A 57,671-nucleotide genomic window follows, 5' to 3' on the forward strand; every position below is an offset into this window, starting at 1 on the left:
GCCCTGCGCGGGCCGCGCGGCGTCCGGAGCGGCCGGGCCCGCGCCTGCCGCGTACTGCTGGGCCTGCGGGCCTCGGGTGTCCGTCACAGTTCCCCCCTGGGGTCCGTGCGAGTCGGCTGAGTGCGAGTCCGTTGCGGGGGACTTGATCGCCTTCAGGTTCGTTGTGTGCGAGTCCGTCGCCCGCGCGGCGGAGCCACGGCCGCCGCCGTCCGATTCCGTACCGGTCGATCCGGCGCCCGTGGCTCCGCTCACGCTGACTCACTCCTCGTGCTACTCGGCCGAGGGCCCCTCACCCTCGTCCGTGCCGGTGGTCAGGGCGTCCTCGGCGGTCTCGTCCACGGCCTCGTCGCCGTCGACTTCCTCCGCCTCGCGCCCCGCCTCGGCGTTACGAGCGATACCGACCACGGCATCGCGCTTGCCCAGGTTGATCAGTTGGACGCCCATGGTGTCACGGCCCGTCTCCCTGACCTCATTGACTCGCGTACGAATCACACCGCCGGACAGCGTGATGGCGAGGATCTCGTCGCTCTCCTCGACCACCAGCGCGCCGACGAGCGAGCCGCGGTCCTCAACGATCTTGGCGGCCTTGATACCGAGGCCACCGCGACCCTGGACGCGGTACTCGTCAACGGCGGTCCGCTTCGCGTACCCACCGTCTGTGGCAGTGAACACGAACGTACCGGGTCGAACAACATTCATCGACAGGAGTTCATCGCCTTCACGGAAACTCATGCCCTTGACACCCGAGGTGGCGCGGCCCATCGGGCGCAGCGACTCGTCGGTTGCGGTGAACCGGATCGATTGAGCCTTCTTGCTGATCAGAAGCAGATCGTCCTCGGCCGAGACCAGTTCTGCCCCGATCAGTTCGTCGTCGGAACCGTCCTCCGTCTCACGGAGATTGATCGCGATGACACCGCCGGAACGCGGCGAATCGTAATCCTTCAGAGGCGTCTTCTTGACCAGACCGCCCTTGGTGGCGAGCACCAGGTACGGCGCGGCTTCATAGTCGCGGATCGCGAGGATCTCGGCGATCGCCTCGTCCGGCTGGAAGGCGAGCAGGTTCGCGACGTGCTGGCCGCGCGCGTCCCGGCCGGCGTCGGGCAGCTCGTAGGCCTTCGCACGGTAGACGCGGCCCTTGTTCGTGAAGAACAGCAGCCAGTGGTGCGTGGTGGACACGAAGAAGTGGTCGACGATGTCGTCTTCCTTGAGCTTCGTGCCGCGCACGCCCTTGCCGCCGCGCTTCTGCGAGCGGTAGTCGTCCGTCTTGGTGCGCTTGACGTAGCCGCCGCGGGTGATGGTGACGACGATGTCCTCTTCGGCGATCAGGTCCTCGATGGACATGTCGCCGTCGAAGGGCACCAGTTTGGAGCGACGGTCGTCGCCGTACTTCTCGACGATCGCTGCGAGCTCCTCGCTGATGATGCCGCGCTGGCGCACCGGCGAGGCGAGGATCGCGTTGTACTCGGTGATCTTCGCCTGGAGTTCGTCGTGCTCCTGGACGATCTTCTGGCGCTCCAGGGCGGCGAGTCGCCGCAGCTGCATCTCGAGGATGGCGTTCGCCTGGATCTCGTCGATCTCCAGGAGCCTCATCAGGCCGTCGCGCGCGATCTCGACGGTGTCGCTGCGCCGGATCAGCGCGATGACCTCGTCGATCGCGTCCAGGGCCTTCAGGAGGCCGCGCAGGATGTGCGCGCGCTCCTCGGCCTTGCGCAGCCGGAAGCGCGTACGGCGGACGACGACCTCGATCTGGTGCGTCACCCAGTGGCGGATGAACGCGTCCAGGGAGAGGGTGCGCGGCACACCGTCGACGAGCGCCAGCATGTTGGCGCCGAAGTTCGTCTGCAGGTCGGTGTGCTTGTAGAGGTTGTTCAGGACGACCTTGGCGACGGCGTCCCGCTTGAGCACGATGACCAGACGCTGGCCCGTACGGGACGACGTCTCGTCGCGGACGTCGGCGATACCGCCGACCTTGCCGTCCTTGACCAGGTCGGCGATCTTCTGCGCGAGGTTGTCGGGGTTGACCTGGTACGGCAGCTCCGTGACCACCAGGCACTGGCGGTTCTGGATCTCCTCGACCTCGACGACCGCGCGCATGGTGATCGAGCCACGGCCGGTGCGGTACGCCTCCTCGATGCCCTTGCGGCCCACCACCAGGGCGCCGGTCGGGAAGTCGGGGCCCTTGATGCGCTCGATCAGCGCGTCGAGCAGCTCCTCGTGACTCGCCTCCGGGTTCTCCAGGTACCACTGGGCGCCCGCGGCGACCTCGCGGAGGTTGTGCGGCGGGATGTTGGTCGCCATGCCGACCGCGATACCGGCGGAGCCGTTGATCAGCAGGTTCGGGAACCGGGACGGCAGCACCGTCGGCTCCTGGGAGCGGCCGTCGTAGTTGTCCGTGAAGTCGACGGTCTCCTCGTCGATGTCGCGGACCATCTCCATGGACAGCGGGGCCATCTTGCACTCGGTGTAGCGCATGGCGGCCGCGGGGTCGTTGCCCGGAGAGCCGAAGTTGCCGTTGGAGTCCACCAGCGGCATCCGCATCGACCACGGCTGCGCGAGGCGGACCAGCGCGTCGTAGATCGAGGAGTCGCCGTGCGGGTGGTAGTTGCCCATGACGTCGCCGACGACGCGGGCGCACTTGTAGAAACCCTTCTCGGGCCGGTAGCCGCCGTCGTACATCGCGTACAGGACGCGGCGGTGCACGGGCTTGAGACCGTCCCGTACGTCGGGCAGCGCACGCGACACGATGACGGACATCGCGTAGTCGAGGTACGAGCGCTGCATCTCCGTCTCGAGCCCGACGGGCTCGATACGCAGGGTGGTCTCGCCCTCTTCAGGAGTCACGGGAGTGTTCTCGTCGGCCATTGCTGGTGAAGATCCTTCCTGGTGCGGTCAGCTGACCGACTCAGATGTCGAGGAAGCGGACGTCCTTGGCGTTGCGCTGGATGAACGCACGCCGTGCCTCGACGTCCTCGCCCATGAGGACCGAGAAGAGGTCGTCGGCCTGGGCGGCGTCGTCGAGCGTGACCTGGCCGAGGACGCGGTGGTCGACGTCCATGGTCGTGACGCGCAGCTCCTCGGCGTTCATCTCGCCGAGGCCCTTGAAGCGCTGGACCGAGTCGTCCTTGATCCGCTTGCCGTTGCGGCGGCCCAGCTCGATCAGTGCGTCGCGCTCGCGGTCCGAGTACGCGTACTCGAAGTCGTCCCTGCCCCACTTGATCTTGTACAGCGGCGGGCGGGAGAGGAACACGTGTCCGGCCTCGACCAGCGGCCGCATGAAGCGGAACAGGAAGGTCAGCAGCAGGGTGTTGATGTGCTGGCCGTCGACGTCGGCGTCCGCCATCAGGATGATCTTGTGGTAGCGGAGCCTGGAGATGTCGAAGTCCTCGTGCACACCGGTGCCGAAGGCCGAGATCAGCGCCTGGATCTCCTGGTTCTGCAGGATCTTGTCGATCCGCGCCTTCTCGACGTTGAGGATCTTGCCTCGGATCGGGAGGATCGCCTGGTACTGCGGGTTGCGGCCGGACTTGGCCGAGCCGCCGGCGGAGTCACCCTCGACGATGAAGATCTCGCACTTGGTGGGGTCGTTCGACTGGCAGTCGGAGAGCTTGCCCGGCAGGGACGCGGTCTCCAGGAGGCCCTTGCGACGGGTGAGGTCGCGGGCCTTGCGGGCCGCCACGCGCGCGGTGGCCGCCTGGATGGCCTTGCGGACGATGTCCGCGGCCTCGTTCGGATTGCGGTCCAGCCAGTCGTTGAGGTGCTCGTAGACCGCCTTCTGGACGAAGGTCTTCGCCTCCGTGTTGCCCAGCTTGGTCTTGGTCTGGCCCTCGAACTGGGGCTCGCTCAGCTTGACCGAGATGATCGCGGTCAGGCCCTCGCGGATGTCGTCGCCGGTGAGGTTGTCGTCCTTCTCGCGCAGCAGCTTCTTGTCGCGCGCGTACTTGTTGATCAGCGAGGTCAGCGCCGCGCGGAAGCCCTCCTCGTGGGTACCGCCCTCGTGGGTGTGGATGATGTTGGCGAAGGAGTACACGCCCTCGCTGTAGCCGCTGTTCCACTGCATCGCGACCTCGAGGGACAGGCTCTTGTCCTTGTCCTCGGCATCGAGGTCGATGACGGACGGGTGCACCACGTCTCCCTTGCGGGAGTTGAGGTACTTCACGAAGTCGACGATGCCGCCCTCGTAGTGGTAGGTGACGGTCTTGACCTCGGGGGTCTCGTCCGCGCCCGCCTCGTCCGCCCCGGAGGTGGCCTTCGCAGACTCGCGCTCGTCAGTGAGTTTGATCGTCAAACCCTTGTTGAGGAACGCCATCTCCTGGAAGCGCCGCGAGAGCGTCTCGAAGGAGTACTCGGTGGTCTCGAAGATGTCCGGGTCGGCCCAGAAGGTGACCGAGGTGCCGGTCTCGCCGGTCGTCTCGTGCTGGGCGAGCGGGGCCGTCGGAACGCCCATCTTGTAGTCCTGCGTCCAGCGGTGGCCGTCGGTCTTGACCTCGACAGACACCTTGCTCGACAGGGCGTTGACAACGGAGACGCCAACGCCGTGCAGACCACCGGAGACGGCGTAGCCGCCGCCGCCGAACTTGCCGCCCGCGTGCAGCACGGTCAGCACGACCTCGACGGCCGGCTTGCCCTCGGAAGGGACGATGCCCACCGGAATGCCACGGCCGTTGTCGACGACGCGCACGCCACCATCGGCCAGGATCGTCACGTCGATGGTGTCCGCGTGGCCGGCCAGCGCCTCGTCGACGGAGTTGTCGACGACCTCGTACACGAGGTGGTGAAGGCCGCGCTCACCGGTCGAGCCGATGTACATGCCGGGTCGCTTGCGGACCGCGTCCAGACCCTCGAGGACGGTGATGGCGCTGGCGTCGTACGAGGCGGTGACCTCGCCGTTCGAGGTGATCGCCTCGTCGTTCACGTCGGCGTCGGTGGACGGGATGTTCTCGTTGGGGTTGCCGGAATCGGCCACGAAGCGCCCTTTCTGGCACAGCACAAACCAGGCTCGTCGGCGGGTTGCCGGAGCGGCTGCGGCATGTTGCGTTGGTAAGCCTTGATCAGCGTTGCTCGGTGTGTCCCACGAATGGGGCGGGATTGCGTTCCAGTCTACCGGTAGCGCCGACAGTGATGGGGGTTTGCCGGTACCTGAGTCCGCATGTGCCGCCCTGAACCGGTCTCGCCCGACTCCCCATATGCGGAGCGGGGCTCCAAGAGGCTCTGAGAGGCACTCAGCGCTTCCGGCTGTCAACCCTTTGCTACTTCGGAGTCAGGTCGGCATTCGCAACCGCGCGCGGTCATGACGAAGACACCGCCGACGCCTGCTGGCGGGCGGTCGGATGTGATGTCGGTCACCCGTAGGTGTCACCGGGCCCCGTGCTCCCGGGGGCGCGCAGGGGGCCGAAGCGCCGGACGGGGCCGCCGGGGCCAAGCACCTTGATCAGCCGGACCGTTCCGTGCCCGAGGTCCTCGTTGAGGCGCGCGACCAGTTGCGGGGCCAGCAGCCGCAGCTGGGTCGCCCACGCCGTGGAGTCGCAGGTCACGGTCAGGACGCGTTCGTCCTCGTCGTACCGCTGCGGGACGCAGTGCTTGGCGAGGTCCTCGCCCACGATCTGCGGCCAGCGGCCCATCACACCGCCCACTGCGGCCGGGGTCTCCCAGCCGCGCTCGGTGATCAGCCGGTTGATGGCCGCGCCGAGCGCCATGGGATCGCGGCCGTCGGCGCGTGCGCCGGAGCGCAGTCCGCCGCGCCGCGCCTGCTTCTTCTGCTGCGCCGCGTCCCCACGCGCGCGTGCCTGTTCCTTGGCGGCCCGCAGCGCCACACGCGCGAGGTCCACGCCCGACAGCTCGGGTGCCTTCTTCGGTGCGGGTTCGTCGGTGCTCATGCGCGCTCCACGGTGCCGTCGGACACGGTGTACCGCGTCCCGGTCAGTACATGCGGTACGTCGTCGTCGACCGCGGCGGTCACCAGGACCTGCTCCCCGGGCGAGACCAGCTCGGCCAGGCGCTCGCGGCGGCGGGTGTCCAGCTCGGCGAAGACATCGTCGAGGACGAGCACCGGCTCGTTGCCCTCCGCGCGGAGGAGGTCGTACGACGCAAGGCGCAGCGCGAGCGCGTAGGACCAGGACTCGCCGTGGGATGCGTAACCCTTGGCGGGCAGCTGACCGAGTTTGAGAAGCAGATCGTCCCGATGGGGTCCCACCAGGGTGACGCCGCGCTCGATCTCCTGCTTGCGGGCGTCGGCGAGGGCCGCCGTCAGCTGCTCGTAGAGGTCCTCGCGCGTGTGGGCCTCGCCGGGCGCGGACGGCTTGTACTCCAGGGCGACCGGGCCGCCGCCGGGTGCCAGCTGTTCATACGCCTTGTCGGCGAGCGGCTGGATCGCGGCGATCAGGTCCAGGCGCTGGACCAGCACCTCGGCGCCCGCGCGCGCGAGGTGCTGGTCCCAGACGTCGAGCGTGGACAGGTCCATGGAGCGGCCGCCATGGCGGCGGGCGAGCGCGGCCGTCTTGAGGAGGGTGTTGCGCTGCTTGAGGACCCGCTCGTAGTCGGAGCGGACGCCGGCCATGCGCGGGGAGCGGGCGGTGACCAGCTCGTCGAGAAAGCGGCGGCGTTCGCCCGGGTCGCCCTTGACCAGCGCGAGGTCCTCGGGCGCGAACAGCACCGTCCGTACGATGCCGAGCACGTCACGGGGTCTGACCTGCGAGGACCTGTTGATGCGGGCGCGGTTGGCCTTGCCGGGGTTGAGTTCCAGCTCGACGAGCTGCTGACGGTCGCCCTGCCGTACCTGCGCCCGGATGATCGCGCGGTCGGCGCCCATGCGGACGAGGGGTGCGTCCGAGGAGACGCGGTGGCTGCCGAGGGTGGCGAGATAACCGACCGCCTCGACGAGGTTCGTCTTGCCCTGGCCGTTGGGGCCGACGAAGGCCGTGACGCCCGGGTCGAGCGGAACTTCGACCCGGGCGTACGAGCGGAAGTCGGCCAGCGACAGATGCGTGACGTGCATGGTCGTTCGCCGACCTCCCCCAGGGTTGTGGGCCGCCGGGCGGCCCTGTGGATTACTTCTTCTCGACGGCGTGGCCGCCGAACTGGTTGCGCAGCGCCGCGATCATCTTCATCTGCGGCGAGTCGTCCTGACGCGAGCTGAAACGCGCGAACAGCGAGGCGGTGATCGCCGGCAGCGGCACCGCGTTGTCGATGGCCGCTTCCACCGTCCAGCGGCCCTCTCCGGAGTCGGCCGCCCAGCCGCGCAGCTTGTCCAGGTGCTCGTCCTCTTCGAGGGCGTTGACCGCGAGGTCCAGCAGCCAGGAGCGGATGACCGTGCCCTCCTGCCAGGAGCGGAAGACCTCGCGGACGTTCTCCACGGAGTGGACCTTCTCCAGCAGCTCCCAGCCCTCGGCGTAGGCCTGCATCATGGCGTACTCGATGCCGTTGTGGACCATCTTCGCGAAGTGGCCCGCGCCGACCTTGCCCGCGTGCACCGAGCCGAACTCGCCCTCGGGCTTGAGGGCGTCGAATATCGGCTGCACCTTGGCGACGTTCTCGGCGTCGCCGCCGTACATCAGCGCGTATCCGTTCTCGAGGCCCCATACGCCGCCGGAGACACCGCAGTCCACGAAGCCGATGCCCTTGGCCGCGAGCTCCTCGGCGTGCTTCTCGTCGTCCGTCCAGCGGGAGTTCCCGCCGTCCACGACGACGTCACCGGGCTCCAGGAGTTCGGCCAGCTGGTCGATCGTGGACTGGGTCGGGGCACCGGCCGGGACCATCACCCACACCACGCGCGGGCCCTCGAGCTTGCCCACAAGCTCTTCGAGGCTGTGGACATCGGCGAGATCCGGGTTGCGGTCGTATCCGATGACGGTGTGGCCTGCGCGGCGGATCCGCTCGCGCATGTTGCCGCCCATCTTGCCGAGGCCGACGAGACCGAGCTCCATCAGTTGTTCCTTAGGTTGCGACGTGGCATGAGGGCACTTTCGTACCCGCGTCCGAGCCTAAACCCGGACGCTCATGCACATCTGTGGGCATACGCGCTCAGGCGTGGGCCCCGACCTGCGGCTCCGTCCGACGGGCTGCCGGTGTTCCACAAGGCCGGAGGGCGCTGTGGAACACCGTGCCTGGGCAGGATGCCCGGCGCCGGCCGCTCAGCCGCTCAGCCGCTCAGCCGCACCGGCATGATCAGGTACTTGTAGGCCTCGTCCGCCTCCGCGTCCATGGCCGGCTTGCCGCTGAGCAGCGCGGGCTTCGTGGACGTCGTGAAGGACAGCTGCGCCACCGGGGAGTCGATCGCGCTCAAGCCGTCCAGCAGGAAGGTCGGGTTGAAGGCGATGGAGATGTCGTCGCCCTCCAGGTGGGCGTCGACCCTTTCCACAGCCTGTGCATCGTCGCTGGAGCCGGCCTCCAGGATCAGCACGCCCTGCTCGAAGCTGAGCCGGACCGGGGTGTTGCGCTCGGCGACCAGGGCGACACGCTTGACGGCCTCCACGAAGGGCGCGGTCTCAAGCGTGGCGACCGAGTTGAACTCCGTCGGGAACAGCGTGCGGTACTTCGGGAGATCGCCCTCCAGCAGCCGCGTGGTCGTACGACGGCCGGCGCCCTCGAAACCGATCAGGCCCTCGCCCGCGCCCGAACCGGACAGCGCCAGGATCACGCTGTCGCCGCTGGTCAGCGCCTTGGCGGTGTCCAGGAGCGTCTTGGCGGGCACCAGCGCGACCGCGGACGCGTCCGGGTTCTCCGGCTTCCACAGGAACTCGCGGACGGCGAAGCGGTAGCGGTCGGTGGAGGCGAGCGTCACCGTGTCGCCCTCGATCTCGATGCGCACACCGGTGAGGACGGGCAGCGTGTCGTCCCGGCCCGCGGCGATGGCGACCTGGGCGGCGGCCGCGGCGAAGACCTCGCCGGGGACCGTGCCCGTCGCGTTCGGCATCTGCGGCAGCGCCGGGTACTCCTCCACAGGGAGGGTGTGGAGTGTGAACCGCGAGGAGCCGCAGACCACCGTCGCCCGTACACCGTCTGTGGAAATCTCCACCGGGCGGTTGGGGAGGGCGCGGGAGATGTCGGCCAGCAGACGGCCGGAGACGAGAACCGTGCCCTCCTCCTCGACCTCCGCCTCCACGGACACGCGCGCGGAGACCTCGTAGTCGAAGCTGGACAGGCTCAGCTGGCCGTCCTCGGCCTTCAGCAGAAGGCCGGCGAGGACAGGCGCCGGCGGACGGGCCGGGAGGCTGCGCGCCGCCCAGGCCACTGCCTCCGCGAGTACGTCGCGTTCCACCCGGATCTTCACCGTAAGCCGCCTCCTGCTGTTGCCGGCGTTCTCGCCCTGCCTGGCCTTCGTCGTCTGACTCGGTGTCGTGGGCCCCTGTGAGGGGAAGGACACCGGGGACCAGTCTGACGCACGGCGCTGACAGTAGGTGCCTCTCGGGGTCAAGTCGTGATGAGGGGCAGCCGGGAGCCGGAGAGCGAGTTGTGCACAGGACCCGCTTCGAAGCGAAATCCCAGCTCTCTCTAGTTGGGAGTAGTAGTAGGGCCTGTGGATACCGTGGATAACCGCGTTTTCCCAGGTCAGAGGCGAAATTTTGTCCACGGGCCCTGTGGGTACGGGCAGTGGACAACCAGGGGTCTCTGTGGAGAACGGAAAGTTCTGCACACCCCGTGCACAGCCTCGGGGCACTTCTCCCCAGTGCCGTCCCCAGCTTTACCCACCTTTCCCACAGGCCAACCCGACACCTTGGTGTGACGCCTTTCACTCCTGTCGGTGAGAGGGTGCGTCGCGTTGCCGAACAGTGGACAGGGATGTGGAGAAGCCGGGGATCGCTGGGGACAACCGGCCCCAGCCTGTGGGTCGTCGGTGGACAACTCGGTGCACAGCCTGTGGATCTTTGCGTCGTCCACAGTCTGTGGAGATCGTTCGTCCACGAATCCACAACCACCTGAGCTGGCCCGATCGTCCTTCAACAGCACAACCTGTGGACGCTATCTGGACAACTCCACAGTCCCCAGCATGTGGACGGAAGAAAGTCGCCGAATCTGTGGAGAGTGGCCGTAACGCGGCAGGTATTCGAACAAAGGGTGGCCGACGAGCGGCCGGAGAACGCCTGAGGGGGCCCTCCGAACATGGCTGGGGAAGGGCCGTCGGGCGCCCTGTGCGTGGCTGGGGAGTCGCTGTGGGTGCCCTGCGCGCAGCTGAGGAACCGCCGCCAGGCGCCCTTCGCGCGCCGAGGAACCGCCGACGGCCGCTCTGGGCGCTGTTGGGGAACCGCCGTCGGACAACCTGTGCGTGGCTGGGGAGTCGCTGAGGGTGCCCTGCGCGCAGCTGAGGAACCGCCGACGGCCGCCCTGGGCGCTGTTTGGGGAACCGCCGACGGCCGCCCTGGGCGCTGTTGGCGAATCGCCGTCGGGCAACCTGCGCGTGGCTGGGGAACGCCGAGGGCCGCCCCTGCGCGTAGCTGGGGAAGGGCCGACGGGCATTCTTCGTGCGCCGAGGAGCCGCCTTCGGGTGCCCAATGCGCTGTTGGGGAAGGGCCGATGGGCGCCCTCCGTGCGCAGGCACCGCCCCAGAGCTCCCCACGCGCTGCTCGGAAATTGCCGTCGGGTGCCCTGCGGGCTGCTGGGGAACCGCCGACTCGCGCCTCGCGCGCATGGCCCGGAAACGGGCGCCGGTGCTTCTCGCGCGCGTACGAGAACGGCAGAAGGCGCCCTCGGGACAGTTCCCGGGGCGCCCTCGGTGCCGTTTGCGCGCCGCCGTCAGCCGTTCTTGATGCGGTTCGTCAGCTCGGTGACCTGGTTGTAGATGGAGCGCCGCTCGGCCATCAGCGCCCGGATCTTGCGGTCGGCATGCATCACCGTCGTGTGGTCGCGGCCGCCGAACTGCGCGCCGATCTTCGGCAGCGACAGATCCGTCAGCTCACGGCACAGGTACATCGCGATCTGGCGGGCGGTCACCAGGGCGCGGCCGCGCGAGGTGCCGCACAGGTCCTCGATCGTCAGCCCGAAGTAGGCGGCGGTGGCGGCCATGATGGCGGTCGCGGTGATCTCGGGGGCCGTGTCCTCGCCGCCGGGGATCAGGTCCTTGAGGACGATCTCCGTCAGGCCGAGGTCCACCGGCTGACGGTTGAGCGACGCGAACGCCGTCACCCGGATCAGCGCGCCCTCCAGCTCGCGGATGTTGCGCGAGATGCGGGAGGCGATGAACTCCAGCACCTCCGGCGGCGCGTTGAGCTGCTCCTGCACCGCCTTCTTGCGCAGGATCGCGATACGCGTCTCCAGCTCGGGCGGCTGGACGTCGGTGATCAGACCCCACTCGAAGCGGTTCCGCAGCCGGTCCTCCAGGGTCACCAGCTGCTTGGGCGGCCGGTCCGAGGACAGCACGATCTGCTTGTTGGCGTTGTGGAGCGTGTTGAAGGTGTGGAAGAACTCCTCCTGCGTCGACTCCTTCTGCGCCAGGAACTGGATGTCGTCGACCAGCAGGATGTCCATGTCGCGGTAGCGCTTGCGGAACGCGTCCGCCTTGCCGTCGCGGATGGAGTTGATGAATTCGTTGGTGAACTCCTCGGAGCTCACGTATCGCACCCGCGTGCCCGGATAGAGGCTGCGTGCGTAGTGCCCGATCGCGTGCAGCAGGTGCGTCTTGCCGAGCCCGGACTCCCCATAGATGAAGAGGGGGTTGTACGCCTTCGCCGGCGCCTCGGCGACGGCGACCGCGGCCGCGTGTGCGAAGCGGTTCGAGGCGCCGATGACGAACGTGTCGAAGAGGTACTTCGGGTTGAGGCGTGCGGTGGGCTCGCCCGGACCGGTCGCCGGTGCGGGCTGAGCGGCCAGCGGGCCGGGAGCGCCGGTGGTGGGACCCGCGCCGACCGGACCACCCCTGTGCACATGACCGTTGCCGGAGGACGGCTCGGGAATCTCGCGACGGTCGGGGCGCTGCTGGTCGAAGTCGGGGCGCGCGCTCTCGTACTCCCGACGCTGCTGCTCGTAGGGCGGCCGCTCCAGCGACTGCGCACGGTAGTCCGGCGCGGGCGTCGCATACGGGTCGCGCTCGGGGAAGCCGAGCCGCTGTTGCTGCCAGCCGTAGTCGTCCTGGGCCGGGCGCGGCCAGGCGCCGGGCTCGGGACGCTGGTACTCGCCCGGGTACGCAGGTCGGGCGGGTGGGAGCTGGTCGGCGCGGGCGCCGGGGAGCTGGTCACCGGGACCGGTGGGCAGCTGGTCGGGGCGGCCCGAGCGGTGGTCGTCGGCGCGATGGCGGCCGTACCCCTCGTAGCCGCCCTGGTGGTCGTACGCGTCGCGGCCCTGGGGTGCGGGGAGCTCGGGCTCCTCGTAGCGCGACTGGGCGGGGGGCACCGGCGCCGGGGGCTCGCCGGCGGAGTCGTCGACGGTGATCGCGATGCGGATCGGGCGGCCGCACTCGCGGCTCAGCGTGTCGCTGACGATCGGCGCGAGCCGGCCCTCGAGAACACCCTTCGCAAACTCGTTCGGAACGGCGAGCAGGGCGGTGTCGGCGACCAGCGCCAGCGGCTGGCAGCGCTTGATCCAGTGCTCGTCCTTCGCCTCGACACCCGGCCCGCGCCCCTCACCGAGAAGCTTTTCGAGTACTCGTGGCCACACTGCGGCAAGATCGGCAGGTACGTCAGCCACAGGGCACGCTCTCTCACAGGTCCCACGAACGTGTGGTTGTGGGACGGGTCGGGATGTAACTCGGGTGGGTCGGGGCGGGGGCAAAACTGCTGGGGCCGGGATAAGGGAACGAATCGGAGTCCAGTCACGGTAGTCAGGGCAACCGGTGCGGTTCAAGTTGTTGTCCCCAGCCTGTGGACAAGTGTCTCCCCCCGGCCGCTGGTTTGACCGGATGGCGTAGCCCCGCGTACCGTAACCAGGTCGAGTTGTCGATGGCTGCTGCCGCCTGCCTCCGATGGGCACAGATCACGCACCAGTGCCCCGACCAGGGCACATTTCGGTGATCGGGAAGCGGTGCACTCGGGCGTATTGCGAGCTACTCGTGGGCGCACGGTGACAGCCAGGCGACACCCGCCACCCGTCGAATCATTACTGGAGCCCCCGAGTGAGCAAGCGCACCTTCCAGCCGAACAACCGTCGTCGCGCGAAGACCCACGGCTTCCGGCTGCGTATGCGCACCCGTGCCGGCCGCGCCATCCTGGCGTCCCGCCGCAGCAAGGGTCGCGCCCGCCTGTCCGCCTGATCGCATACAGGTCATGACGTGCTGCCTACCGAGCATCGGCTGAGGCGGCGCGAGGACTTCGCGACCGCGGTACGCCGAGGACGCCGGGCCGGACGCCCGCTTCTCGTCGTCCACCTTCGTAGCGGTGCCATGGACCCGCACGCGCCTGGGGAGAGCGCTCCCCCGACGCGTGCGGGTTTCGTCGTGAGCAAGGCAGTGGGTGGAGCGGTCGTGCGCAACAAGGTGAAGCGCAGGCTTCGCCATCTGATGCGTGACCGAGTGGCCCTGTTGCCCCCCGGTAGCCTGGTAGTCGTACGAGCGCTGCCCGGTGCGGGTGACGCCGACCATGCACAGCTGGCCCGAGACCTGGATGCCGCCTTCCAGCGGCTGCTGGGCGGAGGGGGCACGCGATGAAGTACCCACTACTGGCCCTGATCAAGATCTACCAGTGGACGATCAGTCCACTGCTCGGGCCGGTGTGCAAGTACTACCCCTCGTGTTCCCACTATGGCTACACGGCCATCGACCGGCACGGTGCGATCAAGGGGACGGCACTCACTGCGTGGCGCATCCTGCGGTGCAATCCGTGGTCGCTCGGCGGTGTGGACCATGTCCCGCCGCGCAAGCGTCCGCGGTGGCACGAAATGCTGCGTAACGCCTGGCGTGCACGCAAGGGCGGGCCCTCCGCCGCCGAACCGGCCACCGACGGGGACAACCCTTCGAGCCCGGCCGCAGAGACCTCGTCCCATGCCCAAGGAGCATGATTAGTGGACACGATTGCCAGCCTCTTCAGCTTCATCACGACACCCGTCTCCTGGGTCATCGTCCAGTTCCACACGGTGTACGGCGCGATCTTCGGCGCTGACACGGGCTGGGCCTGGGGCCTGTCCATCGTGTCCCTGGTGATCCTGATCCGTATCTGCCTGATCCCGCTCTTCGTGAAGCAGATCAAGGCGACCCGGGCCATGCAGACGCTCCAGCCCGAGATGAAGAAGATCCAGGAGCGTTACAAGAACGACAAGCAGCGCCAGTCCGAAGAGATGATGAAGCTGTACAAGGAGTCGGGCACCAACCCGCTCTCCTCGTGCCTTCCCATCCTGGCGCAGTCCCCGTTCTTCTTCGCCCTCTACCACGTGCTCAACGGCATCGCGTCGGGCAAGACCATCGGCGTCATCAACAACCAGCTGCTCGCCAGCGCCCAGAAGGCGCACATCTTCGGTGCTCCGCTGGCCGCCAAGTTCACGGACGGCTCCAGCAAGGTCGCCCAGCTCGGCGCCTCGCTGACGGACGTCCGGGTCGTCACCGCGGTCATGATCGTCCTGATGTCGGCGTCGCAGTTCTACACGCAGCGCCAGCTGATGACGAAGAACGTCGACACGACCGTGAAGACGCCGTTCATGCAGCAGCAGAAGATGCTGATGTACGTCTTCCCGGTCATGTTCGCCGTCTTCGGCATCAACTTCCCGGTCGGCGTCCTCGTCTACTGGCTGACCACCAACGTGTGGACCATGGGCCAGCAGATGTACGTCATCCACAACAACCCGACCCCGGGTTCCAAGGCCCAGGCCGCCTACCTGGAGCGCCTGCACAAGCACGTCACGCACCACGGCAAGACCCGCAGCCGGGGTGAGAAGGCCATCGTCAAGGCGATCGTCGCCAAGGGCCGCGACCGCAACGAGTTCGAGCGCAAGTTCATCAACGGTCTGAGCAAGGCGGGCCTCGCGGCCCAGGCCGACGGCACCGTGGTGAAGAGCGAGGCCGCGGCCGTCGCCACCGTCGAGGACGGAACGCCGACCACCGCTGCCCCCAAGCGCCAGCAGCCCAAGCGGCAGAGCAAGGCGCAGCGCCAGTCCGGTGGCCCCAAGCCGGCGGGTGACTCCGACCAGCCCTCGTCGCCGTCGCTGAGCAAGTCCGACGAGCCGGAGGACGCCAAGCCGGCCGATGCCGCCAAGAAGGCGACGCCCCAGTCCGGCTCCGGCACCCGCAGCAGGGCCCAGTCCGGCCAGCGCAAGGGTCCGCAGCGGCCCAAGTCCCCGTCCAAGAAGTAAGAAGGAGTCCATCCCGTGACGGAAGGCACCACCTCCGCCGCTGCCGAGGGTGCAGACACCCTGACCCGCCTGGAGCAGGAGGGCGAGATCGCGGCGGACTACCTCGAGGGTCTGCTGGACATCGCTGACCTCGACGGTGACATCGACATGGATGTCGAGGCCGACCGCGCGTCCGTGTCGATCATCAGCGACACGGGCAGCCGCGACCTGCAGAAGCTGGTCGGTCGTGACGGCGAGGTGCTGGAGGCGCTCCAGGAGCTCACGCGCCTGGCTGTGCACCGGGAGACCGGCGACCGCAGCCGGCTGATGCTGGACATCTCGGGCTACCGCGCCAAGAAGCGCGCCGAACTCTCCGAGCTGGGCGCCAAGGCCGCGGCCGAGGTCAAGAACACCGGCGAGCCGGTGAAGCTGAAGCCGATGACGCCGTTCGAGCGCAAGGTCGTGCACGATGCGGTCAAGGCCGCGGGCCTGCGCAGCGAGTCCGAGGGCGAGGAGCCGCAGCGCTTCGTCGTCGTGCTGCCCGCCTGATTCGGTCCATACGTTCTCCGGCCCCGTCTGTTGCGCAGACGGGGCCGAACTTTGTCAGCCTGGTAGTTCTGGTAGTCGGCGCCCGGTGCGCCGATGCGGTACGGAAGGACGGTCCCCGTGACGGAGGCAGTGGAGCTCCCCCCTGCACCCGAGCAGGCGCGCGAGGTATTCGGCGATCGGTTCGCCGATGCGGTCCGGTATGCCGAGCTCCTGGCGGAGGCGGGAGTGCAGCGGGGACTCATCGGCCCGCGTGAGGTGCCACGCCTGTGGGAGCGGCACCTGCTGAACTGCGCGGTGCTCTCCGAGGTCGTGCCCGAGGGCGTCACGGTGTGCGACGTCGGTTCGGGGGCCGGGCTCCCCGGCATTCCCCTGGCCCTCGTCAGGGACGACCTGAAGATCACGCTGCTGGAACCGTTGCTGCGGCGTACGAACTTTCTCACAGAGGTCGTCGAACTCCTCGGCCTCGACCATGTGACGGTCATGCGAGGTCGTGCCGAGGAGGTCATGGGCAAGCTGCCCCCGGTCCACGTGGTCACGGCACGGGCCGTGGCGCCACTGGACCGGCTGGCGACATGGGGTATTCCGCTGCTGCGCCCGTACGGGGAGATGCTTGCACTCAAGGGCGATACCGCCGAGGAAGAGCTCAAGAGTGCGGCCACCGCGCTGAGCAAGCTCGGTGCCGTGGAGACGTCCATCCTCCATGTCGGGGAGGGGGTCGTGGATCCGCTGTCCACGGTGGTACGGGTCGAGGTCGGGGAGAGCCCCGGGGGTGTGCGCTTCGCGGCCAAACGGGCCAAGGCGGCCCGTACCGGACGTGCGCGCCGTCGTCGCTGATCCGTCCTGACGACGAGACGTACTCCACACAAGCCGCCGAACCTATGCTTCTCGGAGTGTCGCGGAGACCCGGCCTTGGCTGCTGTGCATCGTGTTTCACGTGAAACGTCGCTCACTGTTGCACGGCATCATCAGTCGCGGCCGGGCAGCGGCCGAACCCCGTGACCGTAAGCCGCTGGGATCCCTTGGAGAACCGTCCACCAACGACACCTTGTCCCCCATGGAGGGCATCGAGTTGTCCACAGAGGTGGATTTCTCCACAGAAGGCCAGACCTCACTGGTTCACAACCCCGAAGGCATGGGAGGCTCTGTTCATTGCGAGCCTGAAGTCGAGGAGAGTGAATCCTTGCGGTCCGACGCCAACATCGCGGGACCGATGACCGATCCGGTCCCCGGTCCCCGTACCGAGTCGATGGGGGAGGATGTTTCACGTGAAACACCGCCCCCGATGGACGACACTCCCATCGGTCGTGCTGCCCAACTTGCGGTGGAGGCACTGGGTCGCGCCGGCGAAGGCCTGCCACGGCCCGAGCAGACCCGGGTCATCGTGGTCGCCAACCAGAAGGGTGGGGTGGGCAAGACCACGACAACGGTCAACCTTGCTGCGTCCCTTGCTCTGCACGGTGGCCGCGTCCTGGTGATCGACCTCGACCCTCAGGGCAATGCGTCCACTGCGCTGGGGATCGACCACCACGCCGAAGTCCCTTCGATCTACGACGTGTTGGTCGAGAGCAAGCCGCTCGCGGAAGTCGTCCAGCCGGTCCCTGATGTCGAGGGTCTCTTCTGTGCCCCCGCCACGATCGATCTCGCCGGTGCGGAGATCGAGCTGGTGTCCCTGGTGGCGCGAGAGAGCCGACTGCAGCGTGCGATCGAGTCCTACGAGCAGCCACTGGACTACATCCTGATTGACTGCCCGCCCTCGCTCGGCCTGCTGACGGTCAACGCGCTGGTCGCCGGGCAGGAGGTCCTCATCCCGATCCAGTGCGAGTACTACGCGTTGGAGGGCCTGGGCCAGTTGCTGCGCAATGTCGACCTGGTGCGGGGGCACCTCAACCCCGCCCTTCATGTGTCGACCATCCTGCTCACCATGTACGACGGCCGGACGCGGCTGGCGTCCCAGGTCGCGGAAGAGGTGCGCAGCCACTTCGGTGACGAGGTGCTGAGGACGAGCATTCCCCGCTCGGTCCGCATCTCCGAGGCGCCGAGCTATGGGCAGACAGTGCTGACCTACGATCCGGGGTCGAGCGGCGCTCTCTCCTATCTTGAGGCGGCACGTGAAATCGCGCTGAAGGGCGTTGGCGTCCACTACGACGCACAGCACGCCCACATCGGCGCCCAGACGGAACAGAGCATGGTGGAGGGGATTCAGTGAGCGAGCGACGGAGGGGGTTGGGCCGTGGTCTCGGCGCACTCATCCCTGCTGCCCCGACAGGGGAGAAGGCGGCACCTCCTGCTGCGATGGGCGGCCCATCCGCCACACCGGCGGCGGTGCCCGTACTGACGACGGACCGGGGAGTGGCGGCCGCCAAGGTGACCACGCTTCCGCCTGTTTCACATGAAACCGAGGAGCCGTCGATGAACGGCACCGCGGAGACGCCTGCGTCGCCTATCGGTGCCCACTTTGCCGAGCTGCCCCTCGACTCCATCACCCCGAATCCGCGGCAGCCCCGTGAGGTGTTCGACGAGGACGCGCTCGCGGAGCTGGTCACCTCCATCAAGGAGGTCGGGCTTCTCCAGCCCATCGTGGTGCGGCAGGTGGGTCCGGCGCGCTATGAGCTCATCATGGGCGAGAGGCGCTGGCGAGCCTCCCGTGAGGCCGGCCTGGAGGCCATCCCGGCGATCGTGCGGGCCACGGACGACGAGAAGCTCCTCCTGGACGCCCTTCTGGAGAACCTGCACCGGGCCCAGCTGAATCCGCTGGAAGAAGCGGCCGCCTACGATCAGCTCCTCAAGGACTTCAACTGCACCCATGATCAGCTGGCGGACCGTATCGGCCGGTCGCGCCCGCAGGTCTCCAATACCCTGCGGCTGCTGAAGCTGTCTCCGGCGGTGCAGCGCCGGGTGGCCGCCGGCGTGCTGTCCGCAGGGCACGCACGAGCCCTGCTGTCCGTCGAGGACTCGGAGGAGCAGGACCGGCTGGCTCATCGGATCGTGGCCGAGGGGCTGTCCGTGCGGGCTGTCGAGGAGATCGTCACCCTCATGGGATCCCGGCCGCAGAGCGCCCCGCGCTCCAAGGGGCCGCGAGCAGGTGCGCGGGTCTCTCCGGCGCTGAGCGACCTGGCGACCCGGCTCTCGGATCGCTTCGAGACCCGGGTGAAGGTCGACCTCGGCCAGAAGAAGGGCAAGATCACCGTCGAGTTCGCCTCCATGGACGACCTTGAGCGAATCCTCAGCACCCTTGCTCCGGGCGAGGGGCCGGTCCTTCAGAAAAGCCTTGTGGACCCCGACTCCCTGGAGTCGGAGGACTGAGCCGGCAGGTGGCGCGACGGTTTCCGTATGGCAGACCACCAGAGCGGACTGTGTCCGGTGTGTACCGGAACACGGTCCGCTCTTTGCTTTCAGGCAGTATCGATGGAATCGCATCATGGATACGATGCGTTCGGGTATGGCGCATCCACCTGGCGGCACCTTCATTGGGGAGGCGGGGGCCATGCGAACCATGAGCCGTTCCGGACTGGTGACCGCGGGCCTGAGCCTGGGGGCGGTCGGCGGGTTCGTCGGCAGCCTGCTCAGGGAGCGGAGCGCTCTGACAGCCGCCCGCGGCGCTGCGGGCGAAGGAAGCGAGGATCTGCCTTCATGGGGCGTCGGCTCGTACCGCTCACGCTGGACAACCTTCCGGACCTTCCCAAGCGCTGTCGCGCGTGTGTCTTCTGGGAGCTGGACCCCGTCAGCGGCGAAGCCGCGGTAAAGGCAGGCACACCCGCGCTGGAGAAGGAGGCATGGATCTCTGCCGTCCTGTTGGACTGGGGGTCCTGTGGCCGGGTGGTCTATGTGGATGACGTGCCAGTGGGCTTCGTGCTGTACGCCCCGCCCGCCTACGTTCCGCGTTCCACGGCGTTCCCCACGAGCCCGGTTTCACCGGATGCGGTCCAGCTGATGACTGCCTTCATCATGCCTGGATATCAGGGGCAAGGGCTCGGGCGTGTGATGGTCCAGACGGTCGCCAAGGATCTGTTGCGCCGTGGCTTCAAGGCGATCGAGGCCTTCGGTGACGCCCGCTGGAAGGAGCCCGCCTGCCTCCTGCCCGCCGAGCATCTCCTGGCGGTGGGCTTCAAGACGGTACGGCCGCACCCGACGTACCCCCGGCTCAGGCTGGAGCTGCGTACGACGCTCTCGTGGAAGGAGGACGTCGAGCTGGCGCTCGACCGTCTTCTGGGAGCCGTACAGAAGGAACCGGTGTTGCGGCCTCTGTGACCGGCCTCTCCCCTGATTTCTGCTGTTGTCTGCTCACATCATGCGAATGGGCCAGCCCCTGAGGGCTGGCCCATTCGTGTTTCACGTGAAACATCGCCGCCTTGGCTCAGCGGCGTCGTCGCTTACTCGGCGATGAAGTCCTCGAGGTCGCGAACGATCGCAGCCTTCGGCTTGGCACCGACGATGGTCTTGGCGACCTCGCCACCCTGGTAGACGTTGAGGGTGGGGATCGACATGACGCCGTACTTGGCGGCCGTGCCCGGGTTCTCGTCAATGTTCAGCTTGACGACCTCGATCTTGTCGCCGTACTCGGCGGCGATCGCCTCGAGCGACGGAGCGATCTGGCGGCACGGACCGCACCAGGCGGCCCAGAAGTCCACCAGGACGGGCTTGTCGCTCTTGAGGACGTCCTGCTCGAAGGAGTCGTCGGTCACGTTCTTCAGGGTGCCGGCCACGGAGGGCTCCTTAACTCGGTGATGCGGTGGGGCGGAAGGGGGTGTCAGACGGTGGTCTTCTCGGGCTCGGCCTGCTGCTCGCTGTCCGCGAGGGCGGCGAGGAAGCGTTCGGCGTCGAGAGCGGAGGAGCAGCCGGTGCCGGCCGCGGTGATCGCCTGGCGGTAAGTGTGGTCGACGACGTCACCGGCGCCGAAGACACCGGTGAGGTTCGTACGGGTCGAGGGGGCGTTCACCTTCAGGTAGCCCTCCTCGTCGAGGTCGAGCTGGCCCTTGAAGAGTTCGGTGCGCGGGTCGTGTCCGATCGCGATGAACAGACCGGTCACCGGCAGCTCCGTGAGCTCTCCGGTCTTCAGGTTGCGCAGGGTCAGACCCTCCAGCTTCGGGTTGCCCTTGATCTCGGCCACCTCGCTGTCCCAGACGAACTTGATCTTCGGGTCGGCGAAGGCGCGGTCCTGCATCGCCTTGGAGGCCCGCAGGGTGTCACGGCGGTGGACGATCGTCACCGACTTGGCGAACCGGGAGAGGAAGGTCGCCTCCTCCATCGCGGTGTCGCCGCCTCCGATCACAGCGATGTCCTGGTCCTTGAAGAAGAAGCCGTCACAGGTGGCACACCAGGAGACGCCACGTCCGGAGAGAGCGTCCTCGTTCGGCAGGCCCAGCTTGCGGTGCTGCGAGCCGGTGGCGACGATGACGGCCTTGGCCTTGTGAACCGTTCCGGCGGTGTCCGTGACCGTCTTGATCTCACCGGTGAGGTCGACGGAGACGATGTCGTCCGGAATCAGCTCGGCGCCGAAACGCTCGGCCTGGGCGCGCATGTTGTCCATGAGCTCGGGGCCCATGATGCCGTCCTGGAAGCCGGGGAAGTTCTCCACCTCGGTGGTGTTCATCAGCGCGCCACCCGCGGTGACAGCGCCCTCGAACACCAGCGGCTTCAGCGACGCGCGCGCGGTGTAGAGCGCCGCCGTGTAGCCGGCGGGCCCTGAGCCGATGATGATCACGTTACGGACGTCGCTCACGGCTTGATTCCTCGTCTCTGGAGACTGCTGCTGGTACTGCCGGTGGGAGCTTCTCTCAGTACTCTCACCCCACCCAACGGATCCTAAGGGGCCCGCATTCCCGGTGTGTCCGGGCACACCAAGACACGGCACCGCACACAGATGCCAAGCGGTACCTGCGTGAGAACCGTCCGGTGCGGGGGACCTCAGGAGCGCGTGTAGGAATGCGTCATCAGAACCTTGCCGGACGACGAGGAGGCCTGCTTCGCACATGCGGCGTCGACGATGTAGGCGGTGACCTTGGTGCTGTCGGCGTCGTCGGGAGTGACGACGAGATAGACGGCAGTCCCCTGGTACACGCCCTTGTCGGCAGCGAGCACGACCTGGTTGGTGTGGATGGCCTGCTCGATGCAGTTCGGCACGTCGACAGTGGTGCCCTGGAACGTCTTGTTGGGCTGGCTCCCCGTGGACCCGGTCACGCCGGTGTCGGACTCTATACCCCAGGGCTTGGCGCTGCCGGAACGGCCGCCGTCTGTCTTCTTGGTGGCAAGGAGGCTTGCCACCTGGCTCTGCAGCGTTCCCTCGGAGTAGGTGTGCGCCGCGTCGGTGTGCTGACCTGCCGCCTGCGGGGTCTTGCCCGTGTCGTTGCCCAACGTCTGCACCAACAGTGTGCCCAGACCAAGGGCGGCGGCTGTGAGAACGGCTCCCAGAGCGATGGTCCTGCGACCGCCGCGCCGTGTGCGCTTTGTACGCCCTGGTCCGGTGGCCGCGCGGGCGTGACCCGAAGGGCGGTCGATCGGAGAAGAGGACGATGTTTCACGTGAAACATGCGCGACGGCGGGCTCGGGGGAGACAGCGGCCCCGGTATCCAGTGCAGTGGCGTTCAGAAGGGCCTCGGAGGCGAGCGCGGCGTCAATGCGGCCCGCCACATCGTCGGGCATGCGCGCAGGGCCTGGCAGTGCGCCCAACAGGTCGCGGACCTCCTCGAGGGAGTCGTACACGTCGGCACAGAGGCCGCAGCCGTCCAGATGCTGTTGCACCTCCGTGGTACGGGAAGGCGGAAGGAGACCTTCGCTGAGGTCGGAGAGCTCCTCGACTTCCGGGTGCCCGGCCGTGCCGGTCGTGGATGTCACGCTCGCCCACCTCCGCCCTTCACAGCAGCTGAATCGCTTGGCCCTGCATCACGTGGTCCCGCTGCGGGTGGGACGGACGTCCCCCGCGTCCGGTTCCTTCCGTCGCCCGACTTCTTGCCGTCCTCGCCGCCGCCCTCCGCCCGCAGATGGGTGAGCAGCGGCAGCAGTCTGGCCCGGCCACGGGCGCAGCGGCTCTTCACCGTCCCGGTCGGTACATCGAGGATGCGGGCGGCCTCCGCCACGGGGTAGCCCTGCATGTCCACCAGGACGAGGGCGGCCCGCTGATCGGCCGGCAGGGTGCCCAGGGCTTCCAACAGCTCGCGGTGCAGATCGTTGCGCTCGGCCGGAGCGGACGCCGACTCATGTGGCTCCAGGAGCAGCTCCAGCCGTTCCGTGTTGTCGACGGGCGAGGTCTTCCTGGATGCCGCCTTGCGGGCCCGGTCCAGGCAGGCGTTCACCGTGATCCGGTGCAGCCAGGTCGTGACGGCCGACTGGCCGCGAAAGGTATGGGCGGCCCGGTAGGCGGAGACGAAGGCATCCTGAACGGCGTCGGCGGCCTCCTCGCGGTCTCCCAGCGTGCGCAGCGCCACCGCCCACAGCCGGTCACGGTGGCGCCGTACGAGCTCACCGAAGGCGTCGGGGTCGCCCTCCACATGGCGGGCGAGCAGATCCTGATCGCTCGCTCCGTCGTATCCGGCGGCCTCCGCCATCAGCCTCCTCCCCCTTCGGTGAGACGTCAGCCCGTGAACTTCACGTCGGTGATGGCCTGCTTGTAGCCGGCGTCGCTGTAGCCGTCGACGGGAGCCATCGGCACGTCGGTGATCCACAGCAGCACGTACTGCGTCTTCAACGACCTCGTCGCCTTCACTGTGAGAGAGGTCCCGCTCGTGGTGTCGGTTCCGATCTCCTTCATACCGTCGATCCCTGTGGAGGGGGTCAGTGAATCTGTGGCATAGAGGTGGATCGTTGTGTGGTTCCCCCCGTACCGGAGCCCTATCGACGCGGCCGAGATCTGTTGCGCGGAGCCGAGGTCGTAGACGATGCCCACGCCGGGCTTGTAGGGCGCCAGCTTCGGACCGTCGTTGTAGCGCTTGGTCCGCCAGTACGTGGAGCTGTCGCCGTCGTATGTGTTCTTGACATCGCCGGGTGCCTGGGGGTCACCGCTCGCGACGTATTCCTGCGCGTTCTGGATCTTGATGTGCGCGACCGGCTTGGTCTTGCTGCCGCCGCTCTTGTCGTTGCCGTCCGTCGTCTGCGTCTGGTTTGTGTTGTCCGACTTCTTGCCCTGGTCCATGAGCGCCTCGGCAAGCTGCCAGCTCCCCAGCCCCAGCGCGGCGATCAGCAGGGCGGAGACGGCCCACTTGAGGGCCTTGCCGGTGCGGCTCTGCAGCGGAGGCGGCGGGGTCGGCACCGGCTGGGTGGCGCCCGGGTGGGCCGTGGAGCGGCCGTACGTGCCCTGCTGGTACGTCGTGCGCTGGTACTCCGGCGGTGCGGTGAACGCAGGCTCCGGCGGACGGATGCGGGGCATCTCGCCGATCGCCTTCACCAGCTCCTCGGGCGTGGTGCACGGGGACTCATGACGGGAGGCGGTAGCGCCGTCATTGACCAGGGCACGCATGGCGAGCTCGGACAGGCCGCGGTGGACGCCGGCGCGTACCTGGTCGGGGGCGATCAGGCCGACGCCCTTGGGCAGCCCGGACAGGCCGTAGGCGTCGTTCTCGTAAGGCCAGCGCTGGGTCAGGGCGGCGTACAGGAGCGCGCCGATGGCCTCCGTGTCGGTGCGCTGCGGGGTGTCGGAGCTGATTCCGCGCAGCGCGGCGTTCACAGCGAGGCCGCGGATGCGCCACTGGCCGGAGGAGGTACGCAGGACGGTGCCCGGGGTCAGACGCAGATGGGAGAGGCCCTCGCGGTGGGCGGCTGCCATCGCCTGGGAGACCTGGGTGACCATCTGGGAGGCGTCATGGGCCTCGAGCGGTCCGGAGGCGAGCAGCGTGGTCAGCTCGGTGGCGTCCGGCAGCCACTCGTGCACGACGTAGACGAGGTCGTTCTCCTCCACTGCGTCCAGGACCTGCACGAAGCGGGGGTCACCGAGCAGTGCGGACGAGCGGGCCGCGGCCAGCACCGAACGGGCCCGCGGATGATCCGCGGGCAGTACGTGCACGCCGACGGCGCGGCGGAGTTTCTCGTCCACCGCACGCCAACTGCTGAATCCGTCCAGTCGGGTGACGCACTCCTCGAGACGGTAGCGTCTGGCGAGCTTGTGGCCGCTGTGCAGCTCGGGTGATGAGGGCTTCCCAGGGCGCTCCGTCCCGCCGCTCCCCTGCGCCTCGTCGCCGTCCGTGTCCCGCTCCCGGTCCTGGGCCACCCCGTCGGACGTGGACTGGTCCGCCTTGGCGGTCAGCGGCTCGTCGCCGCTGTTGTCTGCCACGTCGACGGCAGCCGTGCTCCGTTCCGCCACCGTCGTTCCTGCCTCCCCATCCGTTGCGTGCTGTCCGACGCAGAAACCAATTGTGCCCACAGTCTGCCGCTATGCACGACACACGACGGCTGACGATGGTTGTGCGCGTACCCCCGCCTCAGCGCCCCAGGCGCCCGCGGACCATGCCGACCATTGAGTTGAGCTCCTCGATGCGCATCTTGCGTGCGGCGACGTAGAAGACACCGAGGAGAAGGGCGCCACCGAAGAGCAGGGCGACGAGCGAACCGCCGACGCCCTGGCCCAGCGTGTGACCGATTCCGTAGCACGCCGCGCCGCTGAGCAGAGCGGCCGGCACCGAGGCGATCCCGAGCCGTGCGTACGTACGCATCACCCGGGCGCCGTCCAGGTCCCCGCCCAGCCGCTTGCGCAGCCGGGCCCAGGCGACGCCGACACCGATCGCGTAAGCGAGGCCGTACGCGGCCGCCATGCCGATCACGGCCCAGCGGGCCGGGAGCAGGTAGTAGCAGACGACCGAGGCGCCCGCGTTCACGGCGGCCACGATGACCGTGTTGTAGAAGGGTGTGCGGGTGTCCTCGTACGCGTAGAAGGCGCGGAGCACGACGTACTGCACGGAGTACGGGATGAGGCCGAGGCCGAACGCCATCAGCATGAAGCCCATGTTGGTGGCGGCGCCGGTGCCGGAGGAGCCGAAGATCAGGGTGCACATCGGGATGCCGAGCGAGACGAACCCGAAGGCGATCGGCACGATCGCCACGGCGGTCGTGCGCAGGCCCTGGGAGATGTCCTCGCGAACGGCACCGCCGTCGCCCTCGGAGGCCGAACGCGAGATGCGCGGCAGCAGGGCGGCCATCAGGGAGACGGTGATGATCGCCTGCGGGAGGCCCCAGATCAGCTGGGCGTTGGCGTAGGCGGCGAAGCCGGTGCCGACGACGGGCGAGTGCTTGCCCGCGGCCGTGGACAGCTGGGACACGACGATCGCGCCCGCCTGGTTGGCGAGGACGAAGAGTACGGTCCACTTGGCGAGCGTCGCGGCCTTGCCGAGGCCGTGGCCCTTCCAGTCGAAGCGCAGCCTCAGCCGGAATCCGGTTTCCCGCAGATACGGGATCATCGCGAGGGCCTGGACAACGAGCCCGAGCAGCACACCGGCGCCGAGCAGGCGCTGGCCCTCCGGCGGGATGTTCGTGACCTTCATTCCGGAGTTCGCCGCGGTGCCGTACACCCAGATGAACATTCCGAGCGTCACGATGATGACGATGTTGTTGAGGACCGGGGTCCACATCATGGCGCCGAACTTCCCGCGGGCGTTGAGGATCTGTCCCATCACCACGTGGACGCCCATGAAGAAGATCGAGGGCAGGAAGTAGCGGACGAAGGTGATGCCGACCTCGTTGGCCGCCGGGTCGCTGGCGACCGGGTCGGACAGCAGACGGATCAGGAGCGGCGCAGCGAAGATCGTTACGGCGGTGAGCGCGCCCAGCGCCACCATGACCAGGGTGAGCAGCCGGTTCGCGTATGCCTCGCCGCCGTCCTCGTCCTCCTTCATGGCCCGTACGAGCTGAGGCACGAAGACGGAGTTCAAGCCGCCGCCGACGGTGAGGATGTAGATCATCGTCGGCAGCTGGTAGGCGACCTGGAACGTGTCGCCGAGCAGCCCGACGCCCAGCGCCGAGACGATCAGCGCCGAGCGGATGAAGCCGGTAAGTCGGGACACCATCGTGCCCGCCGCCATCACGGCGCTCGACTTCAGCAGACCCGATGCCCGCCCGCCCTTCTTCCCCGTGGGAGCCGGGGCGGGAGCAGGCGCCGGTGCAGGCTCGGCGCTCTGCTGAGGCGCGGGAGCGTGCGCCCCGGCCGGTGGGGCGGCCGGAGGGTAGGCGGGACCGGGGTACTGCCCCGTCGGAGCCTGATCCGGAGACGGTGCGGGGGCAGGACCCGGTACGGACGGCGACTGTGTGTACGCCTGTCCGCCGCCCTGCTGCTGGTCCCGGAAAAGGTGGGCGAAGGCGTCCGGCTCATGGCGCTCCTCGCCGGCCTGGGTCACCAGGTCGTCGACGCCCACGAACTGAGTCGTACGGGGGTCGTCGCCGTACGGCAAGTACTGCGAGGGGCCCTCCGGCTCGGGCGCCGGAGGCTGGGCCCACATGCGCGGGTCCGGGGTGTACTGCGGCGTCGGTGGCTGTGCGTACAGCGGCGGCTGCGGCTGGTACGTGCCCGGGGGCGGCGGGGGGTGCGCGGCGCGGTCGTAGAGGGCCTCGGTCACGGGGTCCTGGGCGGAGAGGTCCTGAGCGCGGTAGGGGTCCTGGTTGTAGGCGTCCTGGAGGTACATGTCCGCCGGGGGCTGCGGCGGCACCTGGCCGGGCTCCTGCGGCGGGCCCTCGGGGTAGCCCGAGCTGCCCGCGGCGCCCTGGCCGCGGTCACCGTCGTACGGCGCGTTCATGGTTACCCCACCTCATCGTCCCCGGCCCATGGCCACGACATCGCTCAACGGTCCACTCTCTCACCCGTGCCGGACGGGTCGGCGCTTTCCGGTGCGGTGTCCCCTGCCGGGTCACTCGGGTGCTCCGGGTCGTCTGCCCCGGACTCAGCGTCCGACTCCTGTTCGGGTGTCTTCGCGGAGCCTTGGGTGTCCTCAGTGTCTACGGTGCCGTCCGCGGCCTTGTTCAGACCCCCCTCCTCCGCGGTGGCGTCGGCCTCCGCGGAGTCGGTCTGCTGCTCCTCCGCGCCCTGCCGTGCGGCCATGCGCTTGCGCTGGGTGTACATACGGAACCCGGCGAGCACGAGCAGCAGGACCCCGCCGGCGATGACCAGCATCACCGTGGGCGTGATCTCGGTGACGTTCACATCGAAGGTGACGGCGGGGCCGTATGCCTGGCCGTCCTCCGTGAAGAGCTGGGCAACCACGGCGGCCCGGCCGTTGGCGTTGGCCGTCGTGGTGAACTTCACGGACTGGCTGTGCCCGCCCGACACGGTGATGGGCTGTTCCGCATAGGGACCGTTGCCGATCTTCAACCGGGTCGGCTGCAGCGAGGTGAGCCGCAGCACCAGGTGGTCGACCCCCTGCATGAGGTTGTTCTGCACGGTCACGGGGATCGTGGCACTGCGGCCCGAGAGTTTCGTCTCCGACTTCTCGATCAGCCGGACCTGGTCGATGAGCTCTTGGAGGTATGACTCCGCGCCCTGGCGGAAGGTCGACGCCTCGGTGGCGTGGCCGCGCCAGGAGGTCGACATGGCGCGGTCTATGGCCCGCCCGAAGGGGGTGACAACCCGTGCGGGGCCGGTGAGGATCACCTTGAAGTTGTCGAGCTTGTCCTGTGTGTCCTCGATCTGCTGGAACGCCGACTGCGGCAGCTCCGCCTTGCGCAGGGACGAGGGGTAGCGGTATGCGGACGGCACGTTGGTCGTGGCATCCGGGTCCGGTTTGGCCTTGGCGGCCGCGGACAGATCGGCGGACTCCGACCAGGTGCTGCCCTGGAGGGCGGTCAGCGCCTGCGTCATCGACTGGGCCTGGCTCGCGGAAGGCGTCCGCTGCGGGGCGACCACGATGCTGCGCTGCTTGTCCGGCTCTTCCAGGTTGATCATCAGGCTCTGGGCCAGGAACTCCTGCACGGCGAGCGTGGAGCTGCCTGCCGAGGTCATGTCGCCCTCGAACTCGGTCGAGAGCCCGTCGTCCGCGACCACCGCCGTGGTGCCGCCGCCGATGGGACGTGCCGCGGTGGGCGTGTAGGCCAGCCCACCGGTCTCCCTGAGGCTGTCGCTGCGGGCGATCAGCTTGTCGGCGCCCGCGGAGGTGGCGACCTTGACGATCGAGGGGTCGATCGCTCCGTCCACGGGCCAGGCGAAGTCCGTGTCGGGCTTCACATGGAGGATGGTCTCCACGGTGCTCGCAGCCACGTCCGTGGCGTCCTTGAGGTGACTCAGGGAACCGGTGACGCTCTTGCCGTCGTGGGCGAGTGAGGCCAGGTCGGGGTCGGCGAAGGGGAGGGCGACGACCTCCTTGTTCTGGACCGCCTTCTCGAGATCGCCGAGCCACTGTTTGGCGACTGCCTGGTTCTTTCCGGCCGTGAGGGTGTCACCGTCGCCCTTGATGCTGTAGCTGCCCGTCATCGCGTCCACGGACGCGAGCAGGTCGGGGTCGATCACCCAGGTGACGTCGAGGTCCTTGCCCAGCGAGAGGAGCTGGGAAAGGCGGCCGCCCGGAGAGATCTCCTTGGCCAGGTCGTCGTTCTGGAAGACGGGTGTCTGCTGCTGGTTGGGAAGCGTCTCCGCGGTCATGTGGACCGTGGAGATCAGCGGCCAGAGGAACGTCGTCTTCGTCTTGTCGGCGGCGCTGTCGGGCTGCCAGGGCAGGAACGTCCGCTGGATACCGAGCACCTGCTCGTACGGCTGCGCGGCGGTCTGGCCGGAGAGGGAGACACCCAGCTGGTAGACCCCGTCGGAGCCGAGGTCCAGCTCCTTGACGGGCACGGAAATACTGAAGTCCTGAGCGACGCCCGGAGCGAGTTCGGCGAACTTCTCGACGTACTTGCCGCCGACCTCGGCGCCGTCGGTGCCCGGCAGATAACCGGTACGCCGGGCGGCGCTGTCGATGGCCGAGCGGTTCCTCAGGGAGGGTCCCACCCGGAGGCCCACATGGGCGTCGGTGATGGCCTGCTTGCCGTTGTTGGTGACCGTGCCGGTGACGGTGATCGTGTCGCCGTCGGCAGGCGCAGAAGGGCTGAGCGAGTCGAGGGAGACGCTGACCGTACGGGAACCGACGGCCTGTGCCGGGGCGCTCTTCTCGGCGGCCTGCGCGACCGGGCCGGCGGGCAGCTGCAGCAGGCCGGCCAGCAGAGGCGCGCCCGCGAGCATGGCTCCGGTACGCCGGAGCCACCGGCGGGCAGGTGAGGAACTCATCCCCTGGAAGTCTGCCGCCTCGGCCACGCGCTCGCCCGTCCCTCGTCGTCGTCAGTGGTCGTCGGAATGTGCGTCCAGGCATGGTAACGATGTGCGCGGAGGGGAAGTGCCGCGGTCTCTGCCACAAGATCGGGAACGGGCCGACCGGTGTCCCGTATGTGCAGGTATCGACGGGGGTAGCGAGTCGCGAAACCTGTGCACATTTAATGGAGGCGCTTGCCATGGCCCGGGCCACGTACCCTTTTCTGTTGTGCCGAACGCCAATGAAGACAACCCCAGTGCCCTGAGTCAGGTGCAGCACCGCGCGGTGAGTGAGCTGCTGCGGGTGTCCCCTGTCGCCGACGACCTCGCCCGCCGTTTCCACGAGGCCGGGTTCTCGCTCGCCCTGGTCGGCGGCTCGGTGCGGGATGCCCTCCTCGGCCGACTCGGCAACGACCTGGACTTCACGACCGACGCCCACCCCGAGGACGTCCTGAAGATCGTGCGGCCGTGGGCGGACGCCACGTGGGAGGTCGGGATCGCCTTCGGGACGGTCGGTGCGCAGAAGAACGGCTACCAGATCGAGGTGACGACGTACCGCTCCGAGGCGTACGACCGGACCTCACGAAAGCCCGAGGTGTCGTACGGCGACTCCATCGAGGAAGATCTGGTCCGTCGCGACTTCACGGTGAATGCAATGGCCGTCGCGCTGCCCGAGAAGGAGTTCATCGACCCGCACGGCGGGCTCGACGACCTCTCGGCCCGGGTTCTTCGGACTCCCGGCACCCCCGAGGAGTCGTTCTCGGACGACCCGCTGCGCATGATGCGGGCCGCGCGTTTCGCGGCCCAGCTGGACTTCGAGGTGGCGCCCGAGGTCGTCACGGCCATGAGAGAGATGGCCGGCCGCATCGAGATCGTCTCCGCGGAACGTGTGCGGGACGAGCTGAACAAGCTGATCCTGTCCGCGTACCCCCGCAAGGGACTGGCGCTGCTGGTCGACACGGGGCTCGCTGCCCACGTCCTGCCGGAGCTTCCGGCGCTTCGGCTGGAGCGTGACGAGCACCACCGGCACAAGGACGTCTACGACCACACGCTGATCGTCCTGGAGCAGGCGATGGCGCTGGAGGACAAGGGCCCCGACCTCACCCTGCGGCTCGCGGCGGTGCTGCACGACATCGGCAAGCCGAAGACGCGCCGCTTCGAGAAGGACGGCCGAGTCTCCTTCCATCATCATGAGGTGGTGGGCGCCAAGATGACCACGAAGCGAATGACGGCGCTCAAGTACCCCAACGACCTGGTGAAGGACGTCTCGCGTCTGGTCGAGCTCCATCTGCGCTTCCACGGCTATGGCACCGGTGAGTGGACGGACTCCGCGGTGCGCCGTTACGTCCGGGACGCCGGCCCGCTCCTCGACCGTCTCCACAAGCTGACCCGGTCCGACTGCACGACCCGCAACAAACGGAAGGCGGCGGCGCTCTCACACGCCTACGACGGCCTGGAGGAGCGCATTGCCCAACTGCAGGAGCAGGAAGAGCTGGACGCGATCCGCCCCGACCTCGACGGCAACCAGATCATGGAGATCCTGGGAGTCCGCCCGGGCCCGGTGGTCGGCCAGGCGTACAAGTTCCTGATGGAGCTGCGTCTGGAGAACGGCCCGATGGGGCACGATGCGGCGGTGGCGGCTCTCAAGGAGTGGTGGGCCGAGCAGGGCGAGGTCTGAGGGGGCGGGGTCATGTTTCACGTGAAACATGACCCGGGAACGCGCGAAGGGGCGATGTTTCACGTGAAACATCGCCCCTTCTTCGTCTGTCGGCCGCGGTGTTACTTGGTCTCCTTCAGGCAGAGCACCACGTCGTGGCCACCACCCGACTGGATGTAGGCGATCGTCGCAGCCTTGACGTCCTGGCACTTGTTCTCGTCGCTGCTGCCGTCAAATTTCTGGACGACCTTGTACTGGGCGTCGCCGGAGGAGCAGTCGACTTCCTTGAGCTTGGCGTTGTTGTCCGTACCGTCGTTGTGCATGCAGGCGCCAACCGATGTGGTCTCTGCGTCGTCACGGGTCAGGAACCAGCCCGCGCCGAACTTGATGACGCCGACGATGACTGCGATGACTATGGCCCCTATGATGCGCACGGCCTTCTTGCTGGCGCGCTTGCCCGGACCGGCCTGCGGCGGGACGGGGGCGGGGGCGCCCTGGTTCGGGAACGGTGCGTAGGGGCCCTGCGGGGGCACGCCCGGGTAGGCGCCCTGCTGCGGAGGAACTCCGGGGTAGCCGCCCTGCTGCTGCGGTGGGACTCCCGGCTGGCCGAACTGCTGTCCCGCGGGGCCGGTGGGCTGCTGGGCGTAGGGGTTAGGGCCCTGGGGCGGCGGAGTGGTCACTTTTGGGGGTCCCCTCGAACGTGGGTGCGCTTGGCGCGAGATAAGACGCCCGTAAGCTACAGGTCCGCACTGACAACTCTGAAGCCAAGTGGGGCTCCGTAGCATTGATGTGACACTTACTGGCGTTCAAAGCGGGACATAGCAATGGCAATTGCGGCGTAGATCACAGCGACCGTGACAACCAGGACGGCCGAACGGCCGTCGGGGGGCAGCATCAGTGCGGCGACCCCGGCGGCGCCGACGAAGGCGACGTTGAACAGCACGTCGTACACCGAGAAGATCCGGCCGCGGAAGCCGTCGTCGACCGTCGACTGGACGATCGTGTCCGTGGAGATCTTCGCGCCCTGGGTGATCAGACCCAGGACGAAGGCCGCGACCAGCGTGGGGCCGACGGCGAACGGGAGCCCCAGTGCGGGCTCCAGCACTGCTGCGGACGCGGAACACACGGCGATCCAGTGGCCGGGACCGAGCCGCCCCGCCGCCCACGGGGTCACTACGGCGGCGGCGAAAAAGCCGGCGCCGGACACTCCCAACGCCAGCCCGAGCAGGGCGAGTCCATGGGCCGGATCCGACGCCAAGGCGTACCGGCACAGCATCAGCAGCAGGACGAGCAGCGCACCGTAGCAGAACCGCATCAGCGTCATCGCGGTGAGCGCCCAGGCAGCCTCCCGGCGCGGGGGCGCCGCCAGATGCCGTATACCGGCCACCAGATCGCGCGTGGTGCCGACAAGGGCCCTGCCCAGCCGGGGCGGGATCGACTCCCGGTCGGGGCCCAGCAGTTCCGGTGCCAGGCTCAGCGATGCGAGAGCCGCGCTCAGATAGAGGGCCGCAGCCAGCAGCACCACCGCGGCGTCCGAGTCCGCCGCCCCCAGGCGCACGACGAAGGCGAGGCCGCCGCCCGCGGTAGCGGCGAGCGTGCCGGCCGTCGGGGAGAGCGAGTTGGCCATCACCAGACGTTCGGGGTCGACGACGCGGGGCAGCGCCGCGGACAGGCCCGCGAGGACGAAGCGGTTGACCGCGGTGACGCACAGCGCGGAGACGTAGAAGAGCCAGTCCGGGACGTGGGTCACCATCAGCGTGGCTGTTGCCGTCGCCAGCAGGGCACGCAGCAGATTTCCGAAGAGGAAGACCTGACGGCGTCGCCAGCGGTCCAGCAGGACGCCCGCGAAAGGGCCGACGAGGGAGTACGGGAGCAGCAGGACCGCCATCGCGGAGGCGATCGCCCCGGGCGAGGTCTGCTTCTCCGGGGAGAAGACGACATATGTGGCGAGCGCGACCTGGTAGACGCCGTCTGCGCCCTGGGAGAGCAGCCGTATGGCGAGCAGGCGTCGGAAGCCTTGGAAGCGCAGAAGGACGCGCAGGTCACGGACGACGGCCATGGCGCACAGCCTCACATACGGGGAGGGTCCCCGGGCAGTACAACCCGGGGACCCTCAACAGGGCACAAGCAGCGAACCCTTGGCGCGTAGCGTTGTGTCTCGCCAGCGCTCAGCGCTCGACCTCGCCCCTGATGAACTTCTCGACGTTCTCGCGGGCCTCGTCGTCGAAGTACTGGACCGGCGGGGACTTCATGAAGTACGAGGACGCGGACAGGATGGGGCCACCGATGCCGCGGTCCTTGGCGATCTTCGCGGCCCGCAGAGCGTCGATGATGACACCGGCGGAGTTCGGGGAGTCCCAGACCTCGAGCTTGTACTCCAGGTTCAGCGGGACATCGCCGAAGGCACGGCCCTCGAGGCGGACGTACGCCCACTTGCGGTCGTCGAGCCAGGCCACGTAGTCGGACGGGCCGATGTGGACGTTCTTCTCGCCGAGGTCCCGGTCGGGGATCTGGGAGGTGACGGCCTGCGTCTTGGAGATCTTCTTGGACTCCAGGCGCTCGCGCTCGAGCATGTTCTTGAAGTCCATGTTGCCGCCGACGTTCAGCTGCATCGTGCGGTCCAGGACGACGCCCCGGTCCTCGAACAGCTTCGCCATGACGCGGTGCGTGATGGTGGCGCCGACCTGCGACTTGATGTCGTCACCGACGATCGGGACACCCGCCTCGGTGAACTTGTCGGCCCACTCCTTGGTACCCGCGATGAAGACCGGCAGGGCGTTGACGAAGGCGACCTTGGCGTCGATGGCGCACTGGGCGTAGTACTTCGCCGCGTCCTCGGAGCCGACGGGCAGGTAGCAGACGAGAACGTCGACCTGCTTGTCCTTGAGGACCTGGACGACGTCGACCGGGGCCTCGGCGGACTCCTCGATCGTGGCGCGGTAGTACTTGCCGAGACCGTCGAGGGTGTGGCCGCGCTGGACCGTCACGCCGGTGGACGGGACGTCGCAGATCTTGATGGTGTTGTTCTCCGAGGCGCCGATGGCGTCCGCCAGGTCGAGGCCGACCTTCTTGGCGTCCACGTCGAACGCGGCGACGAACTCGATGTCACGGACGTGGTAGTCGCCGAACTGGACATGCATCAGACCCGGGACCTTGGACGCCGGGTCGGCGTCCTTGTAGTACTCGACTCCCTGCACCAGCGACGCGGCGCAGTTGCCCACGCCGACGATGGCTACGCGAACCGAACCCATTCCGGTTGCTCCCTGTGTGTACGAGGTGAAGCCCCGACGGGACCTCACGTGGTGGTGTCGTCGGACGGATCCGGCCGGGTGCCGTCCCGGTGCCGGGGCAGGCCGCCCGTCTCTCCAGATGTGCTGTTGCGAGCGGAGCCGTCGGCAGTGGAACCCCTGAGGTCCTTTCCGGCCCGCTCGCTCTCGATGAGCTCGTTCAGCCAGCGCACTTCGCGCTCCACGGACTCCATCCCGTGGCGCTGGAGCTCGAGGGTGTAGTCGTCGAGGCGCTCCCGGGTGCGAGCCAGAGAGGCGCGCATCTTCTCCAGGCGCTCCTCCAGCCGGCTGCGGCGGCCCTCGAGGACGCGCATGCGCACGTCGCGGGACGTCTGGCCGAAGAAGGCGAAACGAGCGGCGAAGTGCTCGTCCTCGTACGCGTCGGGACCCGTCTGTGAGAGGAGCTCCTCGAAGTGCTCCTTACCTTCCGCCGTCAACCGATAGACGATCTTGGCGCGGCGTCCCGCGAGGGAAGCGGCGAGGGCGTCATCGGGGCTGCTGCCCGGCTCCTCGGTCAACCAGCCGTTGGCGACCAGCGTCTTGAGGCACGGGTAGAGCGTCCCGTAGCTGAACGCACGGAATACACCCAGTGATGTATTGAGTCGTTTGCGCAGCTCGTAGCCGTGCATCGGGGACTCGCGGAGCAGGCCGAGGACGGCGAACTCGAGGATCCCGGAACGCCGGCTCATGTGCGCCTCCTTCCTGTCGCTGTCTCATCCGCGCGGTCTTTATGTCGAGCTGATGTATCGACTCGATACATCACGACGATAGAACGCCCCTCCGGATGCGACAAGAGGGGGCACGGTGAACGGAGTCACATCACCGATTCGTGGGAAGCGAATTGTCTGGTTGGGGGTGAACTTGGGGGCTCGGAGGGTTTTGGCGGTGCGTAGTCTGTGCGGCATGCACATCACCGGGAACCGAGTGACGACTGGGGGCGTCCTTGTCCTCGGTGCAGTACGGGTGAATGCCAAAACGACCGCATCCGTACTTGGGGGGGACCGGAAACCAGCCGCCGTCTCCAGGCGCGCGAGGATGCGCCTGCCCGAGGAGTAATCGTTCGATGAGCGAGCACCGTCGCAAACCGCCGCAGCCGCAGGGAGGCGGACGTGCCGCGCCCGGACGCGGCCAGTCGGCGCCCTCCGGCCGCCGCGCGGCACCGCGAGGCGCCACCGGGTCTCCTTCCGCCTCCTATGGAGCGGGAGGTGAGGAGCGCCCGTACGGTGGCCGTGCCGAGGCCCGGCGGGCAGCACAGAGAAATGGGGGCGGCCGACGTAGATCGGCCGATGGCGCGGGATACGGCCCAAGCGGTCCCGGGCGGGGCAGGGGGCGGGGTTCCGTTCCTGCCAAGAAGCGCTTCATCGACTATCCCCGCGCGGGCAAGTACGGAGTCGGGCGCTGGGTCCCGTCGTGGAAGCTGGTGTCGGGGCTGTTCATCGGTTTCATAGGAAGCCTGGTGGCGGTTGCGGGCATCGGGTACGCGATGGTGAGCGTCCCGGTCGTCGCCAAGACCGCGCAGGCCCAGAACAACGTCTACTACTGGTCCGACGGCAGCCAGATGGTGGCCACGGGGGGTGAGACGAACCGCCAGATCGTCAATCTCTCGCAGATCCCCAAGGCGATGCGGTTCGCCGTCATCTCCCAGGAGAACAAGACCTTCTACACCGACAGCGGCATCGACCCCAAGGGCATTGCGCGTGCCGTCTTCAACATGGCCACGGGTGGTCAGACCCAGGGTGGCTCCACCATCACCCAGCAGTACGTGAAGAACGCGAGGCTGGACGACCAGTCGCAGACGATCACCCGGAAGTTCAAGGAGATCTTCATCGCGATCAAGGTGGGGGCGCAGGTCCCGAAGGACGAGATCCTGGCCGGCTACCTGAACTCCGCGTACTACGGCCGGAACGCCTACGGCATCGAAGCGGCGGCGCACGCGTACTTCAACAAGCGGGCCATCCAGCTGGACCCGGGTGAGTGCGCCTTCCTGGCGGCGATGCTGAAGGGCGCCACGTATTACGACCCGGCGGGAGCGACCTCCATCGACCCGGCCGCCACTCCCCAGAACAACGGCAGGCGGGCCCTGCTGCAGATGCAGGACACCCTCAACAAGATGGTCGAGTACGGCCATCTGAGCGCTGCGGAGCGGGCCCAGTACACGAAACTGCCCAAGGTCCAGAACCCGCGGTCGAACACCCGGCTGAGTGGCCAGATCGGCTACCTCGTCGACCTGGCAAACAGCTACCTGGTCACCCACAGCAGCGAGACCCACATCACTCAGGACAAGCTGCAGCAGGGCGGCTACCAGATCTACACGACGTTCGACAAGAAGAAGGTCGGCGAGCTGGAGACCGCGGTCAAGAACGTCGAGAAGAAGAACATCAAACCCAAGGAGCGCCCGCAGACGGACACCTTCGTCCAGTTCGGCGGCGCCTCCGTGGACCCGGCCAGCGGCGCTATCAAGGCGATCTACGGCGGTGAGGATGCGACCAAGCACTTCACCAACAACGCCGACACAACCGGTGCCCAGGTGGGTTCGACGTTCAAGCCCTTCGTGCTGGCGGCCTCCATGAAGTGGGGCGTCCGCAACAAGGACCTCGGAGCCGAGCAGGCCCAGGACGAGCGCACGGTCGCCTCTCCTCAGAGTCTGTACAGCGGCAAGAACAAGCTCAAGATCAAGGAGTACAACGGCACGGTCTGGAAGAACGAGAAGGGCGAGGAGTGGCTGCAGACCAACGACGGCAACGAGTCGGTCGGAAATCCGCCCGACTACAAGATCGACCTGCGTGAGGCGATGCAGTTCTCGGTCAACACTGCCTACGTCCAGCTCGGCATGGATGTCGGCCTGGACAAGGTCAAGCAGTCGGCCCTGGACGCGGGCCTCCTCCCGGGCACCCTGGCCAGTGCCAACTACCCGTCGTTCTCCATCGGTACCTCCAGCCCGAGCGCGATCCGCATGGCCGGTGCCTACGCGACCTTCGCGGCCAGCGGCAAGCAGAACGACCCGTACTCGGTCGACAGGGTCAGCAGCAAGGACGGGACGGTCTTCCAGCACGTCAAGAAGACGAACGATGCCTTCACCCCCAAGGTCGCCGACAATGTGACCGACGTTCTGAAGACCGTGGTGGACAAGGGCACCGGTACCGCAGCCCAGCTCCCCGGCCGCGATGTGGCGGGCAAGACCGGTACGACGGACGGCAACAAGTCCGCCTGGTTCGTCGGGTACACCCCGCAGCTGTCGACTGCGATCGGCATGTACCGCATGGACGACAACGAGGCCAACAAGAACCGTCAGTTCCTGGAGATGTACGGGACGGGTGGCCAGAAGAAAATCCACGGTGCCTCGTTCCCGGCCCAGATCTGGCACGACTACATGGCCGAGGCGCTCCAGGGCCAGCCTGCGCAGCCGTTCCCGACACCTGAGCCCATCGGTGAGGTCATCAACGACACCCCGAGCCCGAGTGCGACCCCGACGCCCACGCCGAGCATCACGGCGAGCCCGACGCCGAGCCCGACGCCGAGCCTGACCCTGTCGCCCACACCCACGCCGAGCGACACCTGCGGCAACTTCAGCTGGAAGTGCGGCGGCAACAATGGCGGCCTTAATGGCGGCGGCACGGGTGGAGTGACCTCAACGCCGACCGAGACCACCACAAGTGGAAGCTCACGGGGCAATGGCAACGGCGGCATCTTCGCAGGCCCCAACGGATAGCCGTCACCGAGCGTGTTTCACGTGAAACACTCCGTTTCACGTGAAACGTCGATCGAGAGGGGCCGTCACACCGACCAGGTGTGGCGGCCCTCGGCGTTTTCCTAGGTGGATGCGGCAGGATGAGCCTCATGCCCAGTGCAGAGACGACGCGAGCCAGCGTGCACGAGCCGGACCCGGTACGGCCGACCAGGGAAGACGAGGTCGCCGCGGCCGGCAGCGAGCTGATCGGCGGCCCCATCGGACGACGCGCACTGCTCGGGACGTCCTGGTGGACTCCCGTGCGGGTCGTGGCGCTCGTCGCGATCGGCATGTTCGCCCTCGGCATGGTCCAGAAGCTGCCCTGCTACGACAGCGGCTGGTTCTTCGGCGCGAGCTCGCAGTACACGCACGCGTGCTACTCGGACATCCCCCACCTCTACCAGGGACGCGGATTCGCCGACGGGCTCGTGCCCTACTTCGACAGGCTCCCCGGCGACATGGACTACCTCGAGTATCCGGTGCTCACCGGTGTGTTCATGGAGGTCGCTTCGTGGCTGACGCCGCACAGCGGTGCCCTCCAGACCCGGGAGCAGACCTACTGGATGGTCAACGCCGGGATGCTCATGGTGTGCGCTGCGATCATCGCCGTGTGCACCGCCCGGATCCACCGCAGGCGCCCCTGGGACGGCCTCCTGGTCGCTCTTGCGCCCGCCTTCGCGCTCACGGCCACCATCAACTGGGACCTGCTCGCCGTGGCCCTGCTGGCCGCCGCGATGCTGATGTGGTCGCGTGGCAGAGCCCTGGCCTTCGGTGTCCTGGTCGGACTCGCCACGGCCGCCAAGTTCTATCCGTTCCTGGTGCTCGGACCGCTCCTCGTGCTGTGCTGGCGGGCGGGCAAGTGGCGGGAGTTCTTCACCGCCCTGCTGGGTGCCGTGGGCGCATGGCTCGTGGTCAACCTGCCGGTGATGTTCCTCGCCCCGGAGGGCTGGGCGAAGTTCTACAGCTTCAGCCGGGACCGCGGGGTCGACTTCGGCTCGGTCTTCCTGTTCATCTCGCGGTGGCTCAACATCGAGATCACCAAGGACACCGCCAACACCTGCGCGCTGATCATGATGCTGTTCGCCTGCGTGGGTATCACCGCGATGACGCTGACGGCCCCACGCCGCCCGCGCTTCGCGCAGCTCGTGTTTCTGATCGTCGCGGCGTTCATCCTCACCAACAAGGTCTACTCGCCGCAGTATGTGCTGTGGCTGGTGCCCCTTGCCGCACTGGCCCGGCCGCGCTGGCGGGACTTCCTGATCTGGCAGGCCTGCGAGGTGGCGTACTTCCTGGGGATCTGGATGTACCTCGCGTACACGACCAGCGGAGACGCCCACAAGGGACTGCCGACGGACGGATACCAAGTCGCCATCGCCGTCCACCTGTTGGGGACCCTCTACCTGTGCGCCGTCGTCGTTCGCGACATCTTCATGCCGGAACGTGACATGGTGCGCCGGGCCGGTGACGACGATCCGTCCGGCGGAGTGCTGGACGGATCGCAGGACGTCTTCGTGCTGGGCGCCGCCGCCCACCCGCCGCGCCATGCGGCGCACCTCGAGGGGCCGTACGTGGACTGGGGCGGCCGGGGTGCGGAGCCCACCGAGAATGGTTCGCCCTGAGCGAACACGTCGTAGGGGCGCCACGCAAAAGGCCGTACACGGGTTCCGTGTACGGCCTTTGTGCTGTCCGGCTCCGGACTCAGCGGTCGACGATCCGGTCGAACTGCGTGGTGGTGTGCCGCAGATGGGCCACCAGCTCGTCTCCGACCTTGGGCTCCGTGGCGTCCGAGGGGATGAACAGGATCGAGACCTGCATGTGCGGGGGCTCGGCGAACCAGCGCTGCTTGCCCGCCCAGACGAACGGCGAAAGGTTACGGTTCACCGTCGCGAGGCCGGCCCGGGCAACGCCCTTGGCGCGGGGCATGACGCCGTGCAGGGCCTTGGGGGCCTCCAGACCCACCCCGTGCGACGTTCCGCCCGCCACGACGACCAGGAACCCGTCCGAGGCCGCCTTCTGCTGCCGGTAGCCGAATCGTTCACCCTTGGAGACGCGTGTGACGTCCAGGACGGCCCCGCGGTACTCGGTCGCCTCGTGGTCCCCCAGCCACAGCCGGGTGCCGATGCGGGCGCGGAAGCGGGTCTGCGGGAACTGCTGCTGCAGCCGGACCAGTTCGTCGGCCTTGAGGTGGCTGACGAACATCGTGTGCAGCGGCAGCCGGGCCGCGCGCAGCCGGTCCATCCAGCCGATGACCTCCTCGACGGCGTCGGAGCCGTCGGTGCGGTCCAGCGGGAGGTGGATGGCGAAGCCTTCGAGGCGGATGTTCTCGATGGCGGCGTGCAGTTGCGGCAGGTCCTGCTCGCTGATGCCGTGGCGCTTCATCGAGGACATCACCTCGATGACCACACGGGCGCCCACCAGCCCGTACACGCCGTCCACGGACGACACCGAGCGGATGACACGGTCGGGCAGCGGCACGGGCTCCTCGCCCCGCCGGAACGGCGTCAGCACCAGCAGGTCGCCACCGAACCAGTCCTTGATCCGGGCCGCCTCGTACGTCGTGCCCACGGCGAGGACGTCCGCGCCCAGACGCGTGGCCTCCTCCGCCAGCCGCTCGTGGCCGAAGCCGTAGCCGTTGCCCTTGCAGACGGGGACGAGCCCCGGGAACTGCTCCTGCACCTGCTTGTGGTGTGCCCGCCAGCGCGCGGTGTCGACGTAGAGCGTGAGCGCCATGGCCGGTCCCGGAACCTTTCTCGTGGCTGGGGTATCTCAGAGGTCTGAACTGGAATTGTGACGGATCCGCCGGTCCGACGGGATGGCGCCGGGCCGCCGGAGCGGTCCGGTACGGGGCTCCGGCGTGGTCAGCGGCGCGACATGTAGATGTCGAGCGCCTTGTGGAGCAGCTTGTTGAGCGGGAAGTCCCACTCGCCGAGGTACTCGGCGGCCTGTCCGCCCGTGCCCACCTTGAACTGGATCAGACCGAAGAGGTGGTCGGTCTCGTCCAGCGAGTCGGAGATGCCCCGCAGGTCGTAGACGGTGGCGCCGAGCGCGTAGGCGTCGCGCAGCATCCGCCACTGCATGGCGTTCGAGGGCCGGACCTCACGGCCGATGTTGTCGGAGGCGCCGTAGGAGTACCAGACGTGCCCACCGACCACCAGCATCGTCGCCGCCGACAGGTTCACGCCGTTGTGGCGGGCGAAGTAGAGCCGCATGCGGTTGGGGTCCTCGGTGTTGAGGGCCGTCCACATGCGCTGGAAGTACGACAGCGGCCGGGGCCGGAAGTGGTCGCGCACCGCCGTGATCTCGTACAGCCGCTGCCATTCCTCGAGGTCGTGGTAGCCGCCCTGGACGACCTCGACACCGGCCTTCTCGGCCTTCTTGATGTTGCGGCGCCACAGCTGGTTGAAGTTCTTGTGGACCTCTTCCAGGGAACGGTTCGCCAGCGGCACCTGGAAGATGTAACGGGGCTGTACGTCGCCGAAGCCGGCGCCGCCGTCCTCGCCCTGCTGCCAGCCCATGCGGCGCAGTTTGTCGGCCACCTCGAAGGCGCGCGGCTCGATGAAGTCCGCCTCGATGTCACGCAGGCGCTTCACGTCCGGGTCCTGGATGCCCTGCTTGATGGAGTTGGCCTCCCAGCGCCGGATGATCACCGGCGGGCCCATCTTCACCGAGAAGGCCCCCTGCTGCTTGAGATGCGCCAGCATCGGCTGGATCCAGTCGTCCAGATTCGGCGCAAACCAGTTGATGACCGGACCCTCGGGCATGTACGCGAGATAGCGCTTGAGCTTGGGCAGCTGGCGGTAGAGCACCAGCCCCACGCCCACCAGTTCGCCGCTCCTGTCGAACCAGCCGAGGCTCTCGGAGCGCCACTCCGCCTTGACGTCTGCCCAGGCCGGGACCTGCATGTGGCTCGCCGCCGGCAGGCTCTGGATGTACGCCAGATGCTGCTCGCGACTGATCGTCCTCAGGGTCAGGCTCATTCGGGGCGCTCCTCGGGCTGGTGTGTCCCCATGGGTACAGGGGCTCCGGCTCTCGCGCCGAAGCCTACTGCGCCCTGCGAGCGGCCCGTCTGGCCCTATGGAACCTGTGTGCCCGGCGGGGCGCCGGACGGCGCTGCAGGCCGGTCGGCGCCCCCACTGGTCAGCCGCCGAAGACACCTCCGAAGAGGCCGCCATGGGCCATGCCGAGGAAGAAGCCGATGGCCGAGGCGCCGAGGCCCAGAATCAGCCCGAAGCGCTCACGCGTCGTCTCGGAGATGAACTGCCCGTACGCGCCCGTGACGATCCCCACCAGACCGGTCCAGGAGCTGATCAGATGCAGGTTGTGGAACATCGCCGTGACGAAGGCCGTGATCCCGAGTACCAGGGTCACCGCGAGCAGGGTGTCCTGGACGGGGTGGGCCTTGCCGTCCGTGGCGAAGAGGGAACCGGTGGTGTTGGGTCGCAATACCTGTGCCATGGGGCACCTCCTGCGGAAGGCGGCGCATCGTAGCGCCATACACACCCGATGTGTACAGATTGACGGGCTCCGCGGCCGGATTTCAACCGGAAGCACGTGTGCAGGTACTCTGTACCGTCTGCACCGGTGTCTGCCCAGGAAGAGCCAAGGAATTCATCCAGGCCGGGCCTGGGGAAACCGCCGACCGACCCCGATTGTCAGTGGCGGCCGATACCGTTGCGTACGCATCACAACCCTCCTGCCACGGAACGACCGTGGCCGCTGAGTCCAAAGGAGGTGGGTTCCACATGCGTCACTACGAGGTGATGGTCATCCTCGACCCCGATCTCGAGGAGCGCGCTGTCTCCCCGCTGATCGAGAACTTCCTTTCTGTCGTCCGTGACGGTGGCGGAAAGGTCGAGAAGGTCGACACCTGGGGCCGTCGTCGTCTCGCGTACGAGATCAAGAAGAAGCCCGAGGGCATCTACTCGGTCATCGACCTGCAGGCCGAGCCTGTGGTCGTCAAGGAGCTCGACCGCCAGATGAACCTGAACGAGTCGGTCCTCCGGACCAAGGTCCTCCGCCCCGAGACCCACTGAGCATTCCACTCAGCTGATCTCGGGATTCGAGTAGCAGCAAGCAGCCAGCAGCAAACCCGCCGAGAGGTTCCCCCATGGCAGGCGAGACCGTCATCACGGTCGTCGGCAATCTTGTCGATGACCCCGAGCTGCGCTTCACCCCGTCCGGTGCGGCGGTCGCGAAGTTCCGCGTCGCGTCCACTCCCCGCACCTTCGACCGCCAGACGAACGAGTGGAAGGACGGCGAGAGCCTGTTCCTGACCTGCTCGGTCTGGCGTCAGGCGGCGGAGAACGTCGCCGAGTCGCTCCAGCGAGGCATGCGCGTCATCGTGCAGGGCCGACTGAAGCAGCGGTCCTACGAGGACCGAGAGGGCGTCAAGCGCACGGTCTACGAGCTCGACGTCGAGGAAGTCGGCGCGAGCCTGCGCAACGCCACGGCCAAGGTCACCAAGACCGCCGGCCGCGGTGGCCAGGGTGGTTACGGCGGCGGTGGCGGCCAGGGTGGCGGCGGCTGGGGCGGTGGCCCCGGTGGCGGCCAGCAGGGCGGTGCTCCGGCCGACGATCCGTGGGCGACCGGCGCTCCGGCCGGTGGCCAGGGCGGTGGCGGCTGGGGCGGCGGCTCCGGCGGCTCCGGCGGCGGCGGCTACTCGGACGAGCCCCCCTTCTAGGCCTTCGGGCCGGGCCCTGTGGGCCGGGCCGGGTCAAGGGCGGGCCGTACCCCAAACTTCTTGATCACACAGGAGAAACACCATGGCGAAGCCGCCTGTGCGCAAGCCGAAGAAGAAGGTTTGCGCTTTCTGCAAGGACAAGGTCACGTACGTGGACTACAAGGACACGAACATGCTGCGGAAGTTCATTTCCGACCGCGGCAAGATCCGTGCCCGCCGCGTGACCGGCAACTGCACGCAGCACCAGCGTGACGTCGCCACGGCCGTGAAGAACAGCCGTGAGATGGCGCTGCTGCCCTATACCTCCACCGCGCGCTAAGGGAAGGGTGACCGACTCATGAAGATCATCCTCACCCACGAGGTCTCCGGCCTCGGTGCCGCGGGCGACGTCGTCGACGTCAAGGACGGTTACGCTCGCAACTACCTGATCCCGCGGAAGTTCGCGATCCGCTGGACCAAGGGTGGCGAGAAGGACGTCGAGCAGATCCGTCGTGCTCGCAAGATCCACGAGATCCAGACCATCGAGCAGGCCAACCAGATCAAGGCCCAGCTCGAGGGCGTGAAGGTCCGCCTGGCCGTCCGCTCCGGCGACTCCGGCCGTCTCTTCGGTTCCGTCACCCCGGCCGACATCGCTTCGGCGATCAAGGCCTCCGGTGGCCCCGAGGTCGACAAGCGCCGCATCGAGCTGGGCGCGCCGATCAAGACGCTGGGCGCGCACGAGACGTCCGTGCGTCTGCACCCCGAGGTTGCCGCCAAGGTCAACATCGAGGTTGTCGCAGCCTGACACTGCGTTCGGCTTGAACAGCTGCTCGGCTTGAACAGCTGAGAGAAGGGCCGCACCCGTCTTGGGTGCGGCCCTTCTTCGTGGCTGGAGGAAGCACTGGAGCAAGTAGTTGGGTTCCGTTTCACGTGAAACAGCGTGAATCGCGGCCATGTTTCACGTGAAACAGCACGAAGTCGAGGCCGTCGACCGGTCAGCGCGTCGCGCCTGTCACGATCCAGCGGCCCGAGCGGGAGCGCAGCCACAGCGTGAGCATTCGTACCGTCATCATCAGCGTCATCGCGGCCCACAGGGCGGTGAGTCCGCCGCCGAGGACCGGGACGATCAGGGCCACGGGAGCGAAGACCACCAGTGTCAGCAACATCGCCCACGCCAGATACGGTCCGTCCCCCGCGCCCATCAGCACGCCGTCCAGCACGAAGACGATGCCGCAGATGGGCTGCGACACCGCCACGAGCACGAGAGCGGGCAGGGCCGCATGGTGGACGGCCGTGTCGCTGGTGAACAGCGGTAGGAACAGCGGCCGGGCCGCGAGGACCAGTAGTCCGAGGACGACCCCTGTGACGGTTCCCCACTGCACCATGCGTCGGCATGCCTCGCGGGCGCCCTGAGCGTCGCCGGCGCCGAGAAACCGCCCGATGATGGCCTGCCCTGCGATGGCGATCGCGTCCAGGGCGAAGGCGAGCAGGCTCCACAGAGACAGGATGATCTGGTGGGCGGCGATGTCCGCGTCCCCGAGGCGGGCGGCAACGGCAGTGGCGATCATCAGGATCGCCCGCAGGGAGAGCGTACGGACCAGCAGGGGCAATCCCGCCTGTGCACAGGCACGTATCCCGGCCGCGTCCGGGCGCAGCGACGCACCGTGCCGACGCGCTCCGCGGATGACGACGTGCAGGTACATCGCTGCGATGCCGCACTGGGCGATGACGGTGCCCCAGGCGGAACCGGCGATGCCCAGGCCGACGCCATATACGAGGCCCGCGTTGAGCGCGGCGTTCGCGACGAAGCCGCCGACGGCGACGTACAACGGCGTCCTCGTGTCCTGCAGACCGCGCAGGACACCCGTCGCAGCGAGCACGACCAGCATCGCGGGGATGCCGAGTGCCGAGATCCTCAGATACGTCGTCGCATACGGGGCGGCCGTCTGCGAGGCACCGAAGAGGTCCACGATGCCGGGGGCCGTGGGCAGGAGCACGGCGATGACGCCTGCCCCCAGCAGCAGCGCCAGCCAGATGCCGTCCATGCCCTGGCGGATGGCGGCTCGCAGATCGCCAGCGCCGACGCGACGGGCGACCGCTGCTGTGGTGGCGTATGCGAGGAAGATGAAGACGCTCACAGCCGTGGTGAGAAGCACCGAAGCGACGGCGAGGCCGGCCAGTTGTGCGGTGCCGAGATGGCCGACGATCGCGCTGTCGGCCATCACGAAGAGGGGCTCTGCGACGAGTGCGCCGAAGGCCGGAACGGCCAGGGTGACGATCTCCCGGTCGTGCCGACGTCGGATGGCGCGGGGTGTCGCGGGAGCGTGTGTCATGGCCATCAATCTAATCGTCCACAGGTAAGAGATGCAATCGGGTACTGGTCCTTACTTCGGCTCTAGCGGGGTGTGGCGCTGTGTACCGTTCGCGGCGATCTTGATCCGACTGGGGAAGTTTTTCTTCTGCACAGCCGGTGGACGGGAAAAGTGCAGGTCAGGGTCGATTCAGTGGACGGACTGAGGGCTTGTTCACAGGGCTGTCCACCGTGTCGTGCACAGGTTTCGCGGAGTTGTCCACAGCATCGGGGCCGTCGTCCACATGGCCTGTGGATAACCAGATTGGCTGACGGTGCCGACGGGCCTAACGTGGTCCGGCGCCCGCTCCCCCCTCCGTCCTCGGAAAACGTGCAAACCCGACGCGTCTGAACCGGAGCTGGGCTTCTCGGTTTGTCAGTGTCGTGCCCTAGAAATGAGGTGCACGGCGAGGTCCGCGCGGCGGACGGGAGGAGGCGGCCCGGTGAGCATTTCCGAGCCCTTGGACGATCCGTGGGCCGACAGCGGTCCCAGTGATCGTGTCCCCGCCTCCCGTCAGCGCCGTGACGGCGGCCGGGGTCGCGACGAGCAGCACGACCGGGGTTCGGACAGCGGGGCGTGGGACGGTGCGGGCTCCTCCTTCGAGCGCGTCCCGCCCCAGGACCTGGACGCCGAGCAGTCCGTCCTCGGCGGCATGCTCCTGTCCAAGGACGCGATCGCCGACGTCGTCGAGGTCCTCAAGGGCCATGACTTCTACCGGCCCGCACACGAGACGATCTACCAGGCGATCCTCGACCTGTATGCGAAGGGCGAGCCGGCCGACCCCATCACGGTCGCAGCCGAGCTGACCAAACGCGGCGAGATCACCAAAGTCGGCGGCGCCCCCTATCTGCACACGCTGGTCCAGACGGTCCCGACCGCGGCGAACGCGGAGTACTACGCGCAGATCGTGCACGAGCGTGCGGTCCTGCGCCGTCTGGTCGAGGCCGGTACGCGCATCACACAGATGGGATACGCGGCGGACGGCGATATCGACGAGATCGTCAACAGCGCCCAGGCCGAGATCTTCGCTGTCACCGAGCAGCGCACCGCTGAGGACTATCTGCCGCTCAGCGAGATCATGGAAGGTGCGCTCGACGAGATCGAGGCGATCGGCTCGCGGTCGGGGGAGATGACCGGTGTACCGACCGGCTTCACCGACCTCGACCAGCTCACCAATGGTCTGCACCCCGGTCAGATGATCATCATCGCAGCCCGTCCTGCAATGGGTAAGTCGACGCTCGCCCTGGACTTCGCTCGCGCCGCATCGATCAAGCACAACCTGCCGAGCGTGATCTTCTCGCTCGAAATGGGCCGCAACGAGATCGCCATGCGTCTGTTGTCCGCCGAGGCGCGGGTGGCCCTGCACCACATGCGGTCCGGCACGATGACGGACGAGGACTGGACCCGGCTCGCGCGCCGTATGCCGGACGTCTCGGCCGCCCCCCTCTACATCGACGACTCGCCGAACCTGTCGATGATGGAGATCCGCGCCAAGTGCCGCCGCCTGAAGCAGCGCAACGACCTGAAACTGGTCGTCATCGACTACCTGCAGCTCATGCAGTCCGGCTCCAAGCGGTCCGAGAGCCGACAGCAGGAGGTCTCCGAGATGTCGCGAAACCTGAAGCTTCTGGCCAAGGAACTGGAACTGCCGGTGATCGCGCTCTCGCAGCTCAACCGAGGCCCCGAGCAGCGCACGGACAAGAAGCCCATGGTGTCCGACCTGCGTGAGTCCGGCTCGATCGAGCAGGACGCCGACATGGTGATCCTGCTGCACCGCGAGGATGCGTACGAGAAGGAGTCGCCACGCGCGGGCGAGGCGGACATCATCGTGGGCAAGCACCGTAACGGCCCCACGGCGACGATCACGGTCGCGTTCCAGGGCCACTACTCCCGTTTCGTGGACATGGCGCAGACCTGACCGGCCTCTGCTGGGTCTCAATATCCGTGGCACAGTCTCAGGTCCGGTGGCACGGCGATGGCATTTACGCCGTCGGTGTGAGGCGCGCAGGTCGAAGTTCTCACTTCTTGAGGAAGGTGGCCGCGGCCACCGAGCGTCTCACCGCCCCAGACCGGCAGCCTTGATCGGGCGCTGCGCGAAGACGTCCTCACGGCGGTCTTCCAGCTGCCGCCATGCGTTCTTGCGGTCCCGCTGGGAGAGCCGGTCAAGATACCTGTGGCCGGCGAGATGATCGGTCTCATGCACGGGGTCGTGCACGCCCCTGGCGCCTGAGGCAGCACACCCCAACCACCGGTGCACCCGCGGAGGAGCAGTTCGGCGACTTGGCCCGAGGGCTGGAGGACGAGAGCCGGCAGCGATGGCTCGCCCAACGCGACCAAGCGCCGACGGAATGGCGCCACGACGAGCCTTCAGCGCCGTCGCTTACCTGAGGCCCGAAGAGATGAGGCGGGTCGCGGACGCCATCCGACGGGTACTCGCCCCTTACCGAGCCCGCGACGAGGCTGAGACAGCAGGCAGATGCCGCGGCGTGAGACAACCCGAAAACGTCAGGTCATCGCGTCCTTGCAGGACGCGGAAGGTGAGAACCTACACCGCCCACGCAAGGTGGGTCATCCGACGACCTTGTACAGAACCTGTCGGTCCGGCCTGACGGCCACCATGCGCAGTGCCGGGTCGTTGTCGGGGAGGCCGCCGTCACCGACTCCGCGGAGGAGCCACTTGGCGTGGTAGCGATGTAGCGCGGCCAACTGCTCGTTGCGTGTGGCATCGGGAGAGAAGAAGCGCGCGACGGTGGTGTACCTCTCCTGCTCGTCCGGCAGGAAGACGTCCTCGAAGCCGGGGGCCACGGTGTAGGCGCCGTACGCCGGGATCATCGTGCTTGCGGCGAACGTCGCCATGACTGTGTCGCCGGGCTTCACCCATGGCGTCATCCAGTCGTAGCCCTGCCGGGTGGGCCAGGTTTTCTCCTGCACAGCCTGTGGCAGCGCGTCACCTACGAACACATAGCCGAGCGTGCCGGCCTGAGCCCAGCAGCCGATCAGCAAGGCGGCACTTGCGATCGTCAGGAAGGCGTTACGGGCGAGCCTGCCGACGCCTTCGGCCAGTGTGAGTGCGAGGGCCAGTTGTGCGGGGATGACAGCTGCGGGCAGAGCCCTACCCCAGGACCAGTGGTCCGTGAGACCGCCGGCCAGAACTGTCAGCGTGCCGAGCAGGCAAAAGATGGCGAGCGGGTCGCGCTTGTTCCGCCACCACCGGTGCAGCAGGACCAGCACTCCAACCGACGCGGGACCGAACCGCGACCACATGTCGCTGTACAGCGGGCGGTGGATCTCCTCGAGCCCCTGGAACCCGAACAGGGAGAAGAACGAGTAGTACGGCCACAGAGCGACCACCGTGAGGCCGAGCGCCAGCCCCGTTCCGCAACGCATCCAGACGACCCGGTTCGGCCAGGGCCGTGTGCCGAGCAGGACAGCCATGGCCCCGAGCGTGGCGACCACCCCCGAGAACTGGTGGCTGAGGAGGATCACCGCCCACAGCAGGCCGAGCCCGAGAAATGCCCGCCAGGGGGCTGATGAGCGCAGTGCCTTGGTGAGCAGTGCCCAGAAGTGGAAGGAGAGCGCGACCACGAATGTGCTGGGGTAGGAGATGACCAGTGCGAGGGAGCCGAGTTCGAGGAATCCGCTCCATGCCAGCCATGGGGGACCCCAGAGCAACAGAAGGCAGAGCACGGCCAGGTGGGGTGCCAGGCGACGGTTGCTGAGCGTCCGTGTGAAGTGCCAGATGCCGGTGAGCAGGAGGGTGAGTGTGACCAAGGCGGCGAGGCGGAGGATGGAGAAGGTGTTCCATCCGCTCGCCTTGGCCACGATGCCGAGCAGCACGGTCCACGGCGAGTAGTACGGACTGTCGGTGTCGGCGTCGACCTGTGGGCTGCCCGGATGGAACGGATCGGCCCTCAGACGCTCGATGGTGGCGGCGTGGAGGCCCAGGTCACCCAACCATGCCAGCCGCACGATCAGGAGCAGCAGGAACACGGTCAGCAGTACAACCGCGGTGCGTACGAGAGAGCTGGCGGCGGCATCGAAGTGCCAACGGGCCCGTGACCCGGGGTGAACGCCGGGGCTGTCTCCGCCGGCTTGGTCGAGAGGGTCTTGCCGCTTGCCGGGATGCTGCCCGGAGAGGACCGTGTCCGTCACCGCGGACCTCGATGACGGCACGTGGGGCGAGGCGTTATCGGCCTTTGGGTGGTTCATGCGCTGGTATTTACCAGTTTCGACACATCCGACAGCAGACGTGTCATGCGTGTCGTGCCGGTGACCTCGGGTAAAAGCACTCGACGTGGGATGCGGGGGCGGGTGGACTGGGGGCCATGACGAGATCTCAGGAAGAGCTGCTTCCCGCCACACGCCGGGCCCTGCTGCACCGGATCGCCGTGGCACAGGCCGAGGGACGGGCGCCGTCGCTGGTGGCGGCGGTCGTCCGGGACGGGCGGACGGTGTGGCACGGCTCCCGAACGTCCGTGGACGGCCATGCCCCGGATGAGAACGTGCAGTACCGGATCGGCTCGATCACCAAGACGTTCACCGCGGTCCTCGTGCTGCGGCTGCGCGACGAGGGCGTCCTGGACCTGGGTGATCCCCTGGAGAAGCATCTGCCCGGTACCGCCGCGGGGGAGGCCACCATCGCCCAACTGCTCGCTCACACGGGCGGTCTGGCGGCCGAGTCGCCGGCGCCGTGGTGGGAGCGCACGCCCGGCTCGTTGCGCCCCGAACTCGCGGACGTGCTGGGCAAGCAGCCCCTGCGGCACCCGGTCGGCCGCAGGTTCCACTACTCCAACCCCGGCTATACCCTCCTGGGTGCGCTGGTCGAGGAGTTGTGCAGGGCTCCCTGGGAGGACGTGCTGCGGCGCGAGGTGCTGGAACCGCTGGGGCTGCACCGCACGAGCGGCCGTCCTCAGGCGCCGCACGCGGGCGGCTGGGCCGTGCACCCCTGGGCGGACGTGATGCTCCCGGAGCCCGCCGAGGACCTCGGCCGGATGGCACCCGCGGGTCAACTCTGGTCGACCACCGGCGATCTGGCGCGCTTCGCCGCGTTCCTCGCCCGTGGAGACGACAAGGTGCTGAGCCCGGAGTCCGTCCAGGAAATGAGGACGCCCGCCGCGCCGGCCGAGGCCGCGGACGTGGCTGCCGGTTACGCCTACTGTCTCGGACTGGAGCTACGGCGCCGGGATGGCCGTCTTCTCGTCGGGCACTCCGGCTCGCTGCCGGGCTTCCTCGCGAACCTCACGTTGAGCGTTGAGGACGATGTGGCGGCCGTCGTTCTCGCCAACTGCACCTCGGGGCCCCTGCTCTCCACCGTCGCCGCCGATCTCGTCGGCATCGTGGCCGAGGCCGAACCACGGATTCCCGAGCCTTGGCGGCCGCTGCCCGACGTCGACCGGGCGGTACTGGAGCTGGCGGGGCAGTGGTACTGGGGCACGCAGGGCTACGTACTGCGGCTGACGGACGACGAGGGTGTCTCGTTGGAGCCGCTCTCCGGTGTGGGCCGTCGCTCGCGCCTGCGGTCCAATGGTGACGGCACCTGGACAGGGCTCGACGGCTACTACGCAGGAGAGCTTCTGAAGGCCGTACGGCGGCCGGACGGGTCCGTGAGCCATCTGGACCTGGGGTCGTTCGTGTTCACGCGGCAGCCGTACGACGAAGGGTCTCCTGTACCCGGTGGGGTGGACCCGGAGGGCTGGAGCGGAATCCGCTAGGCGCCCCTGTCATCGGAGAGGGGCATGTTTCACGTGAAACATGCCCCTTCCTTACTAGCCGGTGTCAGAGCGGCCTGACCGGTATCAGAGTGACCGCTTGAAGCCCACATGCGAGGCTTCGAATCCCAGACGCTCGTAGAAGCGGTGGGCGTCGGTGCGGGTGGCATCGGAGGTCAGCTGGACCAACTGGCAGTCATGGCGTCGGGATTCCTCGATCACCCACTCGATGAGCTGCGTACCGAGGCCGCTGCCGCGCTCGTCGGCGTGGATACGAACGGCCTCGATGAGCGAGCGGGTCGCACCCTTGCGGGACAGACCCGGGATGATCGTCAGCTGGAGGGTGCCGATGACACGTCCGTCGCGTACGGCGACCACGAGATGCTGGTTCGGATCGCTGCTCAGCCGGTCCAGCGCGCGCAGATACGGCGCCAGGTCATCCGGTGACTCGCGATGAGCGCCCAGCGGGTCATCGGCGAGCAGGGCGACGATCGCGGGGACGTCGTCCGCGCCGGCGGGGCGTATTTCAAGATCTCCCATGCCTTCACCCTATGCAAGCCCGCACGACCTCTGGGTGAAGCAGGGCCTCTGGGCGAAGAGGGGGCGAGTGCGCCTCAGGCGGGCACGCTCAGGGACTCGACCGCGTGGACCAGAGGCGCCAGCTCGGGGTTCTTCGCCGCCTCGTCCAGCGCCTCGCGCAGGGCGGCGTCATTGGTGGGACGGGCCTCTTCCAGGAGTTCGAGGCCCGTCTCGCTGACGTTGGTGTAGATCCCGCGTCGATCGGTGGGGCAGAGGTAGCGCGAGAGCAAGCCACGGTCCTCCAGCCTGGTGACCAGCCGGGTCGTGGCGCTCTGGCTGAGGACCACCGCGTCCGCGACCTGCTTCATCTGCAGATGTCCCCCTTCGCCGTCGTGCTGTCGGCTGAGGACGTCGAGCAGGGAGTACTCCCGCACGCTCAGTCCGTGCTTGGCCTGCAGGGCGCGCTCCAGACGGGCCTCGATCCTCCCGTGCAGCAGGGAGAGGGCGCACCACCTCTGGGCCAGGGCGGTGAGCGCGGGGTCCGTCGCTGTCATGGCGTTCTCCTCCGTCCCGGAGCGACTCACATCCAGGATAGGGCACGACTGCAATAGCCCGCTGTTGCATATATAGCGCGTCTGCAATTATTGTGAAGGCGAGTTAAGCGCACATGCAATCGTTCGGGAAGGTCTACCCCATGCCTCTCGCGCTTCTGGCCCTCGCGATCGGGGCCTTCGGAATCGGAACCACGGAATTTGTGATCATGGGTGTGCTGCCCGAGGTGGCAGACGACTTCGGGGTCTCCATTCCCACCGCCGGGCTGCTCGTGACGGGCTACGCACTGGGAGTGATGTTCGGAGCCCCGATCATGACCGCGCTCGGCACCAAGGTCTCCCGCAAGCGGATGCTGATACTGCTGATGGGTCTGTTCATCCTCGGCAACCTGCTCTCCGCCGCCGCCCCGAACTTCGGGCTGATGCTGGCGGGCCGGGTGGTGGCCTCCCTCGCCCACGGCGCGTTCTTCGGCATCGGCTCGGTGGTGGCCGCCGAACTGGTCGCCCCGGAGAAGAAGGCCGGCGCCATCTCCATGATGTTCAGCGGCCTGACCGTCGCCAACGTCGTCGGCGTCCCGCTCGGCACGCTCATCGGGCAGTCCGTCGGCTGGCGGGTCACCTTCGCACTCGTCGCAGCGCTCGGAGTGATCGGACTGGTCGGGGTCGCGAAACTGGTTCCCGAGATACCCAAGCCGCACGGCGTGCACCTGCGCCATGAGCTGGCCGCCTTCAAGAACGTGCAGGTGTTGCTCGCCATGGCGATGACTGTCCTGGGCTTCGGCGGTGTATTCGCGGCGATCACCTACATCGCGCCGATGATGACCCACGTCACCGGATTCGCCGATGGGTCGGTCACCTGGCTGCTGGTCCTGTTCGGCCTCGGCATGGTCGGCGGCAACCTCCTCGGTGGCAGGTACGCGGACCGCGCGCTGATGCCGATGCTGTACGTGTCGCTCGGAGGCCTCGCGCTCGTGCTCGCGCTGTTCACCGTGACCGCGCACAACAAGGCCCTCGCCGCGCTCACCATTGTGCTGATCGGCGCCCTGGGGTTCTCGACGGTGCCTCCGCTGCAGAAGCGGGTCCTGGACCACGCCCACGGCGCCCCGACCCTGGCCTCGGCCGTGAACATCGGCGCCTTCAACCTCGGCAACGCCCTGTCGGCCTGGCTCGGCGGCCTCGTCATCGCAGCCGGCCTCGGCTACGCCGCCCCCAATTGGGTCGGCGCCGTCCTCGCCGTGTCCGCCCTGTTGCTGGCTCTCCTCTCCTCCGCCCTGGAGCGCCGTGAGACGGCTCCCAGCGCGGTCGTGGCGGGCGCCACACCCGGAGAACGGCGGACCGCCGTCCACCACTGAACGAAGAGCCCACTGAAGAACCCGGCACGCCTCCACATACCGGCGTGCGTCAGGTCAGCCCGCCGCCACCGTCAGCGGAGCGAAGCGGCGCGTCCAGTCACCGGGCAGGTCCGGGACGCCATAGGCCATGACGGTGTTCAAGCCGACGGAGGCCAGCCCGCGCTCCTTCAGCCATGTCAGCAGCTCCTCGTGCCGTACATCCACGTCGGTGCGCAACGGGCGGTCGGTGTGGGCGGCGAGGGAGGTGACGAGTGCCTTCGCCGTCTTCGTGTCGCGGGCAATGAGGGGGCCCACGACCTGGGTGTCCATGTTGGGCCAGGCGGCGGCATACCCGATGACCCGCCCGTTCTCCTCGGCGACACGCAACTGGTCGGCGAAGGCGGGCAGTCGCGTGAGCACATGCGTCCGGTCGGCGCCGAAGACCTCCTCGTCGAGCCGGACGAGAGTGGCGAGGTCCTCCGCCGCGGCCGGGCGGGTGGTGACGGTGGACAACGGTTCGCCGGCGGTGAAGTGGCCGCGCACCATCTCGGAGCTGCCGGTGACCTTGAAGCCAAGCTCCTCGTAGAGGGGACGGCCGTAGGGGGTCGCGTAGAGCGTGAGCGGGGTGGTGCCCATCTCCGCGACCACATGCCGCATCAGCCGGCGTCCGACGCCCTGACGGGCATGCCGCTCGGCGACGAGCACCATGCCGATGCCGCCCAGATCCGGACGATGCCGTGCGCCGTACTCGGTCACCACACAGGCGCTCACGAGACCGCCTTCGGGGTCGTCGATGCCGTAACCCTTCCCGGCGGCAAGGAGTAGTCCCCATTTGTGTTCCTCGCGGGGCCAGCCCCGATCCTCGGACAAGTCGGCGCAGGCGACGAGATCGCGGAGCGTCAGACGGCGGATGGGCAGAGCGGCGAGGGAAGGTGTCGACACGCAGGTCAGGCTGTCTGACATGGGCCACCGACGTCCACTGCTTTGCGGCCGAACGCACACGCTTTTGGCCATGCCATGGGGTGCCGGCCGCACAGCACAGGCGTAGGTGTTTCACGTGAAACGGTGAGGAGCCCGATCATGGCCTGCGCGGTGGGTGGCGCAACCGCTAGCCTCCCCGCCCATGGCGAGACTCCATCTCTTCGATCTCGACGGGACATTGCTGCTTGGAACGTCCGCGCCTGTGGAGATCTCACGGCAACTCGGTCTGGAGGCCGAGGCCGTGGCGCTCGACCGGGCGATCGGGGCCGGGTACATCGGACCTCCGGAGTACGCGACACGGGTGCATGCGCTGTGGTCGGAGCTCACGGAGGCGCATGTGGCGGCGGCCTTCGCGGCGGCTCCCTGGCTGTCCCGTATCGAGGAGGTGTGGACGGAGATCCGCGAGAACGGTGACTACTGCGCCGTCATTTCGCTCTCACCCTCTTTCTTCGTGGAGCGGCTCACGAAGTGGGGCGCCCATGCGGCGTACGGCTCACGGTTCCCGGCGCTGCCCTTCAGGGAACCGGTGGATCCCGCGGGGATCCTCAGTGCCGCCGCCAAGGTACGGATCGCGGACCGGCTCTGTGCGGAGTTCGGCGTGCAGCGTGCCGACTGTGTCGCCTACGGCGACTCGATGTCGGACAAGGACCTGTTCGAGGCGGTGCCGGTATCCGTAGCGGTCAATGCCGACCGGCATCTGGTGGGCCGCGCCACCCACTCCTACGTCGGGCGGGATCTGCGGGATGCCTATGAATTGGTGTGCCACGCCCGGTAATTGAAGGAATTGCTGGTTCGCCCGGCCGTCGATTCGTGACGGAGCAAGGGGGGACTTGTGTGTGCGCCAGTGACCGGTATGGTCGAGTCCGGTTCGTGTCCGGTGCGATGTGCGCACGTCTTGCGGGGCGCGAGCGCAGGCCAATGCAGCCTAACGGGACGGAGAGATCGAAGACCCGTATTTTCTGTTACGCGGCCGGGTGGGGGTCCCGGGTGGGATCCTGCGGTGAGAGTACTGCGGCCAATGTCACACTCTCGCCTTACTTGTCCGTACGCGGCGGGATTCCGGGTTGAATGTGGCCGCATTGGCCGTCAGGACTGAACGGGGACCAGCAAGACCGCCGGCGGGGAAAACAGACACCCTCCGACCGGGGAAGTGCGCAGACCGACCGAAAGATGTTCGAGGCGAGGCACACCATGGACGCTCCGACCACCACGTCGGCCGACAACGGCACGTCCGGCGGCAGCGGCGGGGGCGGCTGGTTCACGCCCCGCAAGAAGCCCGAGACGCCCCCGGACGGAGATCAGGAGACGTCCGAGGGCAGCCGTCTGGCCGCGATGCGCCCCGTCGGCCGGCCGGCGCCGAGCGAGGGCCCGGAGGAGTCGCGAATACCTCGGCCGCCGCAAGTGACCGCCCCGACGGAGCGTCCCCTCGCCGAACCGGAACCGGCCCACCAGGCAGCCCGCCCGGTCGCCGCTCCTGGCGAGCCGACGCAGGGCCTGTCCCGGAGTGGGGCTGCCACCTCCCAGGCCACGCAGGGCACCCCCGCCTGGTCGCCCTCCGCTGTCATGCACAGCCCCGCCGCCCAGACCGTCCCCGCTCCGCCGGCTTCCGACGCCCCGCAGCGCGACGCCCCTCCCGAACCGAGGGTTCCCCCTCAGCGGCCCACTCCCGTGTCCGGGGCATCCCCTGATGCCGTGCTGATCCGGCGGACCATGGCCGAGGTCGGACCCATCGCCGACAAGGTCACCTCGTACTTCTACGCACTTCTCTTCGTCCGCCACCCTGATCTGCGGTCGCTGTTCCCGCCCGCGATGGACACCCAGCGGGACCGGCTGCTCAAGGCGCTGCTGACCGCCGCCGAGCACATCGACAACACCCAGGTCCTCGTCGCCTATCTGCAGAACCTCGGCCGCGGCCACCGCAAGTACGGCACCCGCCCGGAGCACTACCCGGCCGTCGGCGAGTGCCTCATCGCCGCGTTGAGCAGG

General features: G+C 68.0%; 48 protein-coding genes and 1 pseudogene (1 of these 49 running past the window's edge). 21 read left to right on the forward strand and 28 right to left on the reverse strand.

The window, feature by feature from the left end; genetic code table 11:
* From ABT186_RS04385 to dnaA, 8 genes and pseudogenes are all read right to left on the reverse strand, one after another.
* Nucleotides 1-252, reverse strand: a pseudogene (locus ABT186_RS04385) (DUF3566 domain-containing protein); the annotation flags it as partial.
* An 18-nt stretch (nt 253-270) separates the two neighbouring features.
* Complete coding sequence (gene gyrA / locus ABT186_RS04390; RefSeq protein ID WP_351221290.1) at nt 271-2,862, reverse strand: DNA gyrase subunit A; 2,592 nt, start codon at nt 2,860-2,862, stop codon at nt 271-273.
* A 40-nt stretch (nt 2,863-2,902) separates the two neighbouring features.
* Complete coding sequence (gene gyrB, locus ABT186_RS04395; protein WP_351221289.1) at nt 2,903-4,987, reverse strand: DNA topoisomerase (ATP-hydrolyzing) subunit B; 2,085 nt, start codon at nt 4,985-4,987, stop codon at nt 2,903-2,905.
* A gap of 352 nt (nt 4,988-5,339) precedes the next feature.
* The gene (locus ABT186_RS04400; RefSeq protein ID WP_351221288.1) at nt 5,340-5,873 is read right to left on the reverse strand and encodes a DciA family protein; all 534 of its coding nucleotides are present in this window, start codon (nt 5,871-5,873) and stop codon (nt 5,340-5,342) included.
* On the reverse strand, nt 5,870-6,991 hold the full coding sequence (gene recF, locus ABT186_RS04405; RefSeq protein ID WP_351923512.1) for a DNA replication/repair protein RecF: 1,122 nt from the start codon (nt 6,989-6,991) through the stop codon (nt 5,870-5,872). Before recF ends, ABT186_RS04400 begins: the two co-directional genes overlap by 4 nt.
* A 52-nt stretch (nt 6,992-7,043) precedes the next feature.
* Entirely contained in the window at nt 7,044-7,919 is an 876-nt protein-coding gene (gene gnd / locus ABT186_RS04410) for a phosphogluconate dehydrogenase (NAD(+)-dependent, decarboxylating) (protein ID WP_351923514.1), read from the reverse strand.
* Nucleotides 7,920-8,134: 215 nt separating this feature from the next.
* On the reverse strand, nt 8,135-9,265 hold the full coding sequence (gene dnaN / locus ABT186_RS04415; RefSeq protein WP_351221285.1) for a DNA polymerase III subunit beta: 1,131 nt from the start codon (nt 9,263-9,265) through the stop codon (nt 8,135-8,137).
* Between the two features lie 1,460 nt (nt 9,266-10,725).
* Nucleotides 10,726-12,612 carry a chromosomal replication initiator protein DnaA gene (gene dnaA, locus ABT186_RS04420; RefSeq protein WP_351221284.1) on the reverse strand — a complete coding sequence of 629 codons (1,887 nt, stop codon included), beginning with the start codon at nt 12,610-12,612 and terminating at the stop codon, nt 10,726-10,728.
* Between the two features lie 424 nt (nt 12,613-13,036).
* Here dnaA and rpmH point away from each other — a divergent pair, with 424 nt between their 5' ends.
* The 9 genes from rpmH (at nt 13,037) to ABT186_RS04465 (ending at nt 19,977) form a co-directional block, all read left to right on the forward strand.
* Nucleotides 13,037-13,174 (forward strand): 50S ribosomal protein L34, encoded by a 138-nt coding sequence (gene rpmH / locus ABT186_RS04425; protein WP_003956500.1) that lies wholly within the window; start codon nt 13,037-13,039, stop codon nt 13,172-13,174.
* Between the two features lie 18 nt (nt 13,175-13,192).
* Complete coding sequence (rnpA, locus tag ABT186_RS04430; RefSeq protein ID WP_351221283.1) at nt 13,193-13,567, forward strand: ribonuclease P protein component; 375 nt, start codon at nt 13,193-13,195, stop codon at nt 13,565-13,567.
* On the forward strand, nt 13,564-13,917 hold the full coding sequence (yidD, locus tag ABT186_RS04435; RefSeq protein WP_351221282.1) for a membrane protein insertion efficiency factor YidD: 354 nt from the start codon (nt 13,564-13,566) through the stop codon (nt 13,915-13,917). Before rnpA ends, yidD begins: the two co-directional genes overlap by 4 nt.
* A gap of 3 nt (nt 13,918-13,920) precedes the next feature.
* The gene (gene yidC / locus ABT186_RS04440; protein ID WP_351221281.1) at nt 13,921-15,201 is read left to right on the forward strand and encodes a membrane protein insertase YidC; all 1,281 of its coding nucleotides are present in this window, start codon (nt 13,921-13,923) and stop codon (nt 15,199-15,201) included.
* Nucleotides 15,202-15,216: 15 nt separating this feature from the next.
* On the forward strand, nt 15,217-15,729 hold the full coding sequence (locus ABT186_RS04445) for a Jag family protein (RefSeq protein WP_351221280.1): 513 nt from the start codon (nt 15,217-15,219) through the stop codon (nt 15,727-15,729).
* A gap of 117 nt (nt 15,730-15,846) precedes the next feature.
* Complete coding sequence (rsmG, locus tag ABT186_RS04450) at nt 15,847-16,563, forward strand: 16S rRNA (guanine(527)-N(7))-methyltransferase RsmG (RefSeq protein WP_351221279.1); 717 nt, start codon at nt 15,847-15,849, stop codon at nt 16,561-16,563.
* A gap of 298 nt (nt 16,564-16,861) precedes the next feature.
* Complete coding sequence (locus ABT186_RS04455) at nt 16,862-17,935, forward strand: ParA family protein (RefSeq protein ID WP_351221342.1); 1,074 nt, start codon at nt 16,862-16,864, stop codon at nt 17,933-17,935.
* A complete protein-coding gene (locus ABT186_RS04460; RefSeq protein WP_351221278.1) occupies nt 17,932-19,032 on the forward strand; it encodes a ParB/RepB/Spo0J family partition protein in 1,101 nt (366 codons plus the stop codon). Before ABT186_RS04455 ends, ABT186_RS04460 begins: the two co-directional genes overlap by 4 nt.
* Nucleotides 19,033-19,359: 327 nt before the next feature.
* Nucleotides 19,360-19,977, forward strand: a complete 618-nt coding sequence (locus ABT186_RS04465) for a GNAT family N-acetyltransferase (RefSeq protein ID WP_351221277.1) — start codon at nt 19,360-19,362, stop codon at nt 19,975-19,977.
* Between the two features lie 122 nt (nt 19,978-20,099).
* Here ABT186_RS04465 and trxA read toward each other — a convergent pair whose 3' ends face one another.
* The 7 genes from trxA to ABT186_RS04500 all read right to left on the reverse strand — a co-directional run bounded on the left by trxA (nt 20,100) and on the right by ABT186_RS04500 (nt 29,920).
* Nucleotides 20,100-20,432, reverse strand: coding sequence for a thioredoxin (gene trxA / locus ABT186_RS04470; RefSeq protein WP_003991504.1), 333 nt, complete (start codon nt 20,430-20,432; stop codon nt 20,100-20,102).
* Between the two features lie 44 nt (nt 20,433-20,476).
* Nucleotides 20,477-21,448 (reverse strand): thioredoxin-disulfide reductase, encoded by a 972-nt coding sequence (gene trxB / locus ABT186_RS04475; protein WP_351221276.1) that lies wholly within the window; start codon nt 21,446-21,448, stop codon nt 20,477-20,479.
* Between the two features lie 185 nt (nt 21,449-21,633).
* Nucleotides 21,634-22,560, reverse strand: a complete 927-nt coding sequence (locus ABT186_RS04480) for an anti-sigma factor family protein (protein ID WP_351221275.1) — start codon at nt 22,558-22,560, stop codon at nt 21,634-21,636.
* Nucleotides 22,557-23,270: an RNA polymerase sigma factor SigM gene (gene sigM, locus ABT186_RS04485; protein ID WP_351221274.1), complete on the reverse strand. Its 714-nt coding sequence runs from the start codon at nt 23,268-23,270 to the stop codon at nt 22,557-22,559. Before sigM ends, ABT186_RS04480 begins: the two co-directional genes overlap by 4 nt.
* A gap of 26 nt (nt 23,271-23,296) precedes the next feature.
* Complete coding sequence (locus ABT186_RS04490; protein WP_351221273.1) at nt 23,297-25,018, reverse strand: protein kinase family protein; 1,722 nt, start codon at nt 25,016-25,018, stop codon at nt 23,297-23,299.
* A gap of 118 nt (nt 25,019-25,136) precedes the next feature.
* Nucleotides 25,137-27,437, reverse strand: coding sequence for a murein biosynthesis integral membrane protein MurJ (gene murJ / locus ABT186_RS04495; protein ID WP_351221272.1), 2,301 nt, complete (start codon nt 27,435-27,437; stop codon nt 25,137-25,139).
* Between the two features lie 44 nt (nt 27,438-27,481).
* Nucleotides 27,482-29,920 carry a DUF6049 family protein gene (locus tag ABT186_RS04500; RefSeq protein WP_351221271.1) on the reverse strand — a complete coding sequence of 813 codons (2,439 nt, stop codon included), beginning with the start codon at nt 29,918-29,920 and terminating at the stop codon, nt 27,482-27,484.
* A gap of 223 nt (nt 29,921-30,143) precedes the next feature.
* Here ABT186_RS04500 and ABT186_RS04505 point away from each other — a divergent pair, with 223 nt between their 5' ends.
* Nucleotides 30,144-31,592 (forward strand): CCA tRNA nucleotidyltransferase, encoded by a 1,449-nt coding sequence (locus tag ABT186_RS04505; protein ID WP_351221270.1) that lies wholly within the window; start codon nt 30,144-30,146, stop codon nt 31,590-31,592.
* A 101-nt stretch (nt 31,593-31,693) separates the two neighbouring features.
* Here ABT186_RS04505 and ABT186_RS04510 read toward each other — a convergent pair whose 3' ends face one another.
* The 4 genes from ABT186_RS04510 to ABT186_RS04525 form a co-directional block, all read right to left on the reverse strand.
* A complete protein-coding gene (locus tag ABT186_RS04510; RefSeq protein WP_351221269.1) occupies nt 31,694-32,251 on the reverse strand; it encodes an LppU/SCO3897 family protein in 558 nt (185 codons plus the stop codon).
* 116 nt (nt 32,252-32,367) lie between these two features.
* Entirely contained in the window at nt 32,368-33,630 is a 1,263-nt protein-coding gene (locus tag ABT186_RS04515; RefSeq protein ID WP_351221268.1) for an MFS transporter, read from the reverse strand.
* 109 nt (nt 33,631-33,739) lie between these two features.
* Complete coding sequence (locus ABT186_RS04520; protein WP_351221267.1) at nt 33,740-34,822, reverse strand: inositol-3-phosphate synthase; 1,083 nt, start codon at nt 34,820-34,822, stop codon at nt 33,740-33,742.
* A 44-nt stretch (nt 34,823-34,866) separates the two neighbouring features.
* A complete protein-coding gene (locus ABT186_RS04525) occupies nt 34,867-35,547 on the reverse strand; it encodes a PadR family transcriptional regulator (RefSeq protein WP_351221266.1) in 681 nt (226 codons plus the stop codon).
* Nucleotides 35,548-35,921: 374 nt separating this feature from the next.
* On the opposite strand from ABT186_RS04525, the gene ABT186_RS04530 reads away from it, so the two are divergent.
* Together ABT186_RS04530 and ABT186_RS04535 are read left to right on the forward strand one after the other, a co-directional pair.
* A complete protein-coding gene (locus tag ABT186_RS04530) occupies nt 35,922-38,567 on the forward strand; it encodes a transglycosylase domain-containing protein (protein WP_351221265.1) in 2,646 nt (881 codons plus the stop codon).
* Nucleotides 38,568-38,695: 128 nt separating this feature from the next.
* On the forward strand, nt 38,696-40,204 hold the full coding sequence (locus ABT186_RS04535) for a glycosyltransferase family 87 protein (protein WP_351221264.1): 1,509 nt from the start codon (nt 38,696-38,698) through the stop codon (nt 40,202-40,204).
* Nucleotides 40,205-40,283: 79 nt separating this feature from the next.
* Here ABT186_RS04535 and ABT186_RS04540 read toward each other — a convergent pair whose 3' ends face one another.
* The 3 genes from ABT186_RS04540 to ABT186_RS04550 form a co-directional block, all read right to left on the reverse strand.
* Nucleotides 40,284-41,315, reverse strand: coding sequence for an alanine racemase (locus ABT186_RS04540; RefSeq protein ID WP_351221263.1), 1,032 nt, complete (start codon nt 41,313-41,315; stop codon nt 40,284-40,286).
* Nucleotides 41,316-41,443: 128 nt separating this feature from the next.
* Nucleotides 41,444-42,562, reverse strand: coding sequence for a peptidoglycan bridge formation glycyltransferase FemX (femX, locus tag ABT186_RS04545; protein WP_351221262.1), 1,119 nt, complete (start codon nt 42,560-42,562; stop codon nt 41,444-41,446).
* 160 nt (nt 42,563-42,722) lie between these two features.
* Complete coding sequence (locus ABT186_RS04550; protein ID WP_351221261.1) at nt 42,723-43,040, reverse strand: hypothetical protein; 318 nt, start codon at nt 43,038-43,040, stop codon at nt 42,723-42,725.
* A 287-nt stretch (nt 43,041-43,327) separates the two neighbouring features.
* Here ABT186_RS04550 and rpsF point away from each other — a divergent pair, with 287 nt between their 5' ends.
* The 4 genes from rpsF (at nt 43,328) to rplI (ending at nt 45,049) form a co-directional block, all read left to right on the forward strand.
* Entirely contained in the window at nt 43,328-43,618 is a 291-nt protein-coding gene (gene rpsF, locus ABT186_RS04555; RefSeq protein WP_351221260.1) for a 30S ribosomal protein S6, read from the forward strand.
* A gap of 74 nt (nt 43,619-43,692) precedes the next feature.
* A complete protein-coding gene (locus ABT186_RS04560) occupies nt 43,693-44,265 on the forward strand; it encodes a single-stranded DNA-binding protein (RefSeq protein ID WP_351923516.1) in 573 nt (190 codons plus the stop codon).
* 82 nt (nt 44,266-44,347) lie between these two features.
* A complete protein-coding gene (rpsR, locus tag ABT186_RS04565; RefSeq protein WP_003949403.1) occupies nt 44,348-44,584 on the forward strand; it encodes a 30S ribosomal protein S18 in 237 nt (78 codons plus the stop codon).
* Between the two features lie 18 nt (nt 44,585-44,602).
* Nucleotides 44,603-45,049 carry a 50S ribosomal protein L9 gene (gene rplI / locus ABT186_RS04570; RefSeq protein WP_351221258.1) on the forward strand — a complete coding sequence of 149 codons (447 nt, stop codon included), beginning with the start codon at nt 44,603-44,605 and terminating at the stop codon, nt 45,047-45,049.
* Nucleotides 45,050-45,239: 190 nt separating this feature from the next.
* Here rplI and ABT186_RS04575 read toward each other — a convergent pair whose 3' ends face one another.
* Nucleotides 45,240-46,577 (reverse strand): MATE family efflux transporter, encoded by a 1,338-nt coding sequence (locus tag ABT186_RS04575; RefSeq protein WP_351923518.1) that lies wholly within the window; start codon nt 46,575-46,577, stop codon nt 45,240-45,242.
* 460 nt (nt 46,578-47,037) lie between these two features.
* On the opposite strand from ABT186_RS04575, the gene dnaB reads away from it, so the two are divergent.
* On the forward strand, nt 47,038-48,513 hold the full coding sequence (gene dnaB / locus ABT186_RS04580; RefSeq protein WP_351221256.1) for a replicative DNA helicase: 1,476 nt from the start codon (nt 47,038-47,040) through the stop codon (nt 48,511-48,513).
* Nucleotides 48,514-48,651: 138 nt separating this feature from the next.
* On the opposite strand, the gene ABT186_RS04585 is transcribed toward dnaB, so the two are convergent.
* Nucleotides 48,652-48,810 (reverse strand): hypothetical protein, encoded by a 159-nt coding sequence (locus ABT186_RS04585; RefSeq protein ID WP_502973137.1) that lies wholly within the window; start codon nt 48,808-48,810, stop codon nt 48,652-48,654.
* Between the two features lie 353 nt (nt 48,811-49,163).
* The gene (locus tag ABT186_RS04595; protein WP_351923520.1) at nt 49,164-50,747 is read right to left on the reverse strand and encodes a putative glycosyltransferase family protein; all 1,584 of its coding nucleotides are present in this window, start codon (nt 50,745-50,747) and stop codon (nt 49,164-49,166) included.
* A gap of 173 nt (nt 50,748-50,920) precedes the next feature.
* On the opposite strand from ABT186_RS04595, the gene ABT186_RS04600 reads away from it, so the two are divergent.
* Nucleotides 50,921-52,306, forward strand: a complete 1,386-nt coding sequence (locus ABT186_RS04600) for a serine hydrolase domain-containing protein (protein ID WP_351221254.1) — start codon at nt 50,921-50,923, stop codon at nt 52,304-52,306.
* Nucleotides 52,307-52,390: 84 nt separating this feature from the next.
* Here ABT186_RS04600 and ABT186_RS04605 read toward each other — a convergent pair whose 3' ends face one another.
* Complete coding sequence (locus tag ABT186_RS04605; RefSeq protein WP_351221253.1) at nt 52,391-52,843, reverse strand: GNAT family N-acetyltransferase; 453 nt, start codon at nt 52,841-52,843, stop codon at nt 52,391-52,393.
* A gap of 74 nt (nt 52,844-52,917) precedes the next feature.
* Nucleotides 52,918-53,376 (reverse strand): MarR family winged helix-turn-helix transcriptional regulator, encoded by a 459-nt coding sequence (locus ABT186_RS04610; protein WP_351221252.1) that lies wholly within the window; start codon nt 53,374-53,376, stop codon nt 52,918-52,920.
* 140 nt (nt 53,377-53,516) lie between these two features.
* Between ABT186_RS04610 and ABT186_RS04615 the strand changes: the two genes are divergently transcribed.
* Nucleotides 53,517-54,725, forward strand: a complete 1,209-nt coding sequence (locus ABT186_RS04615; protein WP_351221251.1) for an MFS transporter — start codon at nt 53,517-53,519, stop codon at nt 54,723-54,725.
* 54 nt (nt 54,726-54,779) lie between these two features.
* Here the strand turns inward: ABT186_RS04615 and ABT186_RS04620 are convergent, their stop codons facing one another.
* Nucleotides 54,780-55,646, reverse strand: coding sequence for a GNAT family N-acetyltransferase (locus ABT186_RS04620; RefSeq protein ID WP_351923522.1), 867 nt, complete (start codon nt 55,644-55,646; stop codon nt 54,780-54,782).
* Between the two features lie 181 nt (nt 55,647-55,827).
* Here ABT186_RS04620 and ABT186_RS04625 point away from each other — a divergent pair, with 181 nt between their 5' ends.
* Together ABT186_RS04625 and ABT186_RS04630 are read left to right on the forward strand one after the other, a co-directional pair.
* Nucleotides 55,828-56,460, forward strand: a complete 633-nt coding sequence (locus ABT186_RS04625; protein WP_351221249.1) for an HAD family hydrolase — start codon at nt 55,828-55,830, stop codon at nt 56,458-56,460.
* A gap of 416 nt (nt 56,461-56,876) precedes the next feature.
* Nucleotides 56,877-57,671, forward strand: the beginning of a protein-coding gene (locus ABT186_RS04630; protein WP_351923524.1) for a globin domain-containing protein. The gene runs 807 nt beyond the window's last position; 795 of the gene's 1,602 nt are visible here — the first part of the coding sequence; it begins with the start codon at nt 56,877-56,879; its stop codon lies off the right edge, out of view.

Source organism: Streptomyces sp. NPDC001634 (assembly GCF_040298185.1).
GTDB lineage: Bacteria > Actinomycetota > Actinomycetes > Streptomycetales > Streptomycetaceae > Streptomyces.

Coding starts and splice junctions, on each gene's coding strand:
- gyrA (WP_351221290.1), bottom strand. CDS start 2,862: ATGGCCGACGAGAACACTCCCGTGACTCCTGAAGAGGGCGAGACCACC.
- ABT186_RS04400 (WP_351221288.1), bottom strand. CDS start 5,873: ATGAGCACCGACGAACCCGCACCGAAGAAGGCACCCGAGCTGTCGGGC.
- recF (WP_351923512.1), bottom strand. CDS start 6,991: ATGCACGTCACGCATCTGTCGCTGGCCGACTTCCGCTCGTACGCCCGG.
- gnd (WP_351923514.1), bottom strand. CDS start 7,919: ATGGAGCTCGGTCTCGTCGGCCTCGGCAAGATGGGCGGCAACATGCGC.
- yidD (WP_351221282.1), top strand. CDS start 13,564: ATGAAGTACCCACTACTGGCCCTGATCAAGATCTACCAGTGGACGATC.
- ABT186_RS04455 (WP_351221342.1), top strand. CDS start 16,862: ATGGGAGGCTCTGTTCATTGCGAGCCTGAAGTCGAGGAGAGTGAATCC.
- ABT186_RS04465 (WP_351221277.1), top strand. CDS start 19,360: ATGGGGCGTCGGCTCGTACCGCTCACGCTGGACAACCTTCCGGACCTT.
- sigM (WP_351221274.1), bottom strand. CDS start 23,270: ATGGCGGAGGCCGCCGGATACGACGGAGCGAGCGATCAGGATCTGCTC.
- murJ (WP_351221272.1), bottom strand. CDS start 27,437: ATGAACGCGCCGTACGACGGTGACCGCGGCCAGGGCGCCGCGGGCAGC.
- ABT186_RS04515 (WP_351221268.1), bottom strand. CDS start 33,630: ATGGCCGTCGTCCGTGACCTGCGCGTCCTTCTGCGCTTCCAAGGCTTC.
- ABT186_RS04520 (WP_351221267.1), bottom strand. CDS start 34,822: ATGGGTTCGGTTCGCGTAGCCATCGTCGGCGTGGGCAACTGCGCCGCG.
- ABT186_RS04525 (WP_351221266.1), bottom strand. CDS start 35,547: ATGAGCCGGCGTTCCGGGATCCTCGAGTTCGCCGTCCTCGGCCTGCTC.
- ABT186_RS04530 (WP_351221265.1), top strand. CDS start 35,922: ATGAGCGAGCACCGTCGCAAACCGCCGCAGCCGCAGGGAGGCGGACGT.
- ABT186_RS04535 (WP_351221264.1), top strand. CDS start 38,696: ATGCCCAGTGCAGAGACGACGCGAGCCAGCGTGCACGAGCCGGACCCG.
- ABT186_RS04540 (WP_351221263.1), bottom strand. CDS start 41,315: ATGGCGCTCACGCTCTACGTCGACACCGCGCGCTGGCGGGCACACCAC.
- femX (WP_351221262.1), bottom strand. CDS start 42,562: ATGAGCCTGACCCTGAGGACGATCAGTCGCGAGCAGCATCTGGCGTAC.
- ABT186_RS04550 (WP_351221261.1), bottom strand. CDS start 43,040: ATGGCACAGGTATTGCGACCCAACACCACCGGTTCCCTCTTCGCCACG.
- rpsF (WP_351221260.1), top strand. CDS start 43,328: ATGCGTCACTACGAGGTGATGGTCATCCTCGACCCCGATCTCGAGGAG.
- ABT186_RS04560 (WP_351923516.1), top strand. CDS start 43,693: ATGGCAGGCGAGACCGTCATCACGGTCGTCGGCAATCTTGTCGATGAC.
- rpsR (WP_003949403.1), top strand. CDS start 44,348: ATGGCGAAGCCGCCTGTGCGCAAGCCGAAGAAGAAGGTTTGCGCTTTC.
- rplI (WP_351221258.1), top strand. CDS start 44,603: ATGAAGATCATCCTCACCCACGAGGTCTCCGGCCTCGGTGCCGCGGGC.
- ABT186_RS04575 (WP_351923518.1), bottom strand. CDS start 46,577: ATGACACACGCTCCCGCGACACCCCGCGCCATCCGACGTCGGCACGAC.
- ABT186_RS04600 (WP_351221254.1), top strand. CDS start 50,921: ATGACGAGATCTCAGGAAGAGCTGCTTCCCGCCACACGCCGGGCCCTG.
- ABT186_RS04605 (WP_351221253.1), bottom strand. CDS start 52,843: ATGGGAGATCTTGAAATACGCCCCGCCGGCGCGGACGACGTCCCCGCG.
- ABT186_RS04610 (WP_351221252.1), bottom strand. CDS start 53,376: ATGACAGCGACGGACCCCGCGCTCACCGCCCTGGCCCAGAGGTGGTGC.
- ABT186_RS04615 (WP_351221251.1), top strand. CDS start 53,517: ATGCCTCTCGCGCTTCTGGCCCTCGCGATCGGGGCCTTCGGAATCGGA.
- ABT186_RS04625 (WP_351221249.1), top strand. CDS start 55,828: ATGGCGAGACTCCATCTCTTCGATCTCGACGGGACATTGCTGCTTGGA.